Source organism: Streptococcus suis (assembly GCF_002960445.1).
Classification (GTDB): Bacteria; Bacillota; Bacilli; order Lactobacillales; family Streptococcaceae; genus Streptococcus; species Streptococcus hyiners.
Genome location: NZ_POJD01000459.1, coordinates 1 through 51575, shown reverse-complemented (window position 1 = coordinate 51575; position 51575 = coordinate 1). Strand labels below are relative to the sequence as shown.

Here is a 51575-nt window from a genome sequence, read left to right as displayed (position 1 = left end):
TCTAGTTTCTCAGAGACAGACTTTGGACTTCTTTTGGACATAATAAAACTCCCTTTATAGTTTCTAGTGAAAATTTTTGTTTTTTCACTGTCCACTATAAGGGGAGTATATCAATCTATACTGGGAGGTTTTTATTGTACTTATTTCGAAAGATTTGGTAGCTAATAAACAGGCCAAGGGCGGAGAATGAGATTATTAAACCTAAGTAAAAACCTTGAGGTGTAAAGGTAAGAATTACTTGTGATTGCCCAGGCTTGACATCAACTTTCATAAAACCACTTTGTGCTTTTTGAATACTTACTGGTTCCCCATCAATTGTTGCAGACCATCCTTTATCGTAGGGTAGGGTTAAAAGAAGAGAAGCTTCATTTTCTGTTTCAAAGTCAATAGTGACCGTGTTTCCTTCAGTTTTTGTAACACTATTTTTTTCTTTTAGAATAGATACAGCATCTTGGAATGCGATTAGATCTAGACGGTAGAATTGAGGTTTATCGAAGGAAACTTGATTATTTTCAGGAAAGTGAATGTCAACCTTTACTACCTGTTCTTCAGGGAAATCACCAACATTAAAGAACGAAAAAGCATTATCTAATGTAAACTCACTTGACTGATTGTTGACAGAGATGACAACTTTCTTATGGTTCTCATTTGAAAACGTTATTTTTGGTAAATTAAGATAGACTTGACTATTTGCAGGCACTGTTAATGTATAACTAACTTTAGCACTCGTTTCCTCATTTGCTTTATTAACAGTGATACGATTTCCTAATTCAGTCGCATATTGAGATGAAGTGATTGGAATGCTGTAGTAATATTTATGGTTTACACCAGATAGCTGATTGAGGAAATTTGTTTGATTATCAAGTGTGAGGTTTGTAAACTTTACATCCTTGTAAACTTGGTTGGTGAGAATAGCCAGACCTTGATTAAAGCTATTTTCATAGAGATTTATTGTATCGGAACTTTTATAAAGTGAAAAACCAAATTTATTTGGATCAAGAGTTGCTAGATTGTATTTTATGCCAAATAGACTATCAGCAATGATGGTATTATTTTGATAGCGGAGGTTAAGATTGGTCCCATCTGAACGGAAACCTAATTTATCAAGGACGGAGCTAGAAGCTCTATTGCGAATAGAAGAGAATTGAGAAATACCATTGTAGTTGTACTTCATACTATCATTGCCTGTTTGTGGTAACAATCTTTCAGTTCGATAGAAGGTAGTATTATCAGATTTTGCTGACTTGACAAGCTTGTCAATATCTGTCAATTTTTCTTCATAGTTTGAACTACTTGGAAAATGCCATTCCTCAGATAATCCTTGTACTTGATAGTGGGTATGGATCCCGATTTCAAATAATCCAAAGAATAGAAAAATAGTAGCAATCCATTTAGCAGATAGCTTTCGATGAAAAAGGAGCCAAAATAGGACAATGTAAAGAATTAGAAATTCAACTGTCAATAAAAAGTTTACATCTTGTAAGAATTCATAGTTCTGCTTAAATAGATAAGTTAGTAGAAAACCTAGTAATATAACCGAGATGCTTCCATAGATTTTTTTAATAGAAACTTGCTTCAATCGTATAATTGTTTCTGCAGCTAGGTAGATAAGGATGGTAGATAGGACCCAAGAATAGCGGTATAGAAACATATTCGGAGCATGCATCCCTTGCCAAAATAAGTTGAGTGGTTGGAGGTAGAAACTAGCAATGACAATACTGATTAGTAGGCCATAGGAAAACTTAACCTGCCACCTTATGTTTTTCAAAGTAAAGAATAAGATAGTCAATACAAGTGGCAGCAATCCTATATAAATCATAGGAATAGAACCAAATTTTGTTGTGTCAAAACTACCGACTAGATTCTTTGCAAAGAAATCCAAATACCATGAGTCTTCCGTTTTTAGATTGACAATCTTTGTAAATGTTTCACCGTGCGTTTTTAAATCTAAATATGTTGGTAGGAGCATAAACATACTAGTTAGTGCTGATAAAATTGACACAACTGTAAAGTTTATGAATATTTTTATCCTATTTTTTTCCAACCAGGATAATTGAACAAGTGCCCACAATGCTAGAAAAATGGCAGCCATATAGCCAAAGTAGTAGTTTTGAACAAACAAGCAAGTTAAGGCTGTATAGTAAATGACTTGAGTTTTTCCTTCTACCAATCGATGTACCCCTAAAAGTATGATTGGAATAAGTATAAAGACATCTAGCCAGCTATTGATTTCTAATTGACTGGTAGAAAAACTCATCAATGAGTAGGAAGTGGAAAGAAGAAGTGCCCAGGAAGGTTCAAGTTTCTTATGTATCCCTTTCAAGCTAAAATAGGTTGACAAACCTATCAATCCAAACTTGACAACAGTGACAAGATAGAGGGCATCTGGCATGGATTGTAAATCAAAGAAGAACACAATAGGTGATAGAAAGGAACCAAGATAGTAAGAAGATAAGGCATAGAAATTCAAACCTAATCCGCTTGTAAAGGTATAAAAAAGTGAACCGTCACCGTGTAAAGTATTGCGTAACGTTTGATTAAAAATGACATATTGATGAAAGCCATCGCTAGCCAAAATGGTTGTATCACTTCCCCACCAAATGCCTTGAAAAGCTAGGACAAGGGAAATAATTCCTAGAGGAATCAAAAAAGATAGGAGGTAATAGGTAGATTTTTTTGTAAATATTTTTTTCATAGATTTAAAAGAAAAGGCGAGTGAATCGCCTTTTTATTATGATTTCCAAAGTTCTTGTACTTTTGCCTGTACTTCAGCATTTTCCAAGAATTCATCATAGGTTTCATCAATACGGTCGATGACGCCATTTTTTGAAATAACGATGATGTGGTTAGCAAGTGTTTGGATAAATTCGTGGTCGTGGCTTGCAAAGATGATGGACTCTTTAAAAGCTTTGAGACCATCGTTTAGACTGGAAATAGATTCCAAGTCTAAGTGGTTGGTCGGGTCATCCAATACCAAGACATTTGATTTGAGGAGCATAAGTTTAGACAACATCACGCGCACCTTTTCTCCCCCTGACAAGACATTGACAGGTTTGTTAACTTCATCACCAGAGAAGAGCATACGACCTAAGAAACCACGCAAGAAGGTATTGTCATCTTCTTCCTTGCTGGCAAAGTTACGAAGCCAATCAAGGATGGATTCGTTGGTGTCAAAATCACGAGTATTGTCTTTTGGTAGGTAAGATTGACTGGTAGTTACACCCCACTTGACAGTACCTTCGTATTCGATGTCTCCCATCAAGGCACGAATCAGAGCAGTTGTTTGGATGTCGTTTTGGCCAATGAGGGCCGTCTTATCACCTGGACGTAGGATAAAGCTGATATTATCCAAAATGGTTTCACCGTCGATGACAACTTTCAAGTTTTCAACGGTTAGGAGGTCATTACCGATTTCACGTTCAGATTTGAAGTTGATAAATGGGTATTTACGGCTAGAAGGGATAATTTCTTCCAACTCAATTTTATCCAACATCTTTTTACGAGAGGTTGCTTGTTTAGACTTTGAAGCATTGGCAGAGAAACGGGCAACGAATTCTTGCAATTCCTTGATTTTTTCTTCTGCTTTTGCGTTACGGTCTGCTTGCAAACGAGCAGCCAATTCACTAGATTGTTTCCAGAAGTCATAGTTACCAACGAAAATCTTGATTTTACCGAAGTCAAGGTCAGCCATGTGGGTACATACCTTGTTCAAGAAGTGGCGGTCGTGGGACACGACGATAACCGTATTTTCAAAGTCAATCAAGAAATCTTCGAGCCAGTTGATGGACTGGATATCCAAACCGTTGGTAGGCTCGTCCAAAAGAAGAACATCTGGTTTACCAAAAAGTGCCTTAGCCAAGAGGACCTTAACCTTCTCACCATTGGTTAATTCGCTCATGTTTTGGTAGTGGAGGTCTTCTGAAATATTGAGGTTTTGGAGTAATTGAGAAGCTTCACTTTCAGCTTCCCAACCACCAAGTTCAGCAAACTCACCTTCTAATTCAGCGGCACGAACACCGTCTTCATCAGAAAAATCTTCCTTCATGTAAATGGCATCTTTCTCTTTCATGATGCTGTAAAGTTGCTCATTCCCCATGATAACGACGTCAATCACGCGCTCATCTTCGTAGTCGAAATGGTTCTGGCGAAGAACAGATAAACGCTCGTCTGGACCAAGTGAGATATGGCCTGTTGATGGTTCAATGTCACCTGCAAGAATTTTTAAAAAAGTAGATTTACCAGCACCATTGGCACCAATCAAGCCGTAGGTGTTTCCTGCTGTAAACTTGATGTTGACATCGTCAAATAATTTGCGGTCGCTAAAGCGGAGCGACACGTCTGATACTGTAAGCATAGTTTCTCCTCTATTTCTGTCTATTAGTTTTATTGTACTAGAAAGAACTTGAATTTTCAATGAATTACATTGGAATTAAAATATCTTCATCGTAATGTTTATGGTCTTTTTGTAAGCTGAAACCACGTCCACGAACTTGGCTGGCAGGCATGACAACCATAAAGGCAGTTTCATCAATTTCTAATACAGCCGTTTCCAGTTTTTGCATTTCTGGAATAGAGATGGTGGTCATCAACATGCGCTTGTCAACCCCTGTAAAGCCACCGATAATTGGGAGCTCTGTCACACCGCGATCCGCGACTTTTGTGATGTAGTCTTTGATTTGACTTGATTTTTGAGAAATAATCATGATATTTCGAGATGATTGGGTACCGGACATCATGCGGTTGACAATGTAAGTAATGGTCATAAGGGCAATGATGGAATGCATGACAGTATCTGGGTCAAAAGCGATAAAACCTAGTCCGACGATTATTCCGTCGATGATGGCCATTGTTGCTCCTAAAGATAAGGGAGTGTATTTATGAAGAAATTGAATGAGAATACCTGTACCACCTGTAGATGAATTTCCTAGAAAGACAAGTCCTAGTCCAAAACCGAGGATTATTCCACCAAAAATAGCAGCGAGCAAAGGATTTTCTGTCAAGCTTGGTAAACCTGCTGTCAACTTAATGCAAAATGGATAAATGATAGCGCCGTAAACTGTTTTAACAAAGACAGACTTTCCTAGAAACACCCAACAAATAATGAGCAAAGGAATGTTGCAGTAGAGAACAAAATCAGCAGGATTCCAGCCCAAGAGCGTATTGAGTGCTATAGCAAGACCTCCAACCCCTCCAGAAACAATATTATTCTCTAAAAATAGACTGTTAAAACCAACAGCCATGACAATGGAACCCAAAGTTACATAAGCAAAATCTTTGATCCGTTCTTTCATAGCTTCTCCTTATTTGAATATCATAGAATGCAATTTCTATTATCCCTAAAATCCAGCTTATCGTCAAGGCTTGGAAGTATTGACTTTCTATTTTTTAAAAGGTATAATAGAGGTCAATCAGAAGAGTAGGTAATCTTCCATTTTTAGAGAGCTTGTGGTCGCTGCAAACAGGTAATGGTGATTGGTGAATGGACTGATTTTGTAATGAATTCGAACCAATAAGGATTCGGCTAGCAGGCCTTATGTGCATAAAGATGGGAGTATGTTCTCCTAAGTAAGGTGGTACCGTGTCCTTGACGCCCTTGCACAGTTTCTGTGCGGGGCTTTTTTTATGAAAATTATCAGATGAGGTGAAGGAATGACCAAACCAATTATTTTGACGGGAGACCGTCCAACAGGTAAACTCCATATCGGCCATTATGTTGGCTCCTTGAAAAATCGTGTTCTACTGCAAAATGCTGGACAGCATGAACTCTTTGTCTTTTTAGCTGACCAACAAGCCTTGACAGACCATGCCAAAGAACCACAAAAAATTATCGAATCAGTTGGTAATGTGGCCTTGGACTATCTTGCAGCAGGACTTGACCCAGCTAAAACAACGATTTTTATCCAAAGTCAAATTCCTGAACTAGCAGAGTTGACCATGTACTACATGAACTTGGTATCTGTTGCACGTCTAGAACGTAATCCAACAGTGAAGACGGAGATTGCTCAGAAGGGATTTGGCGAAGGAATTCCAGCTGGTTTCTTGGTTTACCCTGTGTCACAAGCGGCGGACATTACAGCCTTCAAGGCAAATTTTGTCCCTGTTGGAAATGACCAGAAACCGATGATTGAGCAGACCCGTGAAATCGTTCGTAGCTTTAACCATGCTTATCAGACGGATATTTTGGTGGAGCCAGAGGGTATCTATCCTGAAAATGAGGCAGCTGGTCGCTTGCCAGGTTTGGACGGTAATGCCAAGATGTCTAAGTCACTTGGAAATGGGATTTACTTAGCCGATGACATGGATACACTCAAAAAGAAAGTCATGTCCATGTACACAGATCCTAACCACATTCGTGTAGAAGACCCAGGTCAGATTGAAGGAAATATGGTTTTCCACTATCTTGACGTTTTCGGACGTGAAGAAGATCGTGCCGAGATTGAAGCAATGAAGGAGCATTACCAGCGTGGTGGCTTGGGTGATGTGAAAACCAAACGCTATCTTCTTGACATTTTAGAACGTGAATTGGGACCAATCCGTGAGCGTCGAATCGAGTTTGCCAAAGACATGGGGCAAGTCTATGCCATGTTAGAAGCAGGCAGTCAAAAAGCTCGTCAGGTTGCAGCAAATACTTTGGATCAAGTCAAGGATGCAATGGGAATTAACTACTTTAAATAAGGTTAACGATGAAAGAGCAATGTTTAAAAAACGTTGCTTTTTTCATTTGTTTTATAATAAAGTAAAAACCAAACGTTCGAATTTCTAAAAGAAAGTGGTAAAGAATTTTCTGAATTTTTATTATTCCCTGTTTTAATGCGAATAATATTTGACAAATGATTTCAAAATGTTATCATAAATAAAATAATTGTAGCGATAGCTAGTAACAAAAAAAGAAAAGAGGAAGAAAATGTCAAACTGGGACACTAAATTTTTGAAAAAAGGCTTTACCTTTGATGATGTATTACTTATTCCGGCTGAAAGTCATGTATTGCCACATGATATTGATTTAAAAACGCAATTAGCACCAAATTTGACACTTAATCTTCCAATTATTTCTGCTGCCATGGATACTGTAACAGATAGCAAAATGGCTATTGCTATGGCACGTGCAGGTGGCTTGGGTGTTATCCATAAGAATATGTCTATTGCGGAACAGGCTGAAGAAGTGCGTAAGGTAAAACGTTCTGAAAATGGTGTTATTATCGATCCATTCTTCTTAACTCCTGAGCACACAATCGCAGAGGCTGAGAAACTCATGGGGACCTACCGTATCTCTGGTGTGCCAATTGTAGAAACCATGGAAAATCGTAAGTTGGTTGGTATCATCACCAATCGTGATATGCGTTTTATTTCGGATTACTCACAGCCAATTTCTACAAACATGACTAGCGATGGCTTGGTAACAGCACCAGTTGGAACAGACTTGGCGACAGCTGAGGCTATTCTCCACAAACATCGCATTGAAAAATTGCCATTGGTTGATGAAAATGGTCGTTTGTCAGGCTTGATTACCATCAAAGATATTGAGAAAGTGATTGAGTTCCCAAATGCTGCGAAGGATGAATTTGGTCGTCTCTTGGTTGCGGGTGCTGTTGGTGTCACATCTGATACTTTTGAACGTGCAGAAGCCCTTTTTGAAGCGGGTGCTGATGCCATTGTCATCGATACAGCTCACGGTCACTCAGCAGGTGTTCTTCGCAAGATTAAAGAAATCCGTGAGCATTTCCCAACTCGTACCTTGATTGCAGGTAACATTGCCACAGCTGAAGGCGCTCGTGCTCTTTATGAAGCTGGTGTGGATGTTGTCAAGGTCGGTATTGGACCAGGTTCCATCTGTACAACACGTGTCATCGCAGGTGTTGGTGTACCACAAGTGACAGCCATCTATGATGCAGCTGGTGTTGCGCGTGAATTTGGCAAAACCATTATCGCTGATGGTGGTATCAAGTATTCAGGTGATATCGTTAAGGCACTTGCTGCTGGTGGTCACGCAGTTATGCTCGGTTCTATGTTTGCAGGAACGGACGAAGCACCAGGCGAAACAGAAATCTTCCAAGGTCGTAAGTTCAAGACCTATCGTGGTATGGGCTCTATCGCAGCCATGAAACAAGGTTCAAAAGACCGTTACTTCCAAGCATCTGTCAATGAAGCCAACAAGCTTGTTCCAGAAGGAATTGAAGGACGTGTAGCCTATAAAGGCTCTGTTGCAGATATGATTTTCCAAATGGTTGGTGGACTTCGCTCAGGTATGGGTTATGTAGGTGCTGGTAACTTGACTGAATTGCATGAAAATGCTCAGTTCATCGAAATGTCAGGTGCTGGTTTGAAAGAAAGCCATCCACACGATGTTCAAATCACAAACGAAGCTCCAAACTATTCAGTACAATAAGAATAAGACCCTGATTGACAGGGTCTTTACTTTTTTGTAAACGTAGTTGACAAAGTTGTAATTTTTTTAGTTCTATGTGAAGAGTTGAAACTACAATTGGAGCTAGGAAAAGCTAGTTTACGAAGTAATAAAAAAGTAACTGAATATAAAATCAGTTACTTGCTTTCAACGATAGTGCCAGACTGGATATGAAAGATTTTTAAACTATCTGGTAGCTTATGTAAATGGTCCAAAGATGTTGTAGTGATAAAGGTTTGAATAGTATCTGTAATGGTTTCTAGTAGTTTGATTTGTCGATTGTTATCTAGCTCACTCATAACATCGTCTAAAAGTAGAATTGGGTATTCTCTAGTAATTTCCTTCATCAGTTCGATTTCAGCAAGTTTGAGCGACAAAACAAGACTACGATGTTGTCCTTGACTACCATAATGGGCATTCATACCATTTATGAAGAAGGCAATATCATCACGATGCGGACCAACACCTGTATTTTTTTTGAATAGGTCACGTTTACGGGATTTTTCTAATTCTGTCAATAATGTGTCAATTAAGTTGTCAGTATTTGTAAAGTGTATGGAGGATTGATATTCGATGGTCAATTTTTCTTTTTGATCAGAGATTTCCTGAACTTTTTTATTTCCAAATTCCTCTAGTTTTTTAAGGAAATCAAGCCTGTGTTGAATAACTCGACTGCCATATTCAGCAAGCTGTTGATCAAGTACAGATAGAAAGGTTTCATCAACCTTATCAGAGGATTTTAGGTAGGCATTGCGTTGCTTGAGAGTATGATTGTAGTTAGTCAAGTCAGCAAGATAGAGTGGCTTGATTTGACCCAATTCGACATCAATGAACTTTCTTCTCAAAGCAGGGGCACCTTTAATCAGCTGTAAATCTTCAGGGGCGAAGAGAACAACATTCATGTGGCCGATATAGTTGGAAAGCTTGGCTTGTTTGAGATGGTTGACCTTGGTTATCCGTCCCTTTTCTGTCAACTGTATGTCAAGTGGAACTTTACCATTTATCCGATGGAGTAAACCGGATATGGTCAATTCCTTTTCTTGAAATTGTAGTAAATCCTTGTCTGTTCGGGTACGGTGGCTACGTGTCAAGGCTAAAAAATAGATAGCTTCTAAAATATTGGTTTTACCTTGGGCATTCTCACCCAAAAAGACATTAAGCCCCTTGTTGAACTCAATATCTTGTTGACTGTAATTGCGAAAGTGCCGTAATGCTAATGTTTCAAGCCACATTTTTACATACCAGGGAAACGAACAGGTTTTCTTTCAGTATTTTTAGTTACTTTTTTAGGAGTTTTTACCTGTTTCTTATTCTTTTTATTTTCTTGATTTAACTTTTTAACGATTGCAGCCACACGTTCTTTTTCAGCTTGTTCTTCTTGGTGTTGCTGTATTTCTTCTGCACTAGGTCCAACGATTGTGATACTAATGTTGTGGTCAGGTAGCGTGATAATATCACCGATGCGGATTTTTTTACCTCGTCTTTTTTCGTCTTCTCCGTTAAAAAGGATGGTATTTTCTTCAAGGAAACCTTTAATGGCCCCTCCTGAGTGTAGAATACCAGTTGTTTTTAGTAATGCTTGTAATGTGATGTAGTCATCAAATAATTTAAATTCCATAAGTCACCTCGTTACAGAATATTATATCACAGAAAAATGATATAATGGAAGGTACAATGTTTGAAAGAGGAAGAAGATGAAATTACAAGAAGGAATTGATTTGCATTTTATTGAAACAGATCAGTTTACTACAAATAGAATAAAAGTGCGTTTTGCAGCCGAGATGAATGAGGCGACGGTAGCAGGACGTGTGCTAGTTGCTAATATTCTGGAAATGGGCAACCAAGATTATCCAACGGCTCAGGCGATGCGTAGACGGTTGGCAGAGCTATACGGAGCACATTTCTCAACGTCTGTTGCTAAACGTGGTCGTGTACATCTAGTTGATTTGACCATTTCTTACGTCAATCCATGTTATTTGCCTAATAATGAAGATATTACCTTAGCAATTCTTGATTTTTTATATGCCTGCCTATTTCGTCCTCTCAAGCAAGGTCAGGGGTTTGATCAGAAAATCTTTGAAGTGGAGAAAAAGAATTTAATCAATTTTCTTGAGTCTGAGGTAGAAGATAATTTCTACCATGCTGATGTCGAATTAAATAAGCTATTTTATCAAGATGAGGCCTTACAAATTCCGCGAGTTAGTCGTCTAGACTTAGTTGAGCAAGAAACAGCAGAATCGGTATTTAAAATCTATCGGAATATGTTGCGGGTAGATAAGATTGACATCTTTGTCATTGGAACTGTCAATCAGGACTTGGTTCGAGAAAAATTGGAAACCTTCAAATTTACTTATAGAAAACCTAAGTTAGAATTAGAATATCAGCAGAATTATTCAAAGGTTACTCGCGAGAAGGTCGAACGCAAACAGGCAAGACAATCCATTTTAGAATTGGCTTATCATTTACAAGTCCTTTACAATGATGTAAATTACCCTGCCTTAGTTGTTTTTAATGGTTTACTCGGTGCCTTTTCACATTCTAAATTGTTTGTAAATATTCGTGAAAAGGAGAGCTTGGCCTATACAATCGGAAGTCAGGTGTCTATTTTTTCTGGAATGATGAAGGTTTATGCAGGCATCAGCCGTGGAGACCGTCTAAAGGTTATGAAGCTGATTAGTAAGCAGATTCTTGATTTGAAGCGCGGAAAGTTTACAGAGGATGAATTAGAGTTGACAAAGAATATGCTTATTCATTCAGCAACCCTTGCTCAAGATAGACAGAATAACTTGATAGAACAGACCTACAACCAGATAAGTATGGGGGAACGTAATTTAACATGGTTAGAATGGATAGAAGCTGTAAAGTTGGTGTCAATTGAGGATGTTGTTCGAGTGGGTAAGATGATAAATTTACAGGCTGTTTACTTTATGGAGGGAACAGAGGAATGAAACTAATCGAGAAAAAGTATCCGTATATGAAAGAACCTGTCTATCAGACACAACTTGACAACGGGTTGACAGTCATTCTCTTGCCTAAGACCGATTTTCATGAAACTTACGGAGTGATAACGACAAATTTCGGAGCTTTACATACCCATATTCTTTTTGAAGATGGTAGGTCTAGTAGCTATCCCGCTGGTATCGCACATTTCTTAGAGCATAAGTTGTTTGAAACGGAAGATGAAGAAGATGTCATGAATGAGTTTTCGAAATTTGGTGCCAGTGCCAATGCCTACACCAGTTTTAGACAGACCAGTTATCTATTTTCTACTACTCAAGAGGTTTTACCAGCCTTGGCTTTGTTACAATCTTTTGTTCGTCAACCTTATTTTACAGATGAAAACGTGGCACGAGAACAAGGGATTATCGAGCAAGAAATCGAAATGTATCAAGATGATGTCGATTATCGATTGTTTACAGGAATTTTAGGGTCACTTTACCCTCAAACTCCCTTGGCTCATGATATTGCTGGTACGGTTGCTTCGATTGAGCAGATTACAGCAGATGATTTGTATGAGAATTTTGATCTGTTTTATCATCCGTCCAACATGAATCTATTCGTCATTGGTAACTTTGATTTGGATCAGGTATGGCAGCAGATTTCAAGTTATCAGGCAGCGCAACTTGATGAAAAACTGCCTAGGTTTGATATAAAGGCAATTGAAAAACTGCCTATTCTTCAGCACCGTATGGAAGAGTTTGAAGTATCTACTCCAAAATTAGCAGTTGGTTTACGGGGAAATGATGAATTTGAACCTGTTGAAATGCAGCAGTATCGCCTGTGCTTACAGCTTTTGTTTGCCATGTTGTTCGGTTGGACTTCTAAACGCTATCAGAACCTGTATGAACAGGGGAAAATTGATTCTTCATTCCAGTTTCAACTAGAAGTTACTCCAGACTATCATTATTTGGTTATTTCTGGTGATACGCAGGAGCCTATTACCTTATCGAGTATGCTGATGAGGGCTGTTCGCAATTTTGAACGAGATGAGGATATCAATGATGAGCATTTGCAACTGCTGAAGAATGAAATGTATGGCGATTTTATCCGTAGCTTGAATTCCTTGGAATTTACAGCTAGTCACTTTGTGGCTCAGTATTCGGATGTTGAGAATGTATTTGATTTGCCACAATTGATGGAAGAAATAGATTTAGAGGATATTAGGGAGGCAGGCCGTCGTTTTATTGGTCAGTGTGACATGACTGATTTTACGATTATTCCCAAATAAAAGGACCTAACTCATCGAAATTTCCTTAGATTTTTGTTAGAATAGAGTATTGTATATTAGTGAATAGAGGGGAGAGTTAGTAGTGCGACAAAAGAGTATTGGTGAGGTACTTAGAGCAGCGCGTGAGTCACGAGGTTGGACCTTTGTTGATTTGCAGAGAATGACGAAAATCCATGCAAGGTATTTGCAAGCATTGGAGTACAATGATTTTGATTCTATTTCTGAAGATGAGGATGTTGATTACGTCCTAACTGTCTATGCAGATGCCTTAGAATTGGATGCGGATGTTCTGTTAGAAGCCTACGATAGCAATAGTTTGATAAAGTATCGTGAAGAAGGCGAGGAGGAAATCTTAGCGGCAGAATTGAAAAGAAGCTATCGGGTAAAAAAGAAAGATCATAAATCCTTTCTTCCCTTGATTTATCTCTTGCTTGCTTCAGCTTTCATCATTATTTTTGTGACCTATATAGCATATAGCCGTATGCAAAATCAAGTGTTGCCTACTTCGGAAACTTCCTACTCTGTTGTTGGGCAAACTGCTACAAGTACGTCTTCTGAAACAAGCACACCAGAGCAGTCCACAACTTCGTCAAGTAGCATTTCTGCTAAGAATATTAGCATTTCAGGTAGTGGAGATTACGTTGTAGCGACTGTTACAGAAACTGTTTATCCAGTGGAAGTCACCCTTTCGGTTAAAGATGCTACTAGCTGGATTAGTTTATCCGGGACAGAATTGGCAGAGGGAGTGGTACTTTCTCCTGAAAATCCGACGGTTACGACTAGCCTGCCAGAAGGCACCAGCGAAGCCTATCTTGTTTTAGGTGTAGTGAAAGGGGTAGATATTACTATCGCCGGTCAACAATTGGATACGAAAGCATTAACGAGTGATACAGGTTCTATTGGACTAGTATTTGAATAAAAAGGAAATACAATGAAAAAAGAAAATATTCCCAACGCTTTGACAGTCGGACGGATTTTGATTATTCCAATCTTTATCCTTCTTCTTACTGTCTGGCAGTCAGCTATTAGCCATATTTTAGCGGCAGTCATTTTTGCCCTGGCAAGTATTACGGATTATCTGGATGGTTATTTGGCTCGTAAGTGGCAGGTAGTGACAAACTTTGGTAAGTTTGCAGATCCGATGGCTGATAAGATTTTGGTCATGTCTGCCTTCATTATGTTGGTGGAACTTGGTTTTGCTCCAGCATGGGTGGTAGCCATTATTATCTGTCGTGAATTGGCAGTGACGGGTCTTCGTTTGCTCTTGGTTGAAAATGGTGGAACCGTTTTGGCAGCAGCTATGCCAGGTAAAATTAAGACATTCTCACAGATGTTTGCGGTGATTTTTCTGCTCTTGCATTGGAGTTTGTTGGGTCAGATTACGCTTTATATTGCACTTTTCTTTACCCTTTATTCAGGTTATGACTATTTCAAGGGTGCATCTTTCTTATTCAAAGATACGTTTAAGTGATGACAAATATTATTGAAGTAAAAAATCTTAAGTATAAATATAGTCAAGATGATGAGGATTATACCTTAAACGATGTTTCGTTTCACGTGAAACAGGGTGAATGGTTGTCCATCATCGGTCATAATGGTTCAGGGAAGTCAACAACTGTTCGTTTGATTGATGGATTATTGGAAGCTGAGTCTGGAGATATTATCATTGATGGTGATGTCCTATCAGTTGATAATGTTTGGGATAAGCGTCGCCTGATTGGTATGGTATTTCAAAATCCAGACAATCAATTTGTAGGTGCTACAGTTGAAGATGATGTTGCTTTTGGTTTGGAAAACCAAGGAATAGCCTTGGAAGAGATGCGGAAACAGGTAGATGAAGCCTTGGAATTAGTTGGAATGGCTGATTTTAAAACCCGTGAGCCTGCTCGTTTATCTGGTGGTCAGAAGCAACGGGTAGCTATTGCTGGAGTGGTGGCCTTGCGTCCTAAAATTATCATTTTGGATGAGGCTACATCCATGCTGGATCCAGAAGGTCGTCTTGATTTGATTAAAATTGTTCAGGAGATTAAGGATCGGCATGGGATGACGGTTATCTCTATCACGCATGATTTAGATGAGGTGGCTTTAAGTGATCGTGTTATTGTGATGAAACGAGGTCAGGTTGAGTCAGTCAGCACTCCGACGGAGCTTTTTATGCGGGAGGATTTAGCAGACTTGGATTTAGATAAACCTTTCACGACAGAACTAGCTACATCTTTACGTCAGGCTGGATTTGATTTACCGCTTCGCTATTTTACAGAGGAAGAATTAGAGGAAACTTTATGGGAATTGCTCTCCAAGAAGTAAGCTACACCTATCAAGCTGATACGCCTTTTGAGGGACGTGCGCTATTTGGTGTGGATTTGGAGATTGTTGACGGCTCTTATACGGCGCTTATTGGGCATACGGGTTCGGGGAAATCAACGATTTTACAACTCTTGAATGGATTAAATGTGCCGACAGAGGGAAGAGTAGTTATTGATGACTTTGTGATTACAGCGACGTCAGAAAATAAGGATATTAAGCAAGTAAGGAAGAAAGTTGGCCTTGTTTTCCAATTTCCTGAAAGCCAAGTCTTTGATGAAACAGTCTTAAAAGATGTTGCTTTTGGTCCGCAAAATTTTGGAGTTTCTCAGGAAGAGGCTGAGCAGATTGCTCGTGAAAAGCTGGCCTTGGTTGGAATTGATGAGAGCTTGTTTGAACGTAGTCCCTTTGAGTTATCAGGTGGTCAAATGCGTCGGGTAGCTATTGCTGGTATTCTAGCCATGGAGCCAAGCGTTTTGGTCTTGGATGAACCAACAGCTGGTCTGGATCCTGCTGGTCGTCAAGAATTGATGGCTATTTTCAAGACCCTTCATATGTCTGGGATGACCATTGTTTTGGTCACTCATTTGATGGATGATGTGGCTAATTACGCTGATTTTGTTTATATTATGGAGAAAGGAAAGTTGGTTGGTTCTGGTAAACCAACAGATATTTTTCAAGAGGTTGATTTTTTGGAGAGTATTCAACTGGGTGTTCCTAAGATTACCAAGTTTGCAGCGAATTTGGAGAGAAGAGGTTTTGTATTTGAACGTCTTCCGATTACAATTGAAGAATTTACAGGGATGGTGACGCATGGATAAATTGATTTTGGGTCGCTATATTCCAGGTAATTCTATTCTTCATCGCTTGGATCCGAGAAGTAAACTCTTAGCCATGTTTGGCTTTCTCTTAATGATTTTTTGGGCCAATAATCTGGTAACAAATGCGTTATTGATTGGTTTTGTATTGGGCTTGGTTGTTTTATCACGTATCCGTTTGTCTTTCTTTATCAATGGTTTAAAACCAATGATTGGTATTATTCTCTTTACAACCTTTTTCCAGGTTTTCTTTACACCCGGGGCGACAATTCTGTGGGAGTTTTGGATTTTTAAAGTATCCTTAGAAAGTTTGCAACAAGCAGGTATTATTTTTGTTCGCTTTGTTTTGATTATTTTCTTTTCAACCCTACTGACCTTGACGACAACACCGCTCAGTTTGGCTGATGGTATTGAATCAGGGCTTGCACCCTTAAAGCGATTTAAGGTTCCTGTGCATGAGATTGGACTGATGCTGTCTATGAGCTTGCGTTTTGTGCCTACTTTGATGGATGATACTACTCGAATTATGAATGCGCAGAGGGCGCGTGGAGTGGACTTTAATGAAGGCAATCTTATTCAGAAGGTAAAATCCCTTATTCCAATTTTAATTCCTTTGTTTGCATCTAGCTTTAAAAGGGCTGATGCTCTGGCAACGGCAATGGAGGCGCGTGGCTATCAGGGTGGAGAAGGTCGGACCAAGTACCGTATTTTAGCTTGGAAGAAGACGGATAGCCTAGCTATTCTGATTATGATTGTCTTGGCAGGAACTCTATATTTATTTAAAAAGTCTTAAAATCTTAAAATAGTAAGCGTTTTACCAAATTGTAATATTTTTTTAAATAAAAAGTAATACAATGGTAGTAAGATAGGAATAGTTATGATAAATAGATAGAGGATAGTTCTTTTTGATGAAAAAGAGTTTTATAAGTAAGTTTATCAAAGGTATAGCAGGGGTTATTGTTATTTCAGTTCTTATTTTATGTGGTCTGATGTTGACAGGTAACTATTCTTATACCAAGCTTGTAAGAGCGGTGTCAAATGCGCCCTATAATGTGGTCAATGCTATAAGTAAGATTGGTAGTGGATCTGGGTCTACAACAGAATACGTTACTGTCAGTCCTGTTTTTGAGTTAGGATACGATAAATTGTTAAAATCGGAAACAGACTCTCAACCGCTACAAGTAGAAGCCATAGAAATTACCTCTGAAGAACCGCAAATTATTGAATCCTCAGATGTAACAACATCAGTAGATGAGACGAAAGATGTTGAGCAGGCAGATGTTACCGAAACATATTATGATAGCTCTAGGGAAGAATCCATAATTGAAGTTACTTCAACTCCTCAAGCTCAGGTTCAAGTAGCTACGGTTTCAACTGGTGCAGCAGTTGACGATGCAACTGCTAAAGAATGGATTGCTCAAAAAGAATCAGGTGGTAGCTATACAGTTACTAATGGTATTTACATTGGACGGTACCAATTGAGTAATGCTTATTTGAATGGTGATCATTCACCAGAAAACCAAGAGCGTGTAGCAGATGCCTATGTACTGCAACGCTATGGTTCATGGTCAGCAGCCTATCAGTTTTGGTTGGCAAATGGTTGGTATTGATATGAATGAGATGTCTAGGTTTAGCCTAGGCATTCATTTGTTTTCTCACTTCCGTGCCCATGATAAAGAAGGTCCACTGTGACCTTTTTATTTACAGCTACTGTCAAAAAGATAGGGATTTCTGTAAAGTATGTTGTAAATGATGTTGATAAAAAGGGTCCCAAAATCCCGAAAATAGACCTTTTATAGTGTAAACACAATGTCATTGTAATATTTGTAATAGATTTACAAAGTGAGAGTAATAGTCAGAGGGTATGATAGATACATAAGAGAAAGGAATGTGACTATTATGAATATTACATTGAAGAAAAACTTGAAAACAACAATCGCTGGCTTGGTAGCAGGGGCAACCTTATTGACTGCTGGTGTTGTTAGCGCGGAAACCTATACTGTACAATCTGGTGATACCTTATCAGCAATCGCCTCAAAATACAATACAAGTGTAGAGAAATTGGCAGAACAAAATAAAATTTCCAATCCAAATCTAATCCATGTTGGACAGGCTATTGAAGTTGGTGAAACAGCTTCTACTGCTACAGAAGAAAAACCAGTGGAGCAAGCTCCAGCAGCTGAAACAGTTACAACAACAAGTGAAGTGACAACCACTACCACGAGTTCATATACTTCAAACTTGAGTGCTGAAGATGCAGCGGCAAAAGAATGGATTGCCATGAAGGAATCAAGCGGTAGCTATGATGCGCGTAATGGTATCTACATCGGTCGTTATCAGTTGACTAATACATACTTGAACGGTGATTACTCACCAGAAAACCAAGAGCGTGTGGCTGATGCCTATGTAGCAGAACGTTATGGTTCATGGTCAGCAGCTAAAGCCTTCTGGTTGGCAAACGGCTGGTATTAAGAAATTTATGAAAGTCTAGTTTTGCTAGGCTTTTTTAGTTATATAAGTTTCTAAACTTTACAAATGCTGTTAATTTGCTTATAATGTGGAAAAATTGACTAGAAGAGAAGAAGAATGAATTTACAGAAACGAATATTTCGCTTGAATATGATGATGCTGGTCCTGTCATTGATAGCCATGTTAGGAGTTAGTGTGTATGTGGTGAATAGTATTTACCGTAACCAAGGGACTTGGCAGTCCACCAGTCAGAAGACAGCAGCAAGTCAACAAAGTCTAGAGAAGTTTACGGGCACAGATTTTGCAAGTTTAGCAGATGCGTTATCTTTAAATGGAGCCCAACTGTATGTAGAAAGTAATGGAGAGATTTTATTTTCAAACCTTACTGATGATGCTGATGAGCTTTCAGAAGTGACGGTTTCATCTACAACCCATACCTCCTATGTTGATGGTGAAGTTGTCATTAGTCGAAAGATTGCAGCAAACGGTCAAATATTTTATTTGTATGCCATGTTAGAAGATTTGGAAGAACAACAGGAAAGTCAGGAATTTCAAGCCTTTCTATTGCAACTTTTCTTGGTTGGTGGGGTAGGTATCGTGGTTGTTGTGGTGCTTAATTTCTTCTTTACTCGTCGTCTCTTAGGTGTGGTCATGCGACCTTTGGATGAATTGCACAGCGGTGTAGACCGTATCCAGCAGGGAGATTATACAGTACCATTGACCTATCAGGGAGATAAGGAATTTGAAGAATTGACCCAAGGGTTCAATCAAATGCAGACTTCTTTGTTAGATGCCTATGAGAAAAATCGACTGTATGAGCAAAAACGAACCCAGATGGTTGCGGATATTTCACACGATTTGCGGACACCCTTGACTTCAATAAAAGGCTATGCCAAGGGAATTTTGGATGGCATTGCTAATACGGAGGAAAAACGCAATCAGTATCTAACGGTTATTTACCAAAAATCTCAGGTGATGGAGAAATTACTGGAAAAATTATTTGCCTTTTCACAATTACAAACAGATAAAATGCCGTTTGATAATGTGCAGCTTGATTTGGCAGTCTTTTTGCAGGCCTATGTCAGAGAGAAATCAGCCGAATTGGCAGATGAGGCTATTCTGTTCCAGTTGGATGTAGCTGAAAACCTGCCGGTTGAGATTGATCCTATCCAATTCCGCCGTATTTTAGATAATTTGGTTGATAATGCTCGAAAATACGCAGATGTTAGTTCATTGAAACTAGCTATTGCAGGTTATGTCCAAGAGCAAGAAATTATCTGGACCTTTACAGATAATGGAAAAGGGACTGCAAACGATAAGCTGAACTTGATTTTTGAAGAGTTTTACAGGGAAGATGATACTCGCCAGCAGGTAGAAGGGCATGGTTTAGGTTTAGCTATTGTAAAAAATATTATTGAGAGACTTGGAGGAAGTGTATCTGTTGAGGCAACTCCAGGGCTTCGATTTATCTTCAGATTACCTAGAAAGGATATGAAATGACACGGATTTTAATTGCGGAAGATGATGTAGAAATCGCTTATTTGGAAAGAGATTATCTGGAAATGCAGGGCTACCAAGTAGACTTGGTCCATGATGGTGGTCTAGTTGAGGAACAAATAAAAAAAGAAGACTATGGTTTGCTCATCTTAGATGTCATGCTTCCAAACAAAACGGGTTATGATCTTTGTCGAGACTTACGCGATAAGGTAGATTTCCCCATTTTGATGGTCACTTCTAAGCAGGAAACCATGGATGTGGTCAGAGGATTGGGCTTGGGAGCAGATGACTACATCAGCAAGCCTTTTGATCCTATGGAGCTGGTGGCGCGTGTTAAAGCACATTTGGCTCGTTATCAACGATTGACAAAGGATGATAGTGGTAATGAACTGACTGTTGGCAATGTGACCATATTCTTGGACAATTGGAAGGTAACCTTGGATGGCCAGGAAATAAAACTACCCAATCGTGAATTTGAACTGCTTGTTTACCTAGCAAAATACCCCAATCGTGTTTTCTCGAAAGACCATCTGTTTGAAACCATTTGGGGTTATGATTATGTAGGAGATAGTGCGACAGTGGCCGTCCACATCAATCGCCTGCGAGATAAACTGGGAGCCGATTTAATTGAAACGGTATGGGGAGCAGGTTATCGACTTAACGCTTAATTTAAAAGTGTTTAAGATTTGTTTATAAAGTTTCCCTAAAGTGTTCAAGATTGTTCTCTATAATAGACTTATCAGCAGGAGCTGAGAAATAGATTTAATCAGAGGAATACAAAATGGAAAACAAACATCAACAACAAGAAATTATTGAAGTGACAGAAAATAAAAAAACAGGTGCATGGGAATCTGTGAAAAATAAGGTTGCAGGTATGAGCAAGAAATCGATTATTTTATTATCAGTTGGTGCCTTGGCACTTACTACGATTGGCTTTGTCGCTGCAGAGGTGTATGAAAACAAACTTGAGGCTTTGGAAAACCAAATTGAGCAACAGGTTGGAATCGTTGATTATGATGACGATAACCAGCAAGTAGTAGCAACCGCAAGCTCATCATCTACAGTAAGTTCATCAACAGCTACAACAAACGCTGCGACAGCTGTAACAAATGCAGCTTCAGCTAGTCAACTTGCGTCAAGTTACGGTGTAAAGTTGGTTGACACTTCTGAATTAGATGGCACTTATACAGCAACATCTGGCAACGATACCTATACATTGACTGTAAAAGGAAATCAAGCTACATTGACAGAAGTTGACAATGATGGGGACCAGGATATTGAACAAGTGATTTTCGACTTAGATAAAAAACTTGCCTATATTGACGGGGAAGCAGATACATATGCCCTGAATGGTACTACTCTAACCTTGACAGAAATTGATGCCAATGATACAACTCTAGATAAACTCACTTTCACCAAACAATAAGAAAAGGGAGTGGGAAAGAACTCGACCATTCATAGAAGAGTTCGTCTTCCCACCCCCGCACAGTTGATTAGGTCAGATTTGGAGTGTAAAACACGAACAAATCTGCCAATCAACCACTGCGCTGAGATGTTGACACTAACGTTGAGAAGCGGTGCTGGGCTTTTTACCCAGCCTCTTTCATTTACAACCTTGTCAATTTTCGCCGAAGATTTCTTGTGCCAATCGGCGACCAGTTGGTGTGGCAGCCAGACCTCCTTCGGCAGTTTCACGGAAGGCGGTTGGTAGGGCAGAGCCTACTTGGTACATGGCATTGATAACCTCATCTACAGGAATTTTTGATTCAATTCCTGCCAGTGCCATATCTGCAGCCACCATGGCATAGCTTGCTCCCATGGCGTTTCGTTTGACACATGGGACTTCTACCAGACCTGCAACGGGATCACAGATGAGGCCTAACATATTTTTGATGACAAAGCAGATGGCTTGGCTGGCTTGGTAGGGACTTCCTCCAGCAGCAAGGGTTAGTGCCGCTGCGGACATAGCAGAGGCAGAGCCAACTTCTGCCTGACAGCCTCCTTCTGCACCTGAGATGGAGGCATTGTTGGCAATGACCAGACCAAATGCCCCAGCTGTAAAGAGGAAGTCAAGTTGTTGCTCTTCTGTCAAGTTTAACTTGTCAATAGCAACACCAAGAACGGCAGGCAAGCAACCAGCAGAGCCAGCAGTTGGTGTGGCACAGACCAAGCCCATTTTGGCGTTTAACTCGTTGACAGCCATAGCATTTCTTGCTGCGGATAGGATAGAGGAATCAGACAGTGTCTTGCCCTTTTTCATATAAGCATCTAACTTGGCAGCATCACCACCTGTCAATCCAGAAACGGACTTGCTTTCTGTTAATCCGTCAACAATCGACGCTTTCATAACTGTCAAGTTTCTTGACATAATTGTCAATATTTCTTCGCGGCTACGACCGGTCAACTCAATTTCAGTCGCAATCATGAGTTCAGCTACATTGCCAGAAAACTGTTCGGCTTGCTGAACTAATTCTTCGATAGTATAAAACATGTCTTTCTCTTTCTAGTTGAAGAAGGTAACATTGTGCAGATGGGGAATTTTTTCGATTTCTGCAATAGAATTTTCACACTGGCGAGCATCCACTTCGATAATCATAATAGCTTTTTCGCCAGCTTGTTCACGGGTCACGTTCATTTGGGCAATGTTGATATTGTATTTTGATAAGATGTCAGTTACCTTGGCAATCATACCTGGAACATCTTGGTGAACGATGATAATTGTCGGAGTATTCATATTCAGGTTGACAGAAAAGCCGTTGAGCTCCGTTACTTGAATATTGCCTCCGCCAATGGAAACGCCCGTTGCTGATATAGACTTTTTGTCATTTTTAATGATAATTCGGGTGGTATTGGGATGGGGGGTATTGCTGTCCTTGTTGACACGCCAGTAAACCTTGATGCCACGTTCTCGAGCAATATCTAGAGAGTCAGGAATGCGTGGGTCGTCTGTATCCATGCCTAAAATGCCTGCTACCAAGGCCACATCTGTACCGTGTCCACGATAGGTCTTGGCAAAAGAGTTGTAAAGTTGGAATTCGACCTCGGTTGGTTCATCACCAAAGATGGAAGACACAATTTTCCCAATGCGGACTGCCCCAGCTGTATGGCTGGAAGAAGGTCCAATCATAACTGGCCCGATAATATCAAAGACCGATTGAAATTTTAAATTTGTCATAATTATCCTCACGTTTTTCTTAATACTATTATATCAAATTTTTGATTTGGATAGAATGCCTAGATGAATGGGGTTTCAATACCAAATTCCTGTTTCTTCTCCCTTTTGTGTGGTATAATACAAGTTGTTCAAAATCGACCTTCAAATCGTTTTTTGAAAAAATTTTGGAATACGACCTTCAAATCGTTATTTCTACGAAAAGATGGGAGAAGATGATGTCAATAGACAATTCGAAAACCCGTGTTGTTGTCGGTATGAGTGGCGGTGTGGATTCATCGGTTACGGCTCTCTTGCTCAAGGAGCAGGGCTACGATGTGATCGGCATCTTCATGAAAAACTGGGATGACACGGATGAAAATGGCTTCTGTACAGCAACAGAAGATTACAAGGATGTGGCTGCAGTGGCAGACCAGATCGGTATTCCTTACTACTCTGTCAACTTTGAAAAAGAGTACTGGGACCGCGTATTTGAGTACTTCCTAGCAGAGTATCGGGCAGGCCGCACACCCAATCCAGATGTCATGTGTAACAAGGAAATCAAGTTCAAGGCTTTCTTGGATTACGCTATGAACTTGGGTGCGGATTATGTGGCGACAGGGCACTACGCTCAGGTGTCACGCGACGAGGACGGCACTGTCCATATGCTACGTGGGGCAGACAATGGCAAGGACCAGACCTACTTCCTCAGCCAACTATCACAGGAACAGCTGCAGAAAACCATGTTTCCGCTCGGCCATTTACAAAAGCCTCAGGTGAGGGAAATAGCAGAGCGAGCAGGCTTGGCGACCGCTAAAAAGAAAGACTCGACAGGCATCTGCTTTATCGGTGAAAAGAACTTCAAAGAATTTTTGGGGCAGTATTTGCCAGCCCAGCCCGGTCGGATGATGACCGTTGACGGTCGTGACATGGGAGAACACACAGGCCTCATGTACTATACCATTGGTCAGCGGGGCGGGCTTGGTATAGGCGGACAAATCGGTGGGGATAATGAACCTTGGTTTGTTGTCGGAAAAGACCTGTCAAAAAATATCCTCTATGTCGGTCAAGGCTTCTATCATGAGTCCTTGATGTCAACTTCTTTACAGGCTAGTCAAGTCCACTTTACACGTGATATGCCTGAAGAATTCACGCTAGAATGCACAGCTAAGTTCCGATACCGTCAACCAGACAGTCAAGTAACTGTCAAGGTAAGAGGTGATAAGGCAGAAGTCATCTTTGCAGAGCCACAACGGGCTATCACACCAGGACAAGCCGTTGTTTTCTATGACGGACAAGAATGTCTGGGCGGTGGCATGATTGATATGGCCTACAAGGATGGAGTGGCTTGTCAGTATATTTAGTTGACAGGTTTGTAAAGATTGTTTAACTTGACTTGTCAGGACAATTTGATACAATATTTCTAACAAGAACTATGATGGTCAAAGCTCATGGGAATTGTAGGCTTTTTTGTCCTGCAATTTTCGAGAGTTTTGGCTATTTTTTGCGATTGGGGAGAGAAGATGGATTTCAGAACGAGACACAACAATCAAATCTTCGGTGTTCGTGGAACGGGCTTGGTGGTACAAGATGAGAAACTTTATCTCGTTAAGTCGCCTGAAGGGAAATACTACACTTTGGGTGGAGCTATTCAGCTTGGTGAAACAACCGAAGAGGCTGTGCAACGGGAAATGAAAGAAGAAATCGGAATTGATGTGGAGGTTGGACCACTAGCTTTCATCGTTGAAAATCAGTTCACCTTACAGGAGAAATCCTATCATCAGATTGAATTTCTCTATATAGTTACCCCACTGTCTAATCCAGCGACCAATCTGGAAGAAGGGAATTCTGTTCGCCAGTGTGAATGGGTTGCTTTTGCGGACTTAGAGAAACTAGATCTCAATCCAGCCTTTCTTAAGACCGAGTTAGCCCACTGGGACGGACAACTAAAGCATTTTATGAACAAAGACAACTAAAATAGCGGAGGAAACCATGCCAGTTAAATTGATTGCCCATGTCTTGCTGACTGTTGCAGACAGTCACTTGATTATTCAGCGTTCGCAGATTAAGCGTGGAGAGCCGAATGTATTTCCGCAGCATTGGGATATTCCAGGTGGTCGTGTTGAGGAGAATGAGTTGCCCCGTGATGCTGCAGTGAGAGAGTGTTTTGAAGAAACAGGTATTTCGATAGAAAAGGAAAATCTGATCATTATCCATGAAGATAGTCAGTTTGATGAAGAAAAACAGACGGTGTTTACAAGGCTAGTCTATGAAGTAACACTTCCTGAACAACCAAAAACTATTCTTCTTGACCCAGAAGAGCATACAGATTTTCTATGGTTAGCTCCTACCGATAAAAATAAGAAAAACTTAGTTCCATATCTGGACGAAATTTTAGAAAAGAGAAGGATAAATGGATTTCAGAACCAGAGTTGACAACCAAATTTTTGGTGTTCGAGCGACTGCATTGATTATAAAGGATGGGAAGATTTTCCTGACCAAAGATAATAAGGGCCGTTATTATACCATTGGCGGTGCGGTTGAGGTCAATGAGGTAGCAGCAGATGCTGCAGTTCGAGAAGTTAAAGAAGAATTAGGGGTTGACAGTCGTGTCAATCAATTGGCTTTTGTTGTTGAAAATCAATTTACACATGAAGGTATAGACTTTCACAATATCGAGCTTCATTTTATCGTGGAGCCTATTGGAGCAATACCTGAGGAGATGATTGAAGATAACTTGAAACAAGCTTGTGAATGGATAGACGTTGACAAACTTGTCAACCTAGATGTCGTACCATTTTTTCTGGCAGAGGAATTGCCAAACTGGAATGGACAAGTTAAACACATTATGAACATGAAGGAGAAAACAACATGACACACACATTTGCAGAAAATTATGATGTCATCGTGATCGGTGCAGGGCACGCGGGAGTAGAGGCGGGATTGGCAGCCAGTCGGATGGGCTGTAAAACCTTGCTTGCAACTATTAACTTGGATATGGTGGCTTTTATGCCCTGTAATCCCTCCATTGGTGGCTCTGCCAAGGGGATTGTGGTAAGGGAAATCGATGCCCTGGGTGGCGAAATGGGCCGCAACATTGACAAGACCTATATCCAGATGAAAATGCTCAATATGGGTAAGGGGCCAGCTGTTCGTGCCTTGCGGGCTCAGGCGGATAAAGTAGAGTATGCTGCAGAGATGAAGCGGACGGTGGAGCGTCAGGAAAATCTGACCCTGCGTCAAACCATGATTGATGAGATTTTGGTGGAGGATGGCAAGGTGATCGGTGTCCGTACGGCTACCAACCAGAAATTCTCAGCCAAGGCGGTTGTGGTGACGACGGGTACTGCCCTGCGTGGTGAGATTATCATTGGTGATCTCAAGTATTCGTCAGGGCCTAATAACAGTTTAGCTTCTATCACGCTGGCGGATAATCTGAAGGAGCTTGGTCTTGAAATCGGTCGGTTCAAGACAGGAACGCCACCGCGTGTCAATGCTCGTACCATAAATTACGAAGACACGGAGATTCAACCAGGTGATGAAAAGCCAAATCACTTTTCATTCTTGTCCAAGGATGAGGATTATTTGCAGGATCAAATTCCTTGCTGGTTGACCTATACCAACGCGACCAGCCACGAGATTATCAACAGCAATCTTCATCGAGCACCTATGTTTTCAGGAATTGTCAAGGGGATTGGGCCCCGTTATTGTCCGTCAATCGAGGACAAGATTGTCCGTTTTGCCGATAAGGAACGCCACCAGCTTTTCCTAGAGCCAGAGGGTCGCAATACAGACGAAATCTATGTCCAAGGGCTGTCAACCAGTCTGCCGGAAGATGTGCAGCAGGACTTGATTCACTCTATTAAAGGCTTGGAAAATGCCCAGATGATGCGGACGGGTTACGCCATTGAGTACGATATGGTTATGCCTCATCAGTTGCGGGCGACGCTTGAAACTAAGAAGATTTCAGGGCTTTTCACAGCAGGTCAGACCAACGGAACGTCGGGTTATGAAGAAGCAGCCGGTCAGGGAATTGTCGCTGGTATCAATGCAGCCCTCAAGGTACAGGGCAAGCCTGAGTTGATTTTGAAACGAAGCGACGGTTATATCGGAGTTATGATTGACGACTTGGTGACTAAGGGAACGGTGGAACCTTATCGTCTCTTGACCAGTCGGGCGGAGTATCGCTTGATTCTGCGTCATGACAATGCCGATATGCGACTGACGGAGATTGGTCGTCAGGTCGGCTTGGTGGATGATGAACGCTGGCAGATTTTCCAAATCCATAAAAACCAGTTTGACAATGAAATGAAGCGCTTGGAGTCTATCAAACTCAAGCCAATCAAGGAAACCAATGAAAAGGTTGTTGCCATGGGCTTCAAGCCTCTGACGGATGCCCTTACCGCCAAGGAATTCATGCGTCGTCCAGATGTGACCTACGCAGATGCAGTAGCCTTTATCGGCCCAGCGGCAGAGGACTTGGATGCCAAGACCATTGAATTGATTGAAACAGAGGTCAAGTATGAAGGTTACATTGCCAAGGCCTTGGATCAGGTGGAGAAGATGAAACGCATGGAAGAAAAACGCATTCCAGCCGACATTGACTGGGATGACATTGATTCCATTGCGACCGAGGCCCGCCAGAAATTCAAGCTGATTTCACCAGAAACCATCGGCCAGGCCAGTCGGATTTCCGGTGTCAATCCAGCCGATATATCCATCCTCATGGTCTATCTGGAAGGACGAAGCCGTTCCATTTCTAAAAACAAATCAAAGGACAGTCACTAAGGCTGTTCTTTTCTTGTGCATGCTAGCGAAAACTAGCAATTTCTAATGGTTTGTGGTAAAATGGCAGGCAGAGGTTAGTGATGAAAAAATTTCGGTTTTCGACAATTCATTTTGTCATGATAGGCGTTATCTTGTTTGGATTGGTGGCACTGATCCATCAATTTTCTCCAACAAGTGCCTTTACTATCTTTGCTCTGTTAGTGAGCTTAAGCGTATTGGTTGCCTTATTTATCTATCAAAAACATTCTTACGAATTTAGTGAGTTAGAACAAATTGAATATCTCAATCATCAGGCCAATTCGGGCTTGATGATGCTTCTGGATAAGATGCCGGTCGGAGTGATTAAGGTTCGGCCAGATAGCAATCAAGTGGAGTGGTTTAATCCCTTTGCAGAGCTTATTTTTGCTCAGGAAAACGGGGAATTTGACCAGAAAAAACTGCGTGAAATTATTGATGTGGGTCTGGATGAGGACCGTGTCTATGCCAATTTTTCTGGGAAAAGATACCTGGTTAACGTTGATTTTGATCATGGTTTGTTTTACTTCTTTGATGCTTCATCAGAGTATTCAGCTACAAATAGCTTAATTGGTAGTCGTCCAGTCATTGGAATAATCTCTGTTGACAACTATGATGAGCTTGAGGATACGGTGACGGATTCCCAGATTAGTCAGGTCAATTCATTTTTGGCTCAGTTTGTTTCTGATTTCTGCCACGACTATGGTATTTACTACCGCCGTGGTACCATGGATCGTTTCTACTTTTTCACGGATTATGCAGTCTTGGAGATGCTGATTGAAAATAAGTTCTCCGTTATTGATAAGTTCCGTGAAGAAGCTAAAAAATTGGAGTTGGGTTTAACGCTTAGTATGGGTTTGGCCTATGGTGATGGCAACCATTATCAGATTGGTCAGGTGGCCCTTCAAAATCTCAACATGGCCGAGGTTCGTGGCGGAGATCAGGTGGTTGTCAAGGAAAATGATGAGAGCAAGCAACCGCTTTTCTTTGGAGGTGGCTCAGCTTCTTCAGTTAAACGGACGCGTACCCGTACCCGTGCCATGATGACAGCAGTGTCTGACAAGCTAAAATCGGTGGATGCTGTCTTTGTGGTTGGACACCGTAATTTGGATATGGATGCTCTGGGTTCAGCAGTCGGGATGCAATATTTTGCCCAAAATATCATGAACAATGCCTATACGGTTTATAATCCTGATGAGATGGCACCAGATATTGCACGGGCCATTAAAAAGTTGAGTGATGAAAATTGTTCGAATCTGATTACTGTTGAAGAAGCCAAGAAAATGGTTACCTTCCAATCCTTGTTAATCATGGTTGATCATTCCAAGATTGGTTTGACCTTGGACAAGGAGCTCTATGAGCAATTCAGTCAGGTTGTGATTGTGGATCATCATCGTAGGGATACAGATTTTCCAAGCAATGCTGTATTGACCTATATCGAAAGTGGGGCTAGCTCAGCCAGCGAATTGGTGACGGAGTTGGTGCAATTCCAAAACGATAAGCGTCATAAGCTCAATCGTTTGCAATCCAGTTTGTTGATGGCTGGGATTATGCTAGATACCAAGAATTTCACTTCTCGGGTAACCAGTCGGACCTTCGATGTGGCTAGCTATTTGCGGACTCGTGGCAGTGATAGTCTTGAAATTCAGCAGATTTCAGCGACAGATTTCGATGCCTATCGTCAAATCAATGAGTTGATTTTGCGTGGGGAGAAACTAGAGCCCCATATCGTGATTGCTTGTGGTGAGGAAAGCTTGGAGTATGACACGATCGTTCCTAGTAAGGCAGCCAATACCATATTGGATATGGCTGGCATTGAGGCAGTCTTTGTTGTTACCAAAAATGCCAAAGGTTACATAGCCATTTCCGCTAGAAGTCACAGCAAGGTCAATGTTCAGCGGATTATGGAAGAAATGGGGGGCGGTGGTCACTTTAATTTGGCTGCAGCCCAGGTCTACGACCAAACCCTTGAACAAGTTAAGGAAAACCTCATCAGTAAAATTTATGAGGAAATAAAAGAAAGTTAGGTGAAGCAGATGAAAGTTATCTTTTTGGCAGATGTAAAAGGTCAGGGAAAAAAAGGTGAAATCAAGGAAGTTCCAACAGGTTATGCTCAAAACTTCTTGATTAAGAAAAATTTGGCTAAGGAAGCTACAACCCAAGCAATCAGTGCCCTACGTGGTCAAGAAAAGTCGAAAGCTAAGGCTCATGCAGAAATGGTTGCAGAAGCAGAGGCTATCAAGGCGAAGTTGGCAGAAGAGGCTACTTTGGTGAAATTTGTCGAAAAAGTTGGTCCAGATGGTCGTACATTTGGTTCGATTACTAGCAAGAAGATTGCTGAAGAGTTGGAAAAACAATTTGGTATTAAGATTGACAAACGTCATATCCAATTGGACCACCCAATTCGTGCCCTTGGTTTGATTGATGTACCAGTCAAAATTTATCAAGATGTGACAGGTGTTATCAATTTGAGCATTAAGGAAGCCTAATCCGTTTTATTATCATCAGTGAGGAGGTGAAATCTTGGCAGACTTAGATGAATTGCGGGTGCAACCGCAGGATATTCTGGCTGAACAGTCGGTCTTGGGAGCTATTTTCCTTGATGAAGGCAAGTTGGTCTTTGTTCGTGAATATATCGAGGCAGAGGATTTTTTCAAGCATGCCCATAAGCTGATTTTCAAGGCCATGATTGCCCTTTCTGATAAGAATGAGGCTATTGATGCGACCACCATGCGCAACTACCTGGTCAATCATGGTGATTTGGAGAATATTGGTGGTTTGGCTTACTTGGCTGAAATCATTAGTTCGGTACCGACGGCGGCCAATGCGGAATTCTATGCCAAGATTGTCGCGGAAAAATCCAACCTTCGTAAGCTGATTGCTCGTTTGACGGATGCAGTTAATCAGGCTTATGAGGGTGCGGATGGTTCAGATGACATTATCGCCAATGCTGAAAAAGCCTTAATTGATGTCAGTGAAGGTGCCAGTCGAAGTGGTTTCAAGCGGATTGATGATGTTTTGAATATCAACTTTGACAATCTTGAAACCCGTGCCAAGCAGACTTCGGACATTACAGGTATTGCGACTGGCTATCCTGCCCTTGATGCCATGACAACGGGTCTGCATGAGGAAGAGCTGATTATTCTTGCGGCTCGTCCTGCGGTTGGTAAGACGGCCTTTGCTCTCAATATTGCACAAAATATTGGAACAAAATTAGGTTTGACCGTCGCCATCTTTTCTTTGGAGATGGGTGCGGAGAGCTTGGTGGACCGTATGTTGGCTTCTGAGGGGGTCATCAATTCGCGTTCCATTCGTACGGGTCATTTGACGCAGGAAGAGTGGAACAAGTATATGGTGGCTCAGGCTAATTTGGCTCGGGCTAGCATTTACATTGATGATACACCAGGTATTAAGATTACGGAAATCCGTTCGCGGTCACGGAAGTTGGCTCAGGAAACAGGCAATCTGGGCTTGATTTTGATTGACTATCTTCAGTTGATTACTGGAACGGGCCGGGAAAACCGTCAACAAGAGGTTTCGGAAATTTCCCGTCAGTTGAAGATTTTGGCCAAGGAATTGAAAGTTCCAGTTATCGCCCTCAGTCAGTTATCGCGTGGTGTGGAACAACGTCAGGACAAGCGTCCTGTTTTGTCTGATATCCGTGAGTCAGGGTCTATCGAGCAGGATGCGGATATCGTTGCCTTCTTGTATCGTGATGATTACTATGAACGTGGCGAGCAGGAAGAAGGAGCTATTCCAAATAACACGGTTGAAGTGATTATTGAGAAAAACCGTTCCGGTGCGCGTGGTACGGTGGAATTGATGTTCCAAAAAGAATACAACAAATTTGCAAGTATTTCCAAGAGAGAGGATGGATAGAGAATGAGTGATGCATTTACAGATGTTGCTAAGATGAAGCAGATCAAACAAGATATTAAAGACCACGAGGGCCAGATTGTCGAGTTGACCCTTGAAAATGGTCGTAAGCGTGAGAAGAATAAGCAAGGTCGGATTACAGAAGTTTATCAGTCTTTGTTTATCGTTGAGTTTGAAGATCCAAACAATACGTTTGTAGAATCCTATACTTACTCAGATGTATTGACGGAAAAGATTTTAATTCATTACTTGGACTAGGAATGGAGGCCTGTATTTGCAGGCTTTTTTGTATGGTTTAACCAAACGATATATTGACTAAGGCAAAGCAGTGTGTTATAATATTAGTACATAAAACGCTTTCAAAATCATTTTTGTGCTAGATAAAAAGGAGTTTGGTATGGACTTGCAATGGTTTACGTTTTTGACTCTGTTTGTGGAGGGGATTTTGTCCTTTCTTTCTCCCTGTGTTCTGCCCATTCTCCCTATCTACATTGGTTTGTTGGCAGGTGGAGCTGAAGGGAAAGAGGGAGAGAAGAAGGTTCTCATCAATACGCTGAGTTTTGTAGTTGGGATTGCGGTGACCTTCTTCTTATTGGGATTTGCCTCTAGTTTGCTGAGTAGGGTCTTACAAGCAAATGCTCAAGTCTTGCAGATTATCAGTGGTCTATTGATTGTTCTGATGGGAATTTTGCAGTTGGGTTGGTTCAATATTCCTATGTTAGAGCGTGAGTTTTCTGCTAAAAATAAGGTGTACCAAGCAGGGAAACAGGTCACTCCATATCTAGCTTTCCTGATGGGTTTTACCTTTAGTTTTTCTTGGACTCCATGTATTGGACCTATTCTAGCATCTGTTTTTATTTATGCTAGCAGTCAGCAGGGTTGGTTGAGCAGTATCTTGCTGTTGGTCTATTGTCTTGGATTTATTCTTCCCTTTATTTTGGTTGCCTTCTTTTCTCAGAAAATGTTGGCTTTCTTCAAGAACAATCGGCACTATTTGGCTTGGACCAAGCGTATTTCAGGCTATTTATTGCTCTTGATAGGCTTGAGTATTTTAACAGGTTTCTTCCAGCATCTTGTGCGTTTTTTCCAGTAGGATAGAAAGGATTTATTTATGAAAAAATTGGTATCGATTGTCGTTTGCTTACTTGTTTCTTGTTTTGTTTTGACTGCCTGTTCCCTTTTACCATTGGTCAGTCCGTCTTCTACTGAGTCGACTTTACAGGCAAATCAATCGGTCACGCTAGATTTTTCCCTAAAGGATAAGGATGGGAAGGATGTCAATCTAGCAGATTATAAGGGGAAAAAGATTTACATCAATGTTTGGGCGACCTGGTGTGGTCCTTGTCAGAGGGAAATTCCTGAATTGGAGGAAGTTTACCAAGAGTACAAGGATAAGGAAGATTATATTTTCTTGTCTATCACGTCACCTAAGGATGCTGAGTTTGCGAATACTAATCCTGCGGATGTGAGCAAGGATGAGATCTTGGAGAAGGCCAGTGAGTTAGGAGCGACCTATCCAGTCTTATTTGATACCAAAGATCAGGCTATGACACATTTTGGTATTGCTGCTTTTCCGACACATATCCTTATCAATAGTGATGGGACCCTCAAGGTTTCCTTTGCGGGACAGGTTCAAAAGGATAAGCTGGTTGAATTATTGGAAGAAATGCAATAAGAACGATGAAAAAGGCTTTACAGAGCCTTTTTTTTGTGCTATACTAACCTTTGTGCGAAATAACAGCAGGGCAAAATGAAGCTCGTCAACAGAAGGTCAGCAAGAAGAGTAATCGTTGCTGTTTCGATGAAGGCCTTCTGCACGAATCAGGTTTGCTTAAAACGTTATTTCCTACAATAATTATTTTTTATTTTAGGAGGACATAACATATGTCACGTTATACAGGACCATCTTGGAAACAAGCTCGTCGTCTTGGCTTGTCATTGACAGGTACAGGTAAAGAATTGGCACGTCGTAACTACGTACCAGGTCAACACGGACCAAACAACCGTTCTAAATTGTCAGAATACGGTTTGCAATTGGCTGAGAAACAAAAATTGCGTTTCTCTTACGGTTTGGGTGAGAAACAATTCCGTAACTTGTTCGTACAAGCTACTAAAATCAAACAAGGTACTCTTGGTTTCAACTTCATGCTTCTTTTGGAGCGTCGTTTGGACAACGTTGTTTACCGTCTTGGTTTGGCAACTACTCGTCGTCAAGCACGTCAATTCGTAAACCATGGTCATATCCTTGTTGACGGCAAACGTGTTGATATCCCATCATTCCGCGTTGAAGTTGGTCAAGTTATCTCAGTTCGTGAGAAGTCAATCAAAGTTCCAGCTATCCTTGAAGCTGTTGAAGCAACTCTTGGCCGTCCAGCTTTCGTATCATTCGATGCTGAAAAGCTTGAAGGTTCATTGACTCGCTTGCCAGAACGCGATGAAATCAACCCAGAAATCAACGAAGCTCTTGTCGTAGAATTCTACAACAAAATGCTCTAAGATAAGACTTTATATCGTAAGAAGCCTACAGCAGTGGGCTTTTTGCTTTGTCTTAAAACGTTGATTTCTGGGGTTGCTCCCCTTTTTGTCGCCTCTAAGGAGATAGTGGAATAATCTAAGTAATGTCAGTTGGACAAAAATGTCCTGTATAAAGAACTCCCTTTTCGATAAACTTAAACCATCAAACAAAGGAGATAGGATGATGGAATTTGAAAAGGTGTATGATAGCGTAAAAGGGATTGTCAACAAGGCTCGAAAAGAGTTTTATATCAAACTGTGGGACAGAGATGATTGGGAACAGGAAGGTATGATGACTTTGTTCGAACTATTGGAAGATCAACCTTGGTTGATTGAGGAAAGAGCTCAGCTGTATTGTTATTTCAAGGTTAAATTCCGAAATCGGGTTAAGGACCGAGTTCGCAGACAGGAAAGTCAGAAGCGCAAGTTTGACCGTTTGCCCCATGAAGACATTCACGACCTATCACATCTCATCCAATCACCTGGTTTGGTTAATGACGAGCTAGTGATGTTGAGAGGTGCCTTGAGAGATTATCGGAAAAATTTGTCTATGGACCAATTGGAAAATTATGAAAAACTCATCAGTGGTCAGAGTTTCAATGGTCGCAAGAATATGCTTCGGGATTTGCAAGAACATTTAAAGGATTTTTGTTGAAGAAGATACGATGCTAGGAGGTTATAAAAGTTATCCACAGAACATTCTAGAAATCCACAACTTATCCACAGGTTGTGAATAAGTTGGCCTTGAAAAATAATTATCCTCTGCACCTTTCCTGAAAATATGATAAAATAGTAACAAATTGTGTCAAATGGAGAGAAAGATGACCTTACTAAGCATTGCTATTCCGAGTTACAATTCAGAGGCCTACCTTCATTACTGCGTTCATTCCCTTGTGATGGGTGGTGATAAGGTTGAAATTCTGATTATTAACGATGGTTCGACCGATCGGACTCAGGAAATTGCAGAGGAACTTGCTAATCAATTTTCGAATGTACGAGCTATTTATCAAGAAAATAAAGGTCATGGCGGAGCGGTTAATACAGGGATACGTGAGGCCAAGGGTAAGTATTTTAAGGTAGTTGATTCAGATGACTGGGTGGATACCAGAGCCTATCTGAAGATTTTGGAAAGTCTACAGGCCTTAGAAGAAGCAAGTACACCTGTTGATGCCTTTATTTCCAACTTTGTTTACGAAAAAGAGGGACAATCTCGCAAAAAATCCATGTCTTATCAGGATGTTTTACCAGAAAATCGAATTTTCGGTTGGGAGGATGTGGGTGCCTTTTCCAAGGGGCAATACATGATGATGCATTCTCTCATTTACAGGACAGATTTACTAAGGGAGGTTGGTCTAGCTCTGCCAGAGCATACCTTCTATGTGGATAATATTTTCGTATTTACTCCTTTACAGGCAGTGAAAACCATGTACTATCTTCCTGTAGATTTTTATCGGTATTTTATTGGACGAAATGACCAGTCTGTCAATGAATCTGTTATGATTAAGAGGATTGACCAACAGTTAAAAGTTAATCGAATTTTAGTAGATAATTTGGATTTAAATGCCATTGACAATCCTGATTTGCGAAGTTACCTGCTCAATCATGTAGAAATTACCACTATCATCTCCTGTGCCCTTCTCAATCGGGCTGGTACTGCTGAACACATGATGAAAAAGCAGGAACTCTGGCACTATATTCGTGATAATAATCCTGCACTCTTTAAGATTGTCCGCAAAGGATTACTCGGGCAGTTGACCAATCTTTACGGTTACCCAGGGCGAAAAATTTCCAATGCCGTCTATAAAATCGCGAAAAGAATTTATGGTTTTAACTAAAACTCAGTTTCGGCTGAGTTTTTCTCGTGTTCAGAATACTTTGTCATTAGTAAGTAAGGATAGTTGACATTTTAAAACGACAAGTGTAGAATAATAGAGAAAGAAGAGAGGATATCAAGTATGAATGATTTAAAACGTCTACCCGATACAGAATTTACAGTCTTAAGAACCATTTGGCACTTGCCAAACCCAGTGACCTCTGCTCAAATTATTATTAACTTGGGAGAAGAAAATCACTGGAAGCCCCAAACCTTATTGACCATTCTTGCACGCTTGACTGAAAAAGGTTTTTTGAAGAGTGAGCGAAGTGGTCGAGAGCGTCACTATACAGCCATTGTGTCTGAAGAAGAATACATGGCGGTTGAAACATCGAATTTTTTAGACCGGTACCAAGGGAACTCGCTTGGTGGGCTGGTCAAAACCCTCTTCTCCTCCAATGCTTTGTCAGCCGATGAACTGGATGAGTTAAGGAGCTTGTTGAATAAATAATATATAGTTGGAGATTTAAAATGTCATCACTCATCTTGCGCTTTTTCCTAATGAGTTTATATACATCGGCATTGATTTTGGTAATCAGTGGCTTGTTTATCTTATTAAAAAATAGGGTTTCCGCTAGGGTTCGTTATCTGACCTGGTTGGCCTTGTTGGTTAGTTTGATTTTTCCTTTTAGACCTCGTTTTGGTTCGGGTTTGGTCACTATTGAGCACAGTCCTAAGGCAGTGTCGACTGCTATTGAAACGACAGGCACTGTAGCTAGCTCAGCAACCACTAGTCAACCCAACTTGGTGGATTTTGTCCTTGGCTTACCCTGGTTACAGATTTTATTGTTTATCTGGTTTCTAGGTTTTGTGGTGGTACTGGGGCGTTCAATCTTTGCCTATGTGAAATTCAGCAACCTTTTGAAGAGATGGGGTGCACCTATTTCTGACTTAAGGATTTTAGAGAATTTTCATATTATCAAAGAAGAGTTTGGTATCAAGAAGGACATTCGTCTGTTTCACTACCCACAGGTTTCCAGTCCCATGATTTTTGGACTGCGTCATCCCATTGTGCTTTTACCAGCGACAGACTATACAGATGAGGAACTGGATCTTATTTTTGAACATGAACTGACCCACTATAAGCATAGGGATATATATGCCAATTTATTGGTTCTACTTGTGAAGGCCGCCCACTGGTTTAATCCGATTGTGGCCTTTGCCTGCAAGGAAGTACAGGAAGCTGCAGAGAGTTACTGTGACCACAGTGTTCTTAGTCAACGTGATCAAGCCTACCGTTCTTTTTATGGTGAAACCATTATCACCATGATTCATAAGAGCCAGCAGCCAGTTCTGCTTTCAAGCTGTTTCTATTCAAATAAGTTTAATCTCAAGCGTCGTATTATTGCGATTATGGACAACCGTATTCCTATGCGTTCACTTGGTTTATTGGTCACAACCTTTATGACCATGGCCCTGGTCTTTTCAGGTTCAATTTTCGTTGTGGCGATGACGGAAGATCAAGTCAATCAGGTCATTCAAGAGGAAGGTTTGACCGATAAGCAAGCCTTAGAAGTAGCACTAAAAGACCAAAAACTTAAGCAAACAGATGTCAAAGATGTAAAGGTGACAGAGGCATCGGATTACTATTTGGTTGAATTTTCTAAGGGGGAAACACGTTACCATATCCAAGTCGATAAGTTGACCAAACAGGTAAGAAAAGTGGAAAAAGAAACCTTGAAAGTCGTATCGTCTTCCTCAACGACAAAATCTTCATCAACAACTGCAACGACAACAAAACCATCTTCAACAGCAACCAGCACAGCAAGCTCCACCACAGTTGCTACAACAACTACAACAAATGCTGGTAATGCTGGAGAAAGCGCAAATGGTTCTGCAGTTACTAATGGTCAAGCACCAGCCTCAAGTACAGTAGAAACGCCAGTGGTTACTGAAACGCCGACATCAAGCTATACTCCAGCTACAACATCTACACCAACGACGATTTATACACCGCCTGTAGCTACCAGTGATGATGTAGATGTCAGCGATGATACAGATGATGTGGATACCAGTGATGATACAGATGATTCTGATGACTAGTGCTATGCACCTCTGATTAGAGGTGTTTTTTAGGTCCTCTACTATAGGAACATACTTGTAAAATTTTTTTACTTTTTTGAGTTTTTAAGCTTGACAATTCAAAACGACAAGTGTAGAATGTAATTATACTACAATTGTAGAAGAATGAGTGGGCGCCCACTCTATTCTAAAAATCAAAAAACTACAAATGTAGAAAAACAATCATGGAGTTTATTATGAAACAGTTAAAAACATTGACATTTACAGCACTAGTAGCCGCTACACTTGGTTTGCAGCAAACAGTATCGGCTAATCAAATCAAAACAATGGATGCAGCAAAATCAATCGTATTAAAAGATCTTAGTTTGAATGCTAGTCAAGTACGATTCAAGGATCTAGATTTTGAAAAAGGAATCTATGAGATTGATCTAGTTGCCAACAATGTGGAGTACGACTACGATGTCCAAGCTAGCACAGGAAAGATTATTAAGAAAAAGTCTAAAACTCTAACACCTACAAAGACTACTGTAAAACCAGCTCAACCAGCTCAACCAACTCAAGCGAAGAAAACAACTGTTGCCGTAACGATTTCAATGGAGCAGGCAAAAACAATTGCCCTGAAGGATGCAGGTTTGACAGCTAATAAGGTTCGCTTCAAAGAAGTAGATCTTGAGAAGAGCGTTTATGAAGTGGATTTTGTGGCAAATAATCTTGAATATGAATATGATATCAATGGTTTAACAGGCAAGATTATCAAGAAAAAGACAAAAGCAGTCGCTGTAAAACCAGCAACTCCGCAGAAAAAACCAGTTGTAGTCACACAGCCTAAGAAAGTGGCAGTAGTGCCAACACTTTCAGTAGAACAAGTGAAGACTATTGTCTTGAAAGATTTAGGCTTGGCAGCAGCTAAAGTTCGCTTTAAAGAGATTGACCTTGAGAAAGGCATCTATGAGGTTGAAGCTCTTGCCAACAACTCAGAATTTGACTACAAGATAAACGGTACAACAGGTCAAATTATTAAGAAAAAAGTAGAAGTAAAGAAAAGCTGGTAATAGATAGGGAGAGTGGGAAGTGAGCCACTCTTCCCTTAACCCCTTAGAACGACAAATGTAGAAAAAGAGAATAAGATGAAAGAAACAGTACAGACCAAATTTAAACGAATTGAAACCAAATATATCTTGGATCGCAAGCAACTTGCAGCGGTTATGGCAGAGCTTCAGGCTCATGTAGTCAAAGATGATTACCCAACTTCAACCATTACCAATATATATTTTGATACAAATGAATATCGAATGATTCAAGATTCTGCGGAGCGTCTGTGGAAGCGTGAGAAAATCCGTATGCGGACCTACGATGCTCATCCACATGCAGATAGCCAGGTCTTTTTAGAAATCAAGAAGAAGGATCAAGGAGTTGGCTTGAAGGATCGCTTGACCTCAAAGCCAGCATCGGTCTTGAAATTTATGAGCCATAACCTAGTTGATGAAAGCATTAGCAATCCAGTGCTTTTGGAAACAATGGCAGAGCTTCGAGAGCGTTACGGCAAGATTGAGCCCATGATGTACATTTACTATGATCGTTTTTCAATGAAAGGGATTGAGGATAAGAAGGTTCGCATCACTATTGACCAAAACATCCTTTATCGTCATTACGATGTGGATTTGTTTGCAGGAAAGTATGGCTATCCTTTATTAGAAGATAATCAAGTCATTATGGAAATTAAGGTGCCTGAAACCTATCCAGAATGGCTTCAAGCCATTATTGATAAGTACGATTTAGAGCGCGTGTCCTTCTCTAAATATGGGACAGCCCACCGTAAGTTAGTAGAAAGTCAAGAAGAGGAAATAATTTTTGAAAGAGCAATTGTTTAAAAGTATCTTTGAAACCAATACAGGCCCCGCAGAACCGTCTATGCTAGCAACCAGTTTAGTCGTTAGCCTGATTCTGGGGTTGATTATTGCAGTAGTTTATAAATACAAGACCCTATATTCCAAGGAATTTGTGATTACTTTGACCGTTCTTCCAGTTCTTATGACCATGATTATTTTTATGGTCAACGGAAACTTGGGAACCAGTGTGGCCATTGCGGGAACCTTTGGTATGATTCGGTTTCGCTCTGCGGCAGGCGGGGCTAAGGAACTCTTGATGGTCTTTATCGCAACGGGTATTGGTCTGGCTTGCGGTATGGGCTTTATCATCCTAGCAACCATTTTTACACTCTTTGTTTGTCTAGTCTTGTTATTCTTGGAAAATTCTTCCTTTGCGACAGTTAGTCAAACCAGACGGAACATCACCATTCGAGTTCCTAGGGAGTTGGATTACGAACTACTATTTGAAGCTACTTTTATCAATGCCTGTAAGTATGTAGAATTGGTTAGCATTAAGAACATTAAAAAAAGCAATAGCTTGGAGCTGGTCTATAATGTTGATTTAGATTCGAATTTATCGGACAAACAGGTGATTGATACCTTGCTCAGTATCAATGATTCGATTGAGATCAGCATTAGCAAGCTGGCACAGAAAAAGAAAACCTTGTAGGAGGGTGAGAGATTGGCAACAATCTCTTTTTTTGTATATAATGAAGTCAGAAGAGGAGGCAACTAATGCAAAAATTAGGACAAACAGGATTAGAAGTTTCGCGAATTGGTCTAGGTTGTATGCGAATGGCAAGTTTGAGCGAGAAGGAAACAGCCCAGGTCTTGAAAACAGTCCTTGAACAAGGAATTAACTTTTTCGATCATGCGGATATTTATGGTAAGGGAGAATCTGAAATTCGTTTTGCCCAGGGTGCAAAACTGGTAGGACTGAAGCGAGAGGATATTTTCCTCCAATCAAAATGCGGTATTCGTAAGGGGTATTTTGATTTTTCTAAAGACTACATCTTGGAGTCAGTGGATGGTATTCTCAAGCGCCTGGATACAGAATATCTTGATGTTTTGGCCCTCCACCGTCCAGATGCTCTCATGGAAGCAGAGGAAGTGGCAGAAGCCTTTTATCTCTTGAAGCAGGCTGGTAAGGTGCGACATTTCGGTGTCAGCAACCAGAACATCTACCAAATGGAGTTACTCCAGTCCTATCTGGACCAGCCCCTAGCGGTCAATCAGCTCCAACTTTCGCCAGCTCATACTCCTTTGATCGATGCAGGGCTCCATGTCAACATGAAAGATGATGCTGCGACCATGCGGGACGGAGGTTTGATTGATTATTGCCAGCTCAAAAAAATCACCATTCAGGCCTGGTCCCCATTCTTGATTGATTTGCAACGAGGTATTTTTGCCAACCATCCAGACTATGCTCTTTTAAATCAGACCATTGGGGAAATAGCAGAGCGATACCATGTTTCACATGAAACCATTGTCGTAGCTTGGATTTTGCGCCATCCAGCGAAAATTCAAACCATTGTAGGTTCTATGAATTCAGATCGCCTGACCAAGATTGCTCAAGCTAGCCAGATTACCTTAACTAGACAAGAATGGTACGAGATTTACAGAAGTGCAGGAAACAATCTGCCTTAGGAGGAATGTATGAAGTGGGAAATTAAAGCATTTGACCAACTTAGTTTACAGGAACTTTACACTATCTTGACACTTCGGACCGACGTGTTTGTCGTGGAACAAGCCTGTCCTTATCCTGAAGTTGATGGAAAGGATCCAAACTGTCTTCATCTTTTAGGCACAGACAACGGGGAGTTGGTTGCATACTTGAGAATTTTACCGGCTGGTCTGAGCTATGATGAAGTTTCCATCGGTCGTGTGGTCATCAAGCCAAGTCATCGTGGTAAAGGCTTGGGTCGGCCAATGATGGAGCAAGCTATCCATTACATTACAAATGAATGGAAAGAAAATCAGATTAAAATCGGTGCCCAAGCCTATTTAGAAAAATTCTATCAATCGCTTGGCTTTAAGCCAGTTTCTGAAGTATATTTGGAGGATGATATTCCGCATTTGGATATGCTATACAGCAAACCAGTCAACTAGGGCTGGTTTTTCGATTTTTTCTCGGCAATTTCCCCCAAAAATCAGCTATTTTATGGTAGAATGAATAAGTATAAAATCAGTAAAAGAGGAAGAATATGAAACGTTCTATGTACGCTGGACGTGTTCGTAAGGAACATGTCGGACAGGAAATTACTTTGAAAGGTTGGGTTGGCCGCCGTCGTGACTTGGGTGGCTTGATTTTCATTGATTTGCGTGACCGCGAAGGTATTATGCAATTGGTCATCAATCCAGAACTTGTAGATCAAGATCTCATGACAACTGCTGAAAGCCTCCGTAGTGAATTCGTTATCGAAGTGACGGGAATGGTTGTGGAGCGCGAACAAGCCAACGACAATATTCCAACAGGAGCTGTTGAACTGCAAGTAACCAGCTTGACAGTGCTCAACACGGCTAAGACAACTCCATTTGAAATCAAGGATGGCATTGAAGCCAGCGATGACACCCGTCTTCGTTACCGTTATTTGGATCTTCGCCGTCCAGAAATGCTCAACAACTTCAAATTGCGTGCAGCTGTAACCCACAGCATTCGTAACTACTTAGACGAGCTTGAATTTATCGATGTGGAAACGCCAATGTTGACCAAGTCAACGCCAGAAGGTGCGCGTGATTACTTGGTACCTTCTCGTGTGTCAAAAGGTCACTTCTATGCCCTTCCACAAAGCCCACAGATTACTAAGCAGCTGTTGATGAATGCTGGTTTTGACCGTTATTACCAAATCGTTAAGTGTTTCCGTGATGAAGATTTGCGTGGGGACCGTCAACCTGAGTTTACACAGGTTGACTTGGAAACCTCATTCTTGAATGAAGTTGAAATCCAAGACATCGTAGAAGGCTTGATTGCTAAGGTCTTGAAAGATACCAAAGGGATCGATGTGACCTTGCCATTCCCACGTATGTCCTATGACCATGCTATGAACTTCTACGGTTCAGACAAGCCAGATACTCGTTTTGAGATGCTTTTACAAGACTTGACAGAGGTTGTCAAGGAAGTTGACTTCAAAGTCTTCTCAGAAGCACCTGTTGTAAAGGCTATTGTGGTCAAAGGTGCCGCGGACAGCTACTCTCGTAAGGACATTGATAAATTAACAGAGTACGCCAAACAATTTGGTGCCAAGGGATTAGCTTGGGTCAAGGTTGACCAGGGAGAACTAGCTGGTCCAGTTGCTAAATTCTTGACAGACATTACAGCTGACTTGACAGCAAGTTTACAACTGGAAGACAAGGACTTAGTTCTCTTTGTGGCAGATGAATTGGAAGTTGCCAACAATACCTTGGGTGCTTTGCGTAATCGCTTGGCAAAAGAGCAAGGTTTGATTGATGAAAGCAAATTCAACTTCCTTTGGATTGTGGACTGGCCAATGTTTGAGTGGTCAGAAGAAGAAGGACGCTACATGAGTGCCCACCACCCATTCACCTTGCCAACTGAAGAAACAGCTCATCATTTGGATGGTGATTTGGCACAAGTACGTGCGGTTGCCTACGATATTGTCTTGAATGGTTATGAGTTGGGCGGCGGAAGTCTTCGTATCAACCAAAAAGACATGCAAGAACGGATGTTCAAGGCACTTGGCTTCTCTGCAGAGGATGCCCATGAGCAGTTTGGTTTCTTGCTAGAAGCTATGGACTATGGTTTCCCACCACATGGTGGATTGGCTATCGGTTTGGACCGTTTTGTCATGCTCTTGGCAGGTGAGGACAATATCCGTGAAGTGATTGCCTTTCCGAAGAATAACAAGGCATCTGATCCGATGACACAGGCACCAAGTACGGTTGCATCAGCTCAATTAGAGGAATTAGCTTTAGATATTACACTTGAAAATGAATAAATTTTTCAGAAAACAGCGTGTTCTTTTCTTAAGAAAGGCCAGAAAGAATAAGTTTTGGTCAGTTATTTCGGGGATTTCTCGAGAAAAATATGCAGAACGGATATCGGGGTCCATTATTTATGGGCTCCTATCTAGTATTGCGGTCAATTTTTTCTTTAGACCAGGGAATGTCTATTCATCGGGAGTGACTGGTATAGCTCAGATAGTTTCTGCCTTAGCTGCTTCTTATGCGGGTTGGGATATACCAATCGCTGCGGTATATTATGCCCTCAATATTCCCTTGCTCGTCATAGCCTGGTATAAAATTGGCTACAAGTTTACCATCTTTACCTTTATCACCGTATCTCTTAGCTCCTTGTTTATTCAGTTTATGCCTCCGGTCACACTGACAACAGACCCCATAGTTAACGCCATTTTCGGTGGGCTTATGCTCGGTACAGGGATTGGCTTTGCACTTAGGAATAATGTATCCAGTGGTGGTACTGATATTGTTTCCATCATCATTCGGCAAAAGACGGGACGGCAAGTTGGCTCCATTTCCCTGATTGTTAATATTATGATTATGCTGATAGCGGGGATGACATTTGGCTGGAAGTATGCCTTGTATTCCATGGTTGCACTTTTCATCTCTAGTCGGATGACAGATGCTATTTTTGTCAAGCAGAAGCGGATGCAGGCTATGATTATTACCAATCAGCCAGACCGAGTTATTAAACAAATTCACAAGAAACTAAATCGTGGTGTGACTATCATCAATGGTGCGGAGGGTGCCTACAATCATGAGCAAAAAACGGTACTGATTACCATTATCACACGTGCGGAGTTTAGTGAATTTAAGCAAATTATGAAAAAAGCAGATCCAACAGCATTTGTATCTGTCGCGGACAATGTCAATATTATCGGGCATTTTGTGGAGAGTGAGTAGGATGAAGAAAAAAATCTATCTGGTATATATCAGTTTGAGTGGCAATACGGAAAGTTTTGTAAAACGTTTGAAGTCATTTTTCCAATTTCAGACAGATTGGGACCTTGAACTGGTTCATGTCAAAGATTTGGTCAAGCAGGATATTCCTTTTTATCAACTCGACGCGCCTTTTGTGGCTTTTCTACCAACTTATTTAGAAGGTGGAAATGGAGTGGATAATGGAGATGTGGAGATTTTGACCAATCCTCTTGGAGATTTTATCGCTTTGGGGACCAATGCAGAGTTCTGTCTGGGTGTTGTTGGTTCAGGCAATCGAAATTTCAACAACCAATATTGTCTGACTGCTAAGCAGTATTCTGAGCGATTTGGTTTCCCAGTTATTGATACCTTTGAATTGCGTGGTATGCAGAATGATATAGAACGCATTGGTCGGAAGATAATGGAAATGATGTAAGATGAACACCCCAGTCAAACGCTGGGGTGTTTTTTACACACAAAAAACTCACCAGCATGACTGATGAGTTCTAAGGAGATTTATGAAAAATATTTAGGAGTGACTATAGTATAGCCTATATTTCTTTTGCTAACATCCGTCTTAGGTCCTATTTATCTTCCAAAATACAAATACTTTGTCCAGCAAGGGTGATTTGCTGGGCTTTATTATCGTCAACAGGTGGGAAGTTGAAACGAACGGTTTGCTCTTTTTCGTTTTCGAAAACAAAATCGCTGTCCGCAAAGTTGATAATGAACTGGATAGTTTTATCGCCATTTGTGACTTGATAGCGGAGGACGTATTCGGTTAGCCAGTAGAAATCACAGGTTTCTTGAATGGTTTCATAGCTGTTTTGGCTGAGAATTGGATTGTTTTTACGGAAGGCAATCAATTCTTGGATAAATTCTATATGTTCCTTATAGTGAATAGCCCGTGTCCAGTCTAGGCGATTGATTCTATCAGGAATATTGTAAGTATTGTCAATCTCATCTTTGGTACGGAAGAATTCTTGTCCGCTATGAATAAAGGCCATTCCTTGAGAAATGAGGACCAATTGTAGCCCAAAGCTTGCAGCTCGTTTTTGTTGCTGAGGTGTCCAATCTGGATGTTCAATATGGAAGTAGTCAAAGGCTGTCGCATTGTCATGACACTCGATGTAGTTAAGTGACTGTTGTGGTGTGATGAAGTGGCTGTAGCGGCTTCCTGTCAGGAGATGTTGCACTTTTTCGTGTAGTTGTTTGTCAACTAGGCGGGTAGGGTTGAGCAAGAGTTTCTTGAAGGTATCGCGATAGTCATCGTTGAAGAAACTCACTTCTGGAAGCTGGTCTGCATTGTACTGGTGGGCCAGTTTTTCATAGTCTAGACCAGTTGCCATCTTCCAACCTTCGCCATAGAGATAGATATTTGGATGAATGGCTGATAATTCCTCTTGGATTTGGTTGATGGTTTGGCTGTCCAAAATCCCCATCAAGTCGAAACGGAAGCCATCAAAACCATAGATACTGGTCCATTGGCGGAGGGATTGCTTGATGTAGTTGCGGACCATGCTGCGTTCGCTAGCGACATCGTTGCCACAGAAAGTACCATCCGTCCGCATACCATGTTCGTTGTAACGGTAGAAATAACCAGGGACAATTAGCTCGAATGCGTATTTCTCAGCATGATAAACATGGTTGTAAACAACGTCCATATTGACGGAAATATCGGCATCGTGATAGGCTTGAATGGCCTCTTGGAGTTCTAGAATGCGAGCATAGGGGTCATTTGGTAGGCTGGAGAAGGAGCCTTCTGGCAGGTTGTACTGCATAGGGTCGTAACCCCAGTTATAAACAGCTTGGGGTTTATTTTCATCTACACTTCCAAAATCATAAACAGGAAGAAGCTGAATATGGGTAACGCCCAGATTTTTGATATAATCCATTCCCAGTTTCATACCGTCCAAGACAGGTGATTCGGTCAGACCGAGGAATTGACTACGGTGTTTGAAGCCAGCTTCTGTCTGCCAAGAGAAGTCGCGGACACTCATTTCATAGACAATAGCTTGAGAAATCGGTCGTTGGGTCTTGGCGCGACGAACCTTATGAAGTTTATTTGGGTTGATGATATAGCTATCGCCAGAGTTTGCCTTGGATGAAAGGGCGTAGGGGTCATGAACAGAAATCCACTCGCCATTGACTTTGTGGAGATAGTGGTAGCTTTGACTGTCCAAGTCACCCTCTACTGTGACCTGCCAGACACCTTTTGAACCCCTTGTCATGGCATATGGTGTCCCTTCAAGGACTAAAAATACCTGCTTGGAGATAGGTGCCCAGAGTTTGAAACTTGTGGACTGAGGGCTATAACTTGCCCCCAAATCACTGCCATCATAGGTATAGTTTTGTTCGAAAATAGCAGAGCGGACAATATGACCATAGCCTAACTCCGTTTTGTTGCGATCTTGGTCATAAATACAATAGTCCTTGTCCAAATTTAAGGCGTGTAGGCTGGTCAGATAGTAGAGAACTAGGTTTTCTACCTCTAGACAGGAATGAATGAAAAGTTGAGATGTGGCATCGTCGGACTCGAGGGAAAAACTCATGTGTTCGGTATCAAATCGTTTTTCCATAACCAAGCGAATAGTAGCTACATCATCTAGAAATGCTTGAAATTGTCGTAATGCCATGAGCCGAACGGCTCCTTTCTAAGTTAAAGTTCAGTAATGGTATGTGGAATGACGCGGCGGTAGCAGACCTGCTTGTCTTCCTTGTTGTCGCTAATGATTTGGTGAAGGGTATTGAAGGCCACACGGCCAAGTTTGATAGCGTGGACATCGACATAGGCTTCAATATCCAATTTTGGTTTGACAGAGTCAAAGGAGATGATAGGGAGTTTTGTACCGACTTCGTTGAGGTACTTGACAATCCCTTCTGCCACCATGGTATCGGTTGTGACGATAGCATCAATCTCTTGTTTGAGTAATTTTTTGGAAATCTTGTAGGAACTGTCTTCCAATAGGAAGCCTGAAACAAACTTGACCTTGTTTTCGTCAAGAGGGATATTATGAGATTTGAGGGCGTTTTTATAGCCTGAATAACGGTCTTGGGATACGACCAGTTCCTTGTTACCAGCGACAAAGGCAATATTCTTGTAGCCCTTATTGATAAAGTAATTGGTCGCTTCAAATCCAGCCTGGATATTGTCATTATCGACTAGGGAGATAAATGGAGAATCTGCCTTACCGAGAATGAGGAAGGGAAACTTATGCTGAATGGCTAGCTGGACCAGTGGGTCATCTGGCTTGGAATAAAGGAAAATTAAACCATCGACCCGTTTTCCATAGACCATCTGAGAAATAGCTTCTAATCGCTGTTCTTCATTTTTTCCCGTAGAAATTTGGATCGCATAATTGTGGTCAGCAGCCACCTGTGAAATGCCACGCAGGGCTGTCGGGAAGAAAGGGTTTTGATAGAAGACATCAGAATCTTCAGGAAGTACCAAGCCAATCACCTGTGTGTAGCTAGAAACCAGACTACGAGCATTGAGATTGGGGTGGTAGTTGAGGTCCGCCATAGCCTTTCTAACTAGGTCTTTGGTTTTTTGACTAATAGCAGAGCTGTTCTGAATGACGCGGGTAACGGTAGAAGGTGAAACACCTGCTAACTTAGCGACGTCTTTAATGGTAGCACGCATAGGAACCTCCTAAATCTCATCTCTGAATTTGGTTTTGAAAAATACCCAAATCAATACTATCACAAAGAGGATATTTTGAACAGTCAAAACAGTTGTAACAGGCTGCCCAAAAATCCCAATCAGGCAGGCTAAAATGGTTGGTAGTCCCAAGCAATGCAGGGAGAAATTGAAACATTCTTTAAAGGTATGAAAATGGAAGAAACGAGATTTTTTAGTCAGATAGAGAAAGCCGCTTGCACCCAGCAGAATAAAGAGGAGATTGGTGGCCAAAATCATGGTCGATACCAAGGTAATGCTCAGACCAACTATTGCCCGATTGGCTTGGTACCAATTCTTTGAAAGGGCGGCGGTCAATCTTTCCCTACTTGAAAAATCAGCATTTGTCAGTCCATCGTAACTGAGCTGGGTTAGGATATCCTGCCCTTTTCGAATGGTCAGACTTTGTTGACCAAACTGGTAGGAGAAATCAGAGCTTGTAGGCACTGTTTCGCCAAAGGTAACCTGCTCCCAACTACTATTTCCTGTATAGGTGAACTGTCCATTTTCAATAGATACATGTTGGCTAAGGTCATTCATGACATCCTCATTGAGCGGTTGATACACCCCTTCCACAAAATTTTCCAGAGGGTAGGTTTCCAAGCTGACTGTTTGAAGAGAACTGGGAATGACTAGGAGGGACACTAAAAAGAGCGTAGTAAATAGACCTTGCCAGACTTTCATCCATCTGCGGTTGGCAAACATTTTTCTAGGAGAAAAAATACTGGAAAAATAAGAGAATGGGTAGGGAATCATGTGTTGTACCTTTCATAAAAATTTTGGCTCTGTCTAAAAAGGGAAAAGGTGGGACAGGGTTACCCCTTGTCACCACCACTTGTTAAACCAGATACAAAGTTCTTTTGTAGGAAGAAGAATAGGATACTGATTGGGAGGGCGATGAGGATAGCACCTGCCGCGAAGTAGGCAATCTTCAAGTTTTTCACATCAGAGATGAAGGTTTGAAGACCGACTGCTACAGTATAAAATTCTTTTTCACGAAGCAAGAATTTGGATAGGATGTAATCTCCAAAAGGTCCCATGAAGGCCCAGAGTGCCTGTACAGCAATCATTGGACGAACAAGTGGAAGAACGATTTGCCAGAAACGTCTGAAGTGACCAGCACCGTCTAGTTTTGCAGATTCATCGAGAGAAATTGGCACTGTATCGAAATAACCTTTCATGAGCCATGCATTCATTGGGATACCACCACCAACGTAAAGGAAGATGAGGAACCAGCTTTGGTTGAGGGCATTGAGCATGAGGGCCATAACGAAGAAGGCTGTAAGGGCAGCCATTGTTGGCACCATTTGAATAATCAAGAAGAAAACCAAACTCTGTTTACGAGCGATGAAGTTATAACGGCTATAAGCATAACCAGCTAATACCACTATACTGGTTTGGATAAGCATTGTCAAGATTGCGATAATGAGTGTGTTGAGGTACCAGGTACCGTAGAGAGTTTCGCTAAATAGTCCTTTGAAATTGTCCAAAGTAAACTGGATTGGTTCCAGCTTGAAAGCTACCACGTTGCCTGATTTAAAGGCTGTCATGATGGTAATCAATAGAGGGTAGATAATGATGATAGACAGGGCAATCAGATAGAGATAGGTAAAAGTCTGATTGAGTATGCGTCTAGTTTTCACAGATACTTTCATCTTATACATCCTCCATTTCAAAGGCGTTTAATTTCTTGAAGGCAATCATAGAGATACTGATGACAATCATAGAGATAATCAAGGTAACTGCAGCTGCCATTGAATACTGAGGAGCAGTACCAGTTGTCAATTTGTAGATCCATGAAATCAAGATATCAGTCGAACCAGCACCACCACCGACGCTACCAGGTCCACCGTTGTTGAAGAGGTAGATGATAGAGAAGTTGTTGAAGTTGAAGGTGTACTGACTGATTAGAGTAGGAGCAGCCACCGCCAAGATCATTGGCAAGGTGATGCTACGGAATTTTTGAATGGCACTTGCACCATCAATGTAGGCAGCCTCGTACAAATCGTTTGGAATGGATTGCAAAATACCCAAGGTCAAGACATAGATATAAGGGAAACCAAGCCAAGCCTGCATCATGATAAGGGCAACCTTAGTCCAGAATGGATCTGTTTTCCAAGGAATAAGGAAGTTGTCGATAAATGGCAAGAATTTGCTTAGGAATGGCAATACTTGTGTGTTAATGGCTCCGACACTATCGTTGAACATGTTACTAAAAGTCAAGATAGTCACGAAGGCTGGAACAGCCCATGGGAGCAAGAAGATAACACCGAAGATGCGTTTGCCCTTGATAAATGGCTGGTTGGCAATGATAGCTGTCAGGATACCGATAACAATCTGTGCAGTTGAAGCAGCCAAGGCCCAGATGATTGTCCAGCCTAAGACAGAACCAAAGGCTGCACGGAAGGTACTGAGTTTCCAGATATTTGTAAAGTTAGTAAAGCCAATCCAATCGAGAAGGGCACCAGGAGGTAAATGTTGGAAATCGTAGTTGGTAAAGGCGATGAAGAGTGTCACCACAACCGGGAAAATTATGGCAAAGGTCATGGCAATATATGAAGGAATTATCAAGAGATAAGGGAAGCCATTCTCATACACACCTTTAACCATTTCATTTAAAGTTGTCGGTACAGGATAACCGTTATTCCATCGTTGGGCAGTATCTTTGGCATCCTTTAGGTTTAAGGCGTAGAAAGCAAGATAGACAACGGTAATGATGAGGTGGAAGGAACCACGGATCAACATGAAGAGGGAGTTGTCACGGCCACGTTGGCTACCAAGGGTAATCAAGTTTCCAATTTCTCCACCTGCTATTGCAATGAAGTAGACTAGGAAAGCTAGTGTTACGCCAAGGAAGATATAGCCTTTTGCTTTTTGCTTGTTGTAGATTTGCCCTAGACCAGGAAGTAGGGACAAGAGGAGTGCCTTACTTGGATTTTGTTTCATAGTGTAATCTCCTTTAGGTCAGTCCTAAAAATAAATATATATTTCAGTTGGTAGTAACAAAGTAGACTGGGAGGAAATCCCAGTCTGACTTAAAAATGACTAGTTGCCATATTTTTGAGCGATTGTATCTTCAATCAATTTCACAGCGTCAGTAGCAGCAGTCTTAGGATCTTTTTTACCACTTACAGCTTCGAAGAGCATGTTAGCAGCTGGTTCCCAAACTG

The 51575-nt window shown here is 41.1% G+C and carries 49 protein-coding genes and 1 pseudogene; 38 read left to right on the top strand and 12 right to left on the bottom strand.

Annotation, left to right across the window (positions count from 1 at the left end; translation table 11 throughout):
- Positions 1–115: 115 nt before the first annotated feature.
- The 3 genes from C1G53_RS12775 to C1G53_RS12765 all read right to left on the bottom strand — a co-directional run bounded on the left by C1G53_RS12775 (position 116) and on the right by C1G53_RS12765 (position 5291).
- Positions 116–2695, bottom strand: coding sequence for a YfhO family protein (locus C1G53_RS12775; RefSeq protein WP_105118865.1), 2580 nt, complete (start codon positions 2693–2695; stop codon positions 116–118).
- 36 nt (positions 2696–2731) lie between these two features.
- Positions 2732–4354: an ABC-F family ATP-binding cassette domain-containing protein gene (locus tag C1G53_RS12770; RefSeq protein WP_105118864.1), complete on the bottom strand. Its 1623-nt coding sequence runs from the start codon at positions 4352–4354 to the stop codon at positions 2732–2734.
- 64 nt (positions 4355–4418) lie between these two features.
- Complete coding sequence (locus tag C1G53_RS12765) at positions 4419–5291, bottom strand: YitT family protein (protein ID WP_105118863.1); 873 nt, start codon at positions 5289–5291, stop codon at positions 4419–4421.
- Between the two features lie 358 nt (positions 5292–5649).
- Between C1G53_RS12765 and trpS the strand changes: the two genes are divergently transcribed.
- Both trpS and guaB read left to right on the top strand, forming a co-directional pair.
- Positions 5650–6675 carry a tryptophan--tRNA ligase gene (gene trpS, locus C1G53_RS12760; RefSeq protein WP_105118862.1) on the top strand — a complete coding sequence of 342 codons (1026 nt, stop codon included), beginning with the start codon at positions 5650–5652 and terminating at the stop codon, positions 6673–6675.
- 229 nt (positions 6676–6904) lie between these two features.
- Positions 6905–8386: an IMP dehydrogenase gene (gene guaB / locus C1G53_RS12755; RefSeq protein ID WP_105118861.1), complete on the top strand. Its 1482-nt coding sequence runs from the start codon at positions 6905–6907 to the stop codon at positions 8384–8386.
- A gap of 155 nt (positions 8387–8541) precedes the next feature.
- Here guaB and recF read toward each other — a convergent pair whose 3' ends face one another.
- Both recF and yaaA read right to left on the bottom strand, forming a co-directional pair.
- Complete coding sequence (recF, locus tag C1G53_RS12750; RefSeq protein WP_105118860.1) at positions 8542–9636, bottom strand: DNA replication/repair protein RecF; 1095 nt, start codon at positions 9634–9636, stop codon at positions 8542–8544.
- A 2-nt stretch (positions 9637–9638) separates the two neighbouring features.
- Positions 9639–10022 carry a S4 domain-containing protein YaaA gene (yaaA, locus tag C1G53_RS12745; RefSeq protein WP_105118859.1) on the bottom strand — a complete coding sequence of 128 codons (384 nt, stop codon included), beginning with the start codon at positions 10020–10022 and terminating at the stop codon, positions 9639–9641.
- A 76-nt stretch (positions 10023–10098) separates the two neighbouring features.
- On the opposite strand from yaaA, the gene yfmF reads away from it, so the two are divergent.
- The 12 genes from yfmF to C1G53_RS12685 all read left to right on the top strand — a co-directional run bounded on the left by yfmF (position 10099) and on the right by C1G53_RS12685 (position 21146).
- Positions 10099–11352 (top strand): EF-P 5-aminopentanol modification-associated protein YfmF, encoded by a 1254-nt coding sequence (gene yfmF, locus C1G53_RS12740; protein ID WP_105118858.1) that lies wholly within the window; start codon positions 10099–10101, stop codon positions 11350–11352.
- The gene (gene yfmH / locus C1G53_RS12735; protein WP_105118857.1) at positions 11349–12632 is read left to right on the top strand and encodes an EF-P 5-aminopentanol modification-associated protein YfmH; all 1284 of its coding nucleotides are present in this window, start codon (positions 11349–11351) and stop codon (positions 12630–12632) included. Before yfmF ends, yfmH begins: the two co-directional genes overlap by 4 nt.
- Before the next feature lie 82 nt (positions 12633–12714).
- Positions 12715–13551 (top strand): helix-turn-helix domain-containing protein, encoded by an 837-nt coding sequence (locus C1G53_RS12730; protein WP_105118856.1) that lies wholly within the window; start codon positions 12715–12717, stop codon positions 13549–13551.
- A 12-nt stretch (positions 13552–13563) separates the two neighbouring features.
- Positions 13564–14103: a CDP-diacylglycerol--glycerol-3-phosphate 3-phosphatidyltransferase gene (pgsA, locus tag C1G53_RS12725; protein WP_105118855.1), complete on the top strand. Its 540-nt coding sequence runs from the start codon at positions 13564–13566 to the stop codon at positions 14101–14103.
- Positions 14103–14939 carry an energy-coupling factor ABC transporter ATP-binding protein gene (locus C1G53_RS12720; RefSeq protein ID WP_105118854.1) on the top strand — a complete coding sequence of 279 codons (837 nt, stop codon included), beginning with the start codon at positions 14103–14105 and terminating at the stop codon, positions 14937–14939. Before pgsA ends, C1G53_RS12720 begins: the two co-directional genes overlap by 1 nt.
- Positions 14915–15757 carry an energy-coupling factor transporter ATPase gene (locus tag C1G53_RS12715; RefSeq protein ID WP_105118853.1) on the top strand — a complete coding sequence of 281 codons (843 nt, stop codon included), beginning with the start codon at positions 14915–14917 and terminating at the stop codon, positions 15755–15757. The genes C1G53_RS12720 and C1G53_RS12715 overlap by 25 nt, the downstream gene beginning before the upstream one ends.
- Positions 15750–16547, top strand: a complete 798-nt coding sequence (locus C1G53_RS12710; protein ID WP_105118852.1) for an energy-coupling factor transporter transmembrane component T family protein — start codon at positions 15750–15752, stop codon at positions 16545–16547. Before C1G53_RS12715 ends, C1G53_RS12710 begins: the two co-directional genes overlap by 8 nt.
- A 196-nt stretch (positions 16548–16743) precedes the next feature.
- Entirely contained in the window at positions 16744–17364 is a 621-nt protein-coding gene (locus C1G53_RS13490) for a hypothetical protein (RefSeq protein WP_238139157.1), read from the top strand.
- Between the two features lie 289 nt (positions 17365–17653).
- On the top strand, positions 17654–18226 hold the full coding sequence (locus C1G53_RS12700) for a LysM peptidoglycan-binding domain-containing protein (RefSeq protein ID WP_105118851.1): 573 nt from the start codon (positions 17654–17656) through the stop codon (positions 18224–18226).
- A 114-nt stretch (positions 18227–18340) separates the two neighbouring features.
- Positions 18341–19723, top strand: a complete 1383-nt coding sequence (locus tag C1G53_RS12695) for a HAMP domain-containing sensor histidine kinase (protein ID WP_105118850.1) — start codon at positions 18341–18343, stop codon at positions 19721–19723.
- Positions 19720–20388: a response regulator transcription factor gene (locus C1G53_RS12690; RefSeq protein ID WP_105118849.1), complete on the top strand. Its 669-nt coding sequence runs from the start codon at positions 19720–19722 to the stop codon at positions 20386–20388. The genes C1G53_RS12695 and C1G53_RS12690 overlap by 4 nt, the downstream gene beginning before the upstream one ends.
- 113 nt (positions 20389–20501) lie before the next feature.
- Entirely contained in the window at positions 20502–21146 is a 645-nt protein-coding gene (locus C1G53_RS12685; RefSeq protein WP_105118848.1) for a hypothetical protein, read from the top strand.
- A 192-nt stretch (positions 21147–21338) separates the two neighbouring features.
- On the opposite strand, the gene sdaAA is transcribed toward C1G53_RS12685, so the two are convergent.
- Positions 21339–22211 (bottom strand): L-serine ammonia-lyase, iron-sulfur-dependent, subunit alpha, encoded by an 873-nt coding sequence (gene sdaAA, locus C1G53_RS12675; protein ID WP_044767841.1) that lies wholly within the window; start codon positions 22209–22211, stop codon positions 21339–21341.
- Between the two features lie 12 nt (positions 22212–22223).
- Positions 22224–22895, bottom strand: coding sequence for an L-serine ammonia-lyase, iron-sulfur-dependent subunit beta (gene sdaAB / locus C1G53_RS12670; protein ID WP_024379555.1), 672 nt, complete (start codon positions 22893–22895; stop codon positions 22224–22226).
- 215 nt (positions 22896–23110) lie between these two features.
- Between sdaAB and mnmA the strand changes: the two genes are divergently transcribed.
- From mnmA to nrdI, 24 genes and pseudogenes are all read left to right on the top strand, one after another.
- The gene (mnmA, locus tag C1G53_RS12665; RefSeq protein ID WP_105118846.1) at positions 23111–24235 is read left to right on the top strand and encodes a tRNA 2-thiouridine(34) synthase MnmA; all 1125 of its coding nucleotides are present in this window, start codon (positions 23111–23113) and stop codon (positions 24233–24235) included.
- 159 nt (positions 24236–24394) lie between these two features.
- Positions 24395–24847, top strand: coding sequence for an NUDIX hydrolase (locus C1G53_RS12660; protein WP_105118845.1), 453 nt, complete (start codon positions 24395–24397; stop codon positions 24845–24847).
- A gap of 16 nt (positions 24848–24863) precedes the next feature.
- A complete protein-coding gene (locus C1G53_RS12655; protein ID WP_105118844.1) occupies positions 24864–25307 on the top strand; it encodes an NUDIX hydrolase in 444 nt (147 codons plus the stop codon).
- The gene (locus tag C1G53_RS12650) at positions 25285–25746 is read left to right on the top strand and encodes an NUDIX hydrolase (protein WP_105118843.1); all 462 of its coding nucleotides are present in this window, start codon (positions 25285–25287) and stop codon (positions 25744–25746) included. Before C1G53_RS12655 ends, C1G53_RS12650 begins: the two co-directional genes overlap by 23 nt.
- Positions 25743–27659, top strand: coding sequence for a tRNA uridine-5-carboxymethylaminomethyl(34) synthesis enzyme MnmG (mnmG, locus tag C1G53_RS12645; RefSeq protein WP_105118842.1), 1917 nt, complete (start codon positions 25743–25745; stop codon positions 27657–27659). Before C1G53_RS12650 ends, mnmG begins: the two co-directional genes overlap by 4 nt.
- A gap of 80 nt (positions 27660–27739) precedes the next feature.
- Complete coding sequence (locus C1G53_RS12640; RefSeq protein ID WP_105118841.1) at positions 27740–29701, top strand: DHH family phosphoesterase; 1962 nt, start codon at positions 27740–27742, stop codon at positions 29699–29701.
- Between the two features lie 9 nt (positions 29702–29710).
- Entirely contained in the window at positions 29711–30163 is a 453-nt protein-coding gene (gene rplI, locus C1G53_RS12635; RefSeq protein WP_044754897.1) for a 50S ribosomal protein L9, read from the top strand.
- Positions 30164–30197: 34 nt separating this feature from the next.
- Complete coding sequence (gene dnaB / locus C1G53_RS12630; RefSeq protein ID WP_105118840.1) at positions 30198–31553, top strand: replicative DNA helicase; 1356 nt, start codon at positions 30198–30200, stop codon at positions 31551–31553.
- Between the two features lie 3 nt (positions 31554–31556).
- Positions 31557–31808: a Veg family protein gene (locus tag C1G53_RS12625; protein WP_105114079.1), complete on the top strand. Its 252-nt coding sequence runs from the start codon at positions 31557–31559 to the stop codon at positions 31806–31808.
- Between the two features lie 139 nt (positions 31809–31947).
- A complete protein-coding gene (locus C1G53_RS12620) occupies positions 31948–32643 on the top strand; it encodes a cytochrome c biogenesis CcdA family protein (protein WP_105118839.1) in 696 nt (231 codons plus the stop codon).
- An 18-nt stretch (positions 32644–32661) separates the two neighbouring features.
- On the top strand, positions 32662–33225 hold the full coding sequence (locus tag C1G53_RS12615) for a TlpA family protein disulfide reductase (RefSeq protein WP_105118838.1): 564 nt from the start codon (positions 32662–32664) through the stop codon (positions 33223–33225).
- A 209-nt stretch (positions 33226–33434) separates the two neighbouring features.
- The gene (rpsD, locus tag C1G53_RS12610; protein ID WP_024407736.1) at positions 33435–34046 is read left to right on the top strand and encodes a 30S ribosomal protein S4; all 612 of its coding nucleotides are present in this window, start codon (positions 33435–33437) and stop codon (positions 34044–34046) included.
- Positions 34047–34248: 202 nt separating this feature from the next.
- The gene (locus tag C1G53_RS12605) at positions 34249–34719 is read left to right on the top strand and encodes a sigma-70 family RNA polymerase sigma factor (RefSeq protein WP_105118867.1); all 471 of its coding nucleotides are present in this window, start codon (positions 34249–34251) and stop codon (positions 34717–34719) included.
- A gap of 166 nt (positions 34720–34885) precedes the next feature.
- Positions 34886–35899, top strand: a complete 1014-nt coding sequence (locus C1G53_RS12600) for a glycosyltransferase family 2 protein (RefSeq protein ID WP_161941443.1) — start codon at positions 34886–34888, stop codon at positions 35897–35899.
- A gap of 120 nt (positions 35900–36019) precedes the next feature.
- Positions 36020–36388 (top strand): BlaI/MecI/CopY family transcriptional regulator, encoded by a 369-nt coding sequence (locus tag C1G53_RS12595; RefSeq protein WP_105118836.1) that lies wholly within the window; start codon positions 36020–36022, stop codon positions 36386–36388.
- A gap of 20 nt (positions 36389–36408) precedes the next feature.
- On the top strand, positions 36409–37980 hold the full coding sequence (locus tag C1G53_RS12590; protein ID WP_105118835.1) for a M56 family metallopeptidase: 1572 nt from the start codon (positions 36409–36411) through the stop codon (positions 37978–37980).
- 215 nt (positions 37981–38195) lie between these two features.
- The gene (locus C1G53_RS12585) at positions 38196–39011 is read left to right on the top strand and encodes a PepSY domain-containing protein (RefSeq protein ID WP_161941442.1); all 816 of its coding nucleotides are present in this window, start codon (positions 38196–38198) and stop codon (positions 39009–39011) included.
- Positions 39012–39086: 75 nt separating this feature from the next.
- Positions 39087–39830, top strand: a complete 744-nt coding sequence (locus C1G53_RS12580; protein ID WP_105118833.1) for a polyphosphate polymerase domain-containing protein — start codon at positions 39087–39089, stop codon at positions 39828–39830.
- Positions 39811–40497 (top strand): DUF4956 domain-containing protein, encoded by a 687-nt coding sequence (locus C1G53_RS12575; RefSeq protein ID WP_238139155.1) that lies wholly within the window; start codon positions 39811–39813, stop codon positions 40495–40497. The genes C1G53_RS12580 and C1G53_RS12575 overlap by 20 nt, the downstream gene beginning before the upstream one ends.
- A gap of 65 nt (positions 40498–40562) precedes the next feature.
- Positions 40563–41474, top strand: a complete 912-nt coding sequence (locus tag C1G53_RS12570; RefSeq protein ID WP_105118832.1) for an aldo/keto reductase — start codon at positions 40563–40565, stop codon at positions 41472–41474.
- A 9-nt stretch (positions 41475–41483) separates the two neighbouring features.
- Entirely contained in the window at positions 41484–41936 is a 453-nt protein-coding gene (locus C1G53_RS12565; RefSeq protein WP_105118831.1) for a GNAT family N-acetyltransferase, read from the top strand.
- Positions 41937–42031: 95 nt separating this feature from the next.
- On the top strand, positions 42032–43783 hold the full coding sequence (aspS, locus tag C1G53_RS12560; protein ID WP_105118830.1) for an aspartate--tRNA ligase: 1752 nt from the start codon (positions 42032–42034) through the stop codon (positions 43781–43783).
- A gap of 67 nt (positions 43784–43850) precedes the next feature.
- Positions 43851–44708 (top strand): annotated as a pseudogene (locus C1G53_RS12555) (YitT family protein); the annotation flags it as partial.
- Between the two features lies 1 nt (position 44709).
- The gene (nrdI, locus tag C1G53_RS12550) at positions 44710–45162 is read left to right on the top strand and encodes a class Ib ribonucleoside-diphosphate reductase assembly flavoprotein NrdI (RefSeq protein ID WP_105118828.1); all 453 of its coding nucleotides are present in this window, start codon (positions 44710–44712) and stop codon (positions 45160–45162) included.
- 148 nt (positions 45163–45310) lie between these two features.
- Here the strand turns inward: nrdI and pulA are convergent, their stop codons facing one another.
- The 5 genes from pulA to C1G53_RS12525 are packed head-to-tail and all read right to left on the bottom strand — an operon-like array spanning position 45311 to position 51351.
- Complete coding sequence (gene pulA / locus C1G53_RS12545; protein WP_105118827.1) at positions 45311–47362, bottom strand: type I pullulanase; 2052 nt, start codon at positions 47360–47362, stop codon at positions 45311–45313.
- Positions 47363–47385: 23 nt separating this feature from the next.
- Positions 47386–48369: a LacI family DNA-binding transcriptional regulator gene (locus C1G53_RS12540; protein ID WP_105118826.1), complete on the bottom strand. Its 984-nt coding sequence runs from the start codon at positions 48367–48369 to the stop codon at positions 47386–47388.
- 9 nt (positions 48370–48378) lie between these two features.
- A complete protein-coding gene (locus C1G53_RS12535; RefSeq protein WP_105118825.1) occupies positions 48379–49161 on the bottom strand; it encodes a DUF1189 family protein in 783 nt (260 codons plus the stop codon).
- Between the two features lie 59 nt (positions 49162–49220).
- Positions 49221–50060: a sugar ABC transporter permease gene (locus C1G53_RS12530; RefSeq protein ID WP_105118824.1), complete on the bottom strand. Its 840-nt coding sequence runs from the start codon at positions 50058–50060 to the stop codon at positions 49221–49223.
- A 1-nt stretch (position 50061) separates the two neighbouring features.
- Positions 50062–51351 (bottom strand): carbohydrate ABC transporter permease, encoded by a 1290-nt coding sequence (locus tag C1G53_RS12525; protein WP_105118823.1) that lies wholly within the window; start codon positions 51349–51351, stop codon positions 50062–50064.
- Between the last annotated feature and the right edge of the window lie 224 nt (positions 51352–51575).

Coding starts and splice junctions, on each gene's coding strand:
- C1G53_RS13490 (WP_238139157.1), top strand. CDS start 16,744: ATGTTGACAGGTAACTATTCTTATACCAAGCTTGTAAGAGCGGTGTCA.
- C1G53_RS12570 (WP_105118832.1), top strand. CDS start 40,563: ATGCAAAAATTAGGACAAACAGGATTAGAAGTTTCGCGAATTGGTCTA.
- C1G53_RS12700 (WP_105118851.1), top strand. CDS start 17,654: ATGAATATTACATTGAAGAAAAACTTGAAAACAACAATCGCTGGCTTG.
- C1G53_RS12660 (WP_105118845.1), top strand. CDS start 24,395: ATGGATTTCAGAACGAGACACAACAATCAAATCTTCGGTGTTCGTGGA.
- C1G53_RS12615 (WP_105118838.1), top strand. CDS start 32,662: ATGAAAAAATTGGTATCGATTGTCGTTTGCTTACTTGTTTCTTGTTTT.
- C1G53_RS12580 (WP_105118833.1), top strand. CDS start 39,087: ATGAAAGAAACAGTACAGACCAAATTTAAACGAATTGAAACCAAATAT.
- C1G53_RS12590 (WP_105118835.1), top strand. CDS start 36,409: ATGTCATCACTCATCTTGCGCTTTTTCCTAATGAGTTTATATACATCG.
- C1G53_RS12710 (WP_105118852.1), top strand. CDS start 15,750: ATGGATAAATTGATTTTGGGTCGCTATATTCCAGGTAATTCTATTCTT.
- guaB (WP_105118861.1), top strand. CDS start 6,905: ATGTCAAACTGGGACACTAAATTTTTGAAAAAAGGCTTTACCTTTGAT.
- nrdI (WP_105118828.1), top strand. CDS start 44,710: ATGAAGAAAAAAATCTATCTGGTATATATCAGTTTGAGTGGCAATACG.
- C1G53_RS12655 (WP_105118844.1), top strand. CDS start 24,864: ATGCCAGTTAAATTGATTGCCCATGTCTTGCTGACTGTTGCAGACAGT.
- C1G53_RS12715 (WP_105118853.1), top strand. CDS start 14,915: ATGGGAATTGCTCTCCAAGAAGTAAGCTACACCTATCAAGCTGATACG.
- C1G53_RS12695 (WP_105118850.1), top strand. CDS start 18,341: ATGAATTTACAGAAACGAATATTTCGCTTGAATATGATGATGCTGGTC.
- pulA (WP_105118827.1), bottom strand. CDS start 47,362: ATGGCATTACGACAATTTCAAGCATTTCTAGATGATGTAGCTACTATT.
- C1G53_RS12535 (WP_105118825.1), bottom strand. CDS start 49,161: ATGATTCCCTACCCATTCTCTTATTTTTCCAGTATTTTTTCTCCTAGA.
- C1G53_RS12600 (WP_161941443.1), top strand. CDS start 34,886: ATGACCTTACTAAGCATTGCTATTCCGAGTTACAATTCAGAGGCCTAC.
- yfmF (WP_105118858.1), top strand. CDS start 10,099: ATGAAATTACAAGAAGGAATTGATTTGCATTTTATTGAAACAGATCAG.
- C1G53_RS12770 (WP_105118864.1), bottom strand. CDS start 4,354: ATGCTTACAGTATCAGACGTGTCGCTCCGCTTTAGCGACCGCAAATTA.
- rplI (WP_044754897.1), top strand. CDS start 29,711: ATGAAAGTTATCTTTTTGGCAGATGTAAAAGGTCAGGGAAAAAAAGGT.
- rpsD (WP_024407736.1), top strand. CDS start 33,435: ATGTCACGTTATACAGGACCATCTTGGAAACAAGCTCGTCGTCTTGGC.
- C1G53_RS12690 (WP_105118849.1), top strand. CDS start 19,720: ATGACACGGATTTTAATTGCGGAAGATGATGTAGAAATCGCTTATTTG.
- C1G53_RS12650 (WP_105118843.1), top strand. CDS start 25,285: ATGGATTTCAGAACCAGAGTTGACAACCAAATTTTTGGTGTTCGAGCG.
- C1G53_RS12565 (WP_105118831.1), top strand. CDS start 41,484: ATGAAGTGGGAAATTAAAGCATTTGACCAACTTAGTTTACAGGAACTT.
- sdaAA (WP_044767841.1), bottom strand. CDS start 22,211: ATGTTTTATACTATCGAAGAATTAGTTCAGCAAGCCGAACAGTTTTCT.
- C1G53_RS12585 (WP_161941442.1), top strand. CDS start 38,196: ATGAAACAGTTAAAAACATTGACATTTACAGCACTAGTAGCCGCTACA.
- C1G53_RS12685 (WP_105118848.1), top strand. CDS start 20,502: ATGGAAAACAAACATCAACAACAAGAAATTATTGAAGTGACAGAAAAT.
- C1G53_RS12540 (WP_105118826.1), bottom strand. CDS start 48,369: ATGCGTGCTACCATTAAAGACGTCGCTAAGTTAGCAGGTGTTTCACCT.
- C1G53_RS12625 (WP_105114079.1), top strand. CDS start 31,557: ATGAGTGATGCATTTACAGATGTTGCTAAGATGAAGCAGATCAAACAA.
- mnmA (WP_105118846.1), top strand. CDS start 23,111: ATGTCAATAGACAATTCGAAAACCCGTGTTGTTGTCGGTATGAGTGGC.
- yfmH (WP_105118857.1), top strand. CDS start 11,349: ATGAAACTAATCGAGAAAAAGTATCCGTATATGAAAGAACCTGTCTAT.
- recF (WP_105118860.1), bottom strand. CDS start 9,636: ATGTGGCTTGAAACATTAGCATTACGGCACTTTCGCAATTACAGTCAA.
- C1G53_RS12720 (WP_105118854.1), top strand. CDS start 14,103: ATGACAAATATTATTGAAGTAAAAAATCTTAAGTATAAATATAGTCAA.
- C1G53_RS12530 (WP_105118824.1), bottom strand. CDS start 50,060: ATGAAAGTATCTGTGAAAACTAGACGCATACTCAATCAGACTTTTACC.
- C1G53_RS12525 (WP_105118823.1), bottom strand. CDS start 51,351: ATGAAACAAAATCCAAGTAAGGCACTCCTCTTGTCCCTACTTCCTGGT.
- mnmG (WP_105118842.1), top strand. CDS start 25,743: ATGACACACACATTTGCAGAAAATTATGATGTCATCGTGATCGGTGCA.
- C1G53_RS12775 (WP_105118865.1), bottom strand. CDS start 2,695: ATGAAAAAAATATTTACAAAAAAATCTACCTATTACCTCCTATCTTTT.
- C1G53_RS12605 (WP_105118867.1), top strand. CDS start 34,249: ATGGAATTTGAAAAGGTGTATGATAGCGTAAAAGGGATTGTCAACAAG.
- trpS (WP_105118862.1), top strand. CDS start 5,650: ATGACCAAACCAATTATTTTGACGGGAGACCGTCCAACAGGTAAACTC.
- aspS (WP_105118830.1), top strand. CDS start 42,032: ATGAAACGTTCTATGTACGCTGGACGTGTTCGTAAGGAACATGTCGGA.
- C1G53_RS12595 (WP_105118836.1), top strand. CDS start 36,020: ATGAATGATTTAAAACGTCTACCCGATACAGAATTTACAGTCTTAAGA.
- C1G53_RS12765 (WP_105118863.1), bottom strand. CDS start 5,291: ATGAAAGAACGGATCAAAGATTTTGCTTATGTAACTTTGGGTTCCATT.
- yaaA (WP_105118859.1), bottom strand. CDS start 10,022: ATGGAATTTAAATTATTTGATGACTACATCACATTACAAGCATTACTA.
- C1G53_RS12640 (WP_105118841.1), top strand. CDS start 27,740: ATGAAAAAATTTCGGTTTTCGACAATTCATTTTGTCATGATAGGCGTT.
- C1G53_RS12620 (WP_105118839.1), top strand. CDS start 31,948: ATGGACTTGCAATGGTTTACGTTTTTGACTCTGTTTGTGGAGGGGATT.
- sdaAB (WP_024379555.1), bottom strand. CDS start 22,895: ATGACAAATTTAAAATTTCAATCGGTCTTTGATATTATCGGGCCAGTT.
- pgsA (WP_105118855.1), top strand. CDS start 13,564: ATGAAAAAAGAAAATATTCCCAACGCTTTGACAGTCGGACGGATTTTG.